Origin of the sequence: Amycolatopsis acidiphila (genome assembly GCF_021391495.1) — a bacterium.
In the GTDB taxonomy this organism is placed as follows: domain Bacteria; phylum Actinomycetota; class Actinomycetes; order Mycobacteriales; family Pseudonocardiaceae; genus Amycolatopsis_E; species Amycolatopsis_E acidiphila.
The window spans coordinates 732733-788997 of the sequence record NZ_CP090063.1; the positions used below are offsets into that span (position 1 = coordinate 732733).

General features: G+C 70.6%; 54 protein-coding genes (2 of these 54 cut by a window edge). 35 read left to right on the forward strand and 19 right to left on the reverse strand.

Going from position 1 to position 56265, the window contains the following annotated elements:
• The 11 genes from LWP59_RS03620 to LWP59_RS03670 form a co-directional block, all read left to right on the forward strand.
• Window positions 1-787, forward strand: partial view of a hypothetical protein gene (locus LWP59_RS03620; RefSeq protein WP_144643833.1) — the end only. 971 nt of this gene lie to the left of the window's left edge; the window shows 787 of its 1758 coding nt (coding positions 972-1758); the start codon falls outside the window, past its left edge; the stop codon is at window positions 785-787.
• A 144-nt stretch (window positions 788-931) separates the two neighbouring features.
• Window positions 932-2101, forward strand: coding sequence for an ADP-forming succinate--CoA ligase subunit beta (gene sucC, locus LWP59_RS03625; RefSeq protein ID WP_233921971.1), 1170 nt, complete (start codon window positions 932-934; stop codon window positions 2099-2101).
• 4 nt (window positions 2102-2105) lie between these two features.
• Window positions 2106-2996 carry a succinate--CoA ligase subunit alpha gene (gene sucD / locus LWP59_RS03630; protein ID WP_233921972.1) on the forward strand — a complete coding sequence of 297 codons (891 nt, stop codon included), beginning with the start codon at window positions 2106-2108 and terminating at the stop codon, window positions 2994-2996.
• A gap of 221 nt (window positions 2997-3217) precedes the next feature.
• On the forward strand, window positions 3218-3934 hold the full coding sequence (locus LWP59_RS03635) for a DUF5336 domain-containing protein (RefSeq protein WP_144646147.1): 717 nt from the start codon (window positions 3218-3220) through the stop codon (window positions 3932-3934).
• Window positions 3935-4107: 173 nt separating this feature from the next.
• Window positions 4108-5520: a cell division protein PerM gene (locus LWP59_RS03640; RefSeq protein ID WP_186383654.1), complete on the forward strand. Its 1413-nt coding sequence runs from the start codon at window positions 4108-4110 to the stop codon at window positions 5518-5520.
• A gap of 51 nt (window positions 5521-5571) precedes the next feature.
• Window positions 5572-6189 (forward strand): phosphoribosylglycinamide formyltransferase, encoded by a 618-nt coding sequence (purN, locus tag LWP59_RS03645; RefSeq protein ID WP_144646149.1) that lies wholly within the window; start codon window positions 5572-5574, stop codon window positions 6187-6189.
• Window positions 6153-7739: a bifunctional phosphoribosylaminoimidazolecarboxamide formyltransferase/IMP cyclohydrolase gene (gene purH, locus LWP59_RS03650; protein ID WP_144646145.1), complete on the forward strand. Its 1587-nt coding sequence runs from the start codon at window positions 6153-6155 to the stop codon at window positions 7737-7739. Before purN ends, purH begins: the two co-directional genes overlap by 37 nt.
• A gap of 393 nt (window positions 7740-8132) precedes the next feature.
• Window positions 8133-8408, forward strand: coding sequence for a hypothetical protein (locus LWP59_RS03655; protein WP_144646143.1), 276 nt, complete (start codon window positions 8133-8135; stop codon window positions 8406-8408).
• Window positions 8409-8617: 209 nt separating this feature from the next.
• Complete coding sequence (locus LWP59_RS40870; RefSeq protein ID WP_373299974.1) at window positions 8618-9607, forward strand: hypothetical protein; 990 nt, start codon at window positions 8618-8620, stop codon at window positions 9605-9607.
• Complete coding sequence (locus tag LWP59_RS03665; protein ID WP_229858389.1) at window positions 9604-11172, forward strand: DNA polymerase Y family protein; 1569 nt, start codon at window positions 9604-9606, stop codon at window positions 11170-11172. The genes LWP59_RS40870 and LWP59_RS03665 overlap by 4 nt, the downstream gene beginning before the upstream one ends.
• Window positions 11173-11282: 110 nt before the next feature.
• Window positions 11283-14630 carry an error-prone DNA polymerase gene (locus LWP59_RS03670; protein WP_144645104.1) on the forward strand — a complete coding sequence of 1116 codons (3348 nt, stop codon included), beginning with the start codon at window positions 11283-11285 and terminating at the stop codon, window positions 14628-14630.
• Window positions 14631-14634: 4 nt separating this feature from the next.
• On the opposite strand, the gene LWP59_RS03675 is transcribed toward LWP59_RS03670, so the two are convergent.
• Entirely contained in the window at window positions 14635-15318 is a 684-nt protein-coding gene (locus LWP59_RS03675; protein WP_229858391.1) for a methyltransferase, read from the reverse strand.
• A gap of 26 nt (window positions 15319-15344) precedes the next feature.
• Between LWP59_RS03675 and LWP59_RS03680 the strand changes: the two genes are divergently transcribed.
• Window positions 15345-15938, forward strand: coding sequence for a pentapeptide repeat-containing protein (locus LWP59_RS03680; protein ID WP_144645106.1), 594 nt, complete (start codon window positions 15345-15347; stop codon window positions 15936-15938).
• Between the two features lie 51 nt (window positions 15939-15989).
• Here LWP59_RS03680 and LWP59_RS03685 read toward each other — a convergent pair whose 3' ends face one another.
• A complete protein-coding gene (locus LWP59_RS03685; RefSeq protein WP_144645108.1) occupies window positions 15990-18323 on the reverse strand; it encodes a TNT domain-containing protein in 2334 nt (777 codons plus the stop codon).
• Between the two features lie 138 nt (window positions 18324-18461).
• On the opposite strand from LWP59_RS03685, the gene LWP59_RS03690 reads away from it, so the two are divergent.
• The gene (locus LWP59_RS03690; RefSeq protein ID WP_144645110.1) at window positions 18462-19319 is read left to right on the forward strand and encodes a bifunctional methylenetetrahydrofolate dehydrogenase/methenyltetrahydrofolate cyclohydrolase; all 858 of its coding nucleotides are present in this window, start codon (window positions 18462-18464) and stop codon (window positions 19317-19319) included.
• Window positions 19300-19599, forward strand: a complete 300-nt coding sequence (locus tag LWP59_RS03695; protein WP_144645112.1) for a DUF3017 domain-containing protein — start codon at window positions 19300-19302, stop codon at window positions 19597-19599. Before LWP59_RS03690 ends, LWP59_RS03695 begins: the two co-directional genes overlap by 20 nt.
• A gap of 1 nt (window position 19600) precedes the next feature.
• Here the strand turns inward: LWP59_RS03695 and LWP59_RS03700 are convergent, their stop codons facing one another.
• The 4 genes from LWP59_RS03700 to LWP59_RS03715 form a co-directional block, all read right to left on the reverse strand.
• Window positions 19601-20764 (reverse strand): MFS transporter, encoded by a 1164-nt coding sequence (locus LWP59_RS03700; RefSeq protein WP_144645114.1) that lies wholly within the window; start codon window positions 20762-20764, stop codon window positions 19601-19603.
• 220 nt (window positions 20765-20984) lie between these two features.
• Window positions 20985-21173: a DUF1918 domain-containing protein gene (locus LWP59_RS03705; protein ID WP_144645116.1), complete on the reverse strand. Its 189-nt coding sequence runs from the start codon at window positions 21171-21173 to the stop codon at window positions 20985-20987.
• 124 nt (window positions 21174-21297) lie between these two features.
• Window positions 21298-21873, reverse strand: coding sequence for an HhH-GPD-type base excision DNA repair protein (locus tag LWP59_RS03710; RefSeq protein WP_144645118.1), 576 nt, complete (start codon window positions 21871-21873; stop codon window positions 21298-21300).
• Window positions 21874-21963: 90 nt separating this feature from the next.
• On the reverse strand, window positions 21964-22824 hold the full coding sequence (locus tag LWP59_RS03715) for a TIGR03560 family F420-dependent LLM class oxidoreductase (protein ID WP_308431786.1): 861 nt from the start codon (window positions 22822-22824) through the stop codon (window positions 21964-21966).
• A 183-nt stretch (window positions 22825-23007) separates the two neighbouring features.
• Here LWP59_RS03715 and LWP59_RS03720 point away from each other — a divergent pair, with 183 nt between their 5' ends.
• Both LWP59_RS03720 and LWP59_RS03725 read left to right on the forward strand, forming a co-directional pair.
• Window positions 23008-24231 carry an NADP-dependent isocitrate dehydrogenase gene (locus LWP59_RS03720; protein WP_144645120.1) on the forward strand — a complete coding sequence of 408 codons (1224 nt, stop codon included), beginning with the start codon at window positions 23008-23010 and terminating at the stop codon, window positions 24229-24231.
• 273 nt (window positions 24232-24504) lie between these two features.
• Entirely contained in the window at window positions 24505-24825 is a 321-nt protein-coding gene (locus LWP59_RS03725) for an SH3 domain-containing protein (protein ID WP_144645122.1), read from the forward strand.
• On the opposite strand, the gene LWP59_RS03730 is transcribed toward LWP59_RS03725, so the two are convergent.
• The gene (locus LWP59_RS03730; RefSeq protein ID WP_144645124.1) at window positions 24822-25538 is read right to left on the reverse strand and encodes an MBL fold metallo-hydrolase; all 717 of its coding nucleotides are present in this window, start codon (window positions 25536-25538) and stop codon (window positions 24822-24824) included. The two genes, LWP59_RS03725 and LWP59_RS03730, sit on opposite strands and share 4 nt — an antisense overlap.
• Before the next feature lie 42 nt (window positions 25539-25580).
• On the opposite strand from LWP59_RS03730, the gene LWP59_RS03735 reads away from it, so the two are divergent.
• Complete coding sequence (locus tag LWP59_RS03735; RefSeq protein ID WP_144645138.1) at window positions 25581-26399, forward strand: exodeoxyribonuclease III; 819 nt, start codon at window positions 25581-25583, stop codon at window positions 26397-26399.
• Between the two features lie 13 nt (window positions 26400-26412).
• On the opposite strand, the gene LWP59_RS03740 is transcribed toward LWP59_RS03735, so the two are convergent.
• The 3 genes from LWP59_RS03740 to LWP59_RS03750 are packed head-to-tail and all read right to left on the reverse strand — an operon-like array spanning window position 26413 to window position 28161.
• Window positions 26413-26880, reverse strand: coding sequence for an NUDIX domain-containing protein (locus tag LWP59_RS03740; RefSeq protein ID WP_144645126.1), 468 nt, complete (start codon window positions 26878-26880; stop codon window positions 26413-26415).
• Entirely contained in the window at window positions 26877-27569 is a 693-nt protein-coding gene (locus LWP59_RS03745; protein WP_144645128.1) for an SRPBCC family protein, read from the reverse strand. Before LWP59_RS03745 ends, LWP59_RS03740 begins: the two co-directional genes overlap by 4 nt.
• Window position 27570: 1 nt before the next feature.
• Complete coding sequence (locus LWP59_RS03750; protein WP_144645130.1) at window positions 27571-28161, reverse strand: ArsR/SmtB family transcription factor; 591 nt, start codon at window positions 28159-28161, stop codon at window positions 27571-27573.
• A gap of 806 nt (window positions 28162-28967) precedes the next feature.
• On the opposite strand from LWP59_RS03750, the gene LWP59_RS03755 reads away from it, so the two are divergent.
• Window positions 28968-29261: a hypothetical protein gene (locus tag LWP59_RS03755; protein ID WP_229858392.1), complete on the forward strand. Its 294-nt coding sequence runs from the start codon at window positions 28968-28970 to the stop codon at window positions 29259-29261.
• Here LWP59_RS03755 and LWP59_RS03760 read toward each other — a convergent pair.
• Window positions 29233-30276, reverse strand: coding sequence for a TDT family transporter (locus tag LWP59_RS03760; protein ID WP_144644024.1), 1044 nt, complete (start codon window positions 30274-30276; stop codon window positions 29233-29235). The two genes, LWP59_RS03755 and LWP59_RS03760, sit on opposite strands and share 29 nt — an antisense overlap.
• A gap of 70 nt (window positions 30277-30346) precedes the next feature.
• Here LWP59_RS03760 and LWP59_RS03765 point away from each other — a divergent pair, with 70 nt between their 5' ends.
• From LWP59_RS03765 to LWP59_RS03795, 7 genes are all read left to right on the forward strand, one after another.
• Window positions 30347-31249, forward strand: coding sequence for a LysR family transcriptional regulator (locus LWP59_RS03765; RefSeq protein ID WP_186383547.1), 903 nt, complete (start codon window positions 30347-30349; stop codon window positions 31247-31249).
• A gap of 13 nt (window positions 31250-31262) precedes the next feature.
• On the forward strand, window positions 31263-32303 hold the full coding sequence (trpS, locus tag LWP59_RS03770; RefSeq protein WP_373299980.1) for a tryptophan--tRNA ligase: 1041 nt from the start codon (window positions 31263-31265) through the stop codon (window positions 32301-32303).
• Window positions 32304-32434: 131 nt separating this feature from the next.
• Window positions 32435-33694, forward strand: a complete 1260-nt coding sequence (locus tag LWP59_RS03775; RefSeq protein ID WP_144644026.1) for an efflux RND transporter periplasmic adaptor subunit — start codon at window positions 32435-32437, stop codon at window positions 33692-33694.
• Window positions 33691-34398 (forward strand): ABC transporter ATP-binding protein, encoded by a 708-nt coding sequence (locus LWP59_RS03780; RefSeq protein ID WP_144644028.1) that lies wholly within the window; start codon window positions 33691-33693, stop codon window positions 34396-34398. Before LWP59_RS03775 ends, LWP59_RS03780 begins: the two co-directional genes overlap by 4 nt.
• Entirely contained in the window at window positions 34395-35630 is a 1236-nt protein-coding gene (locus LWP59_RS03785) for an ABC transporter permease (RefSeq protein WP_144644030.1), read from the forward strand. Before LWP59_RS03780 ends, LWP59_RS03785 begins: the two co-directional genes overlap by 4 nt.
• A gap of 16 nt (window positions 35631-35646) precedes the next feature.
• Complete coding sequence (locus LWP59_RS03790; protein WP_144644032.1) at window positions 35647-36417, forward strand: DUF5666 domain-containing protein; 771 nt, start codon at window positions 35647-35649, stop codon at window positions 36415-36417.
• On the forward strand, window positions 36410-38002 hold the full coding sequence (locus LWP59_RS03795) for an efflux RND transporter periplasmic adaptor subunit (RefSeq protein WP_144644034.1): 1593 nt from the start codon (window positions 36410-36412) through the stop codon (window positions 38000-38002). The genes LWP59_RS03790 and LWP59_RS03795 overlap by 8 nt, the downstream gene beginning before the upstream one ends.
• A gap of 3 nt (window positions 38003-38005) precedes the next feature.
• Here the strand turns inward: LWP59_RS03795 and LWP59_RS03800 are convergent, their stop codons facing one another.
• A complete protein-coding gene (locus LWP59_RS03800) occupies window positions 38006-38545 on the reverse strand; it encodes a DUF4865 family protein (RefSeq protein ID WP_222425717.1) in 540 nt (179 codons plus the stop codon).
• Window positions 38546-38649: 104 nt separating this feature from the next.
• Here LWP59_RS03800 and yhjD point away from each other — a divergent pair, with 104 nt between their 5' ends.
• Window positions 38650-39654 carry an inner membrane protein YhjD gene (gene yhjD / locus LWP59_RS03805; protein ID WP_144644038.1) on the forward strand — a complete coding sequence of 335 codons (1005 nt, stop codon included), beginning with the start codon at window positions 38650-38652 and terminating at the stop codon, window positions 39652-39654.
• Window positions 39655-40007: 353 nt separating this feature from the next.
• Here yhjD and LWP59_RS03810 read toward each other — a convergent pair whose 3' ends face one another.
• Window positions 40008-41171, reverse strand: coding sequence for a D-alanyl-D-alanine carboxypeptidase family protein (locus LWP59_RS03810; protein ID WP_229858404.1), 1164 nt, complete (start codon window positions 41169-41171; stop codon window positions 40008-40010).
• Between the two features lie 108 nt (window positions 41172-41279).
• On the opposite strand from LWP59_RS03810, the gene LWP59_RS03815 reads away from it, so the two are divergent.
• The gene (locus LWP59_RS03815; RefSeq protein WP_144644042.1) at window positions 41280-41513 is read left to right on the forward strand and encodes an SCO4848 family membrane protein; all 234 of its coding nucleotides are present in this window, start codon (window positions 41280-41282) and stop codon (window positions 41511-41513) included.
• Here the strand turns inward: LWP59_RS03815 and LWP59_RS03820 are convergent.
• Window positions 41510-42106, reverse strand: a complete 597-nt coding sequence (locus LWP59_RS03820; RefSeq protein ID WP_144644044.1) for a TetR/AcrR family transcriptional regulator — start codon at window positions 42104-42106, stop codon at window positions 41510-41512. The genes LWP59_RS03815 and LWP59_RS03820 overlap by 4 nt on opposite strands.
• A gap of 75 nt (window positions 42107-42181) precedes the next feature.
• Between LWP59_RS03820 and LWP59_RS03825 the strand changes: the two genes are divergently transcribed.
• A complete protein-coding gene (locus LWP59_RS03825; protein ID WP_229858394.1) occupies window positions 42182-43327 on the forward strand; it encodes an FAD-dependent monooxygenase in 1146 nt (381 codons plus the stop codon).
• A gap of 5 nt (window positions 43328-43332) precedes the next feature.
• Here LWP59_RS03825 and LWP59_RS03830 read toward each other — a convergent pair whose 3' ends face one another.
• Genes LWP59_RS03830 through sdhC form a run of 4 tightly spaced genes read right to left on the reverse strand, consistent with a single transcriptional unit; the run spans window position 43333 to window position 46820 of the window.
• Window positions 43333-44133, reverse strand: coding sequence for a succinate dehydrogenase iron-sulfur subunit (locus tag LWP59_RS03830; protein ID WP_144644046.1), 801 nt, complete (start codon window positions 44131-44133; stop codon window positions 43333-43335).
• Window positions 44133-45920, reverse strand: coding sequence for a succinate dehydrogenase flavoprotein subunit (gene sdhA, locus LWP59_RS03835; RefSeq protein ID WP_144644048.1), 1788 nt, complete (start codon window positions 45918-45920; stop codon window positions 44133-44135). The genes LWP59_RS03830 and sdhA overlap by 1 nt, the downstream gene beginning before the upstream one ends.
• Window positions 45921-45945: 25 nt before the next feature.
• The gene (locus tag LWP59_RS03840; protein WP_144644050.1) at window positions 45946-46365 is read right to left on the reverse strand and encodes a succinate dehydrogenase hydrophobic membrane anchor subunit; all 420 of its coding nucleotides are present in this window, start codon (window positions 46363-46365) and stop codon (window positions 45946-45948) included.
• Window positions 46362-46820 carry a succinate dehydrogenase, cytochrome b556 subunit gene (sdhC, locus tag LWP59_RS03845; RefSeq protein WP_144644052.1) on the reverse strand — a complete coding sequence of 153 codons (459 nt, stop codon included), beginning with the start codon at window positions 46818-46820 and terminating at the stop codon, window positions 46362-46364. Before sdhC ends, LWP59_RS03840 begins: the two co-directional genes overlap by 4 nt.
• A gap of 386 nt (window positions 46821-47206) precedes the next feature.
• Here sdhC and LWP59_RS03850 point away from each other — a divergent pair, with 386 nt between their 5' ends.
• From LWP59_RS03850 to LWP59_RS03875, 6 genes are all read left to right on the forward strand, one after another.
• Window positions 47207-48313 (forward strand): BMP family lipoprotein, encoded by a 1107-nt coding sequence (locus LWP59_RS03850; protein ID WP_186383552.1) that lies wholly within the window; start codon window positions 47207-47209, stop codon window positions 48311-48313.
• 75 nt (window positions 48314-48388) lie between these two features.
• Window positions 48389-49921 carry an ABC transporter ATP-binding protein gene (locus LWP59_RS03855; RefSeq protein ID WP_144644054.1) on the forward strand — a complete coding sequence of 511 codons (1533 nt, stop codon included), beginning with the start codon at window positions 48389-48391 and terminating at the stop codon, window positions 49919-49921.
• On the forward strand, window positions 49918-51009 hold the full coding sequence (locus LWP59_RS03860) for an ABC transporter permease (protein ID WP_144644056.1): 1092 nt from the start codon (window positions 49918-49920) through the stop codon (window positions 51007-51009). Before LWP59_RS03855 ends, LWP59_RS03860 begins: the two co-directional genes overlap by 4 nt.
• A gap of 35 nt (window positions 51010-51044) precedes the next feature.
• The gene (locus tag LWP59_RS03865; protein WP_144644068.1) at window positions 51045-52283 is read left to right on the forward strand and encodes an ABC transporter permease; all 1239 of its coding nucleotides are present in this window, start codon (window positions 51045-51047) and stop codon (window positions 52281-52283) included.
• Window positions 52280-52684 carry a cytidine deaminase gene (locus LWP59_RS03870; RefSeq protein WP_373299993.1) on the forward strand — a complete coding sequence of 135 codons (405 nt, stop codon included), beginning with the start codon at window positions 52280-52282 and terminating at the stop codon, window positions 52682-52684. Before LWP59_RS03865 ends, LWP59_RS03870 begins: the two co-directional genes overlap by 4 nt.
• Window positions 52681-53952 carry a thymidine phosphorylase gene (locus tag LWP59_RS03875; RefSeq protein ID WP_144644058.1) on the forward strand — a complete coding sequence of 424 codons (1272 nt, stop codon included), beginning with the start codon at window positions 52681-52683 and terminating at the stop codon, window positions 53950-53952. Before LWP59_RS03870 ends, LWP59_RS03875 begins: the two co-directional genes overlap by 4 nt.
• 38 nt (window positions 53953-53990) lie before the next feature.
• Here the strand turns inward: LWP59_RS03875 and LWP59_RS03880 are convergent, their stop codons facing one another.
• A complete protein-coding gene (locus tag LWP59_RS03880) occupies window positions 53991-55109 on the reverse strand; it encodes a coiled-coil domain-containing protein (protein ID WP_186383549.1) in 1119 nt (372 codons plus the stop codon).
• 210 nt (window positions 55110-55319) lie between these two features.
• Here LWP59_RS03880 and LWP59_RS03885 point away from each other — a divergent pair, with 210 nt between their 5' ends.
• Window positions 55320-56265, forward strand: the 5' portion of a protein-coding gene (locus tag LWP59_RS03885) for an adenosine deaminase (RefSeq protein WP_144644060.1). It continues 149 nt past the right edge of the window; only the first 946 of its 1095 coding nucleotides appear in the window; it begins with the start codon at window positions 55320-55322; the stop codon falls past the right edge of the window.

Genomic DNA, 56265 nt, shown 5'->3' on the forward strand with positions numbered 1-56265 from the left:
GATGCTCGCCGCGATCGCGGGCACGTTCACCGAGCAGGTGGTCGTCCCCGGGGACCTGCCGGGGCCGGAAAGCCCGTCGCGCTGGCTGCTGCTGGTCGCCGGGCTGCTCGTCGGACTGCTGGGCGCGGCGATGTTCGTGCCCGGGCTCGCCCCGACGGTGCGTCCAGTGCTGTCGGTCGCCTGGGCGGGCGTGCCGCTCGCCGCGACGGCCGTGCTGACCATCGCGATCACGGCGACGGAGCTCGATGCCGGGCTGTCACCCGGGCAGGGCGTGCTGTGGACGTCCGTGGCGGTTGCCGCGGCGGTCGCGACGGCCTGTTTCTCGGTTGTCGCGGGCATGGTCGAACGCGATGACAGCGAAGAAATATCCGACGTGGCACCGGGGCCGAACATGATCACGCCCCTCGTCGCAGGCGGCATCCTCGCCATCGGCGGGTTCGGCACGCCGTCGATCGTGGCGCCGGACTACGTCGAGCCCGCGCTGTGGTCGAACTTCGGCACGCCCTCGTGGGGGCTGCTGCTCGCCCTGCTGACCGTCCTCGGCGCTTGTTTCCTCGCGCCGCGGAGCCGGCCCGCACGAGCGACCGCGCTCCTCGCCGGCGCAACGTGTCTCGCGGCGCTGCGGCTGCTCGAGCTGCCGCTGACCGGGAACCAGATCCCCGGGGCCCACGCCGGCGTCGGCTGGTGGCTCGCGCTCGGCTGTGTCGTGGCTCTCGCGATCGCGACGGTCCTGGCCCCGCGTGGGACGATTCACACCCCCAAAACACGCTCTGGATCCATACGGTGACAGAGTTCACCGGATGTGGCGCCCCGCGCTTCTTCCCAGGTCGCTAGGGTCGTCTCGTCCGGCAGCATGGTTTGCAACAACACGCATCTGGGCTCACCCCGCCCGGGTCAACACAGTGGCGTGTGTCGTCAGGAGACTGGAGTAGTGGACCTCTACGAGTACCAGGCGAAGGATCTCTTCGCCGCCCATGGTGTGCCGGTTTTGCCCGGTGCCGTTGCGAGTACCCCGGAAGAAGCGCAGGCTGCTGCCGAGAGGATCGGTGGTCAGGTTGTGGTGAAGGCTCAGGTGAAGACTGGGGGTCGGGGTAAGGCTGGTGGTGTGAAGCTGGCCAAGGATCCGGTCGAGGCGAGGGAGAAGGCGGATGCCATCCTCGGGTTGGACATCAAGGGCCATATCACGCGCCGTGTGTTGGTGACCGAGGCGTCCGATATTGCGGAGGAGTATTACTTTTCCTTCCTGCTGGACCGCACGAACCGCACCTTCCTGGCGATGGCCTCGGCCGAGGGGGGTATGGAGATCGAGCAGTTGGCTGTGGAGCGGCCGGACGCGCTCGCGAAGGTCCCGGTCGACCCGATCGCGGGGGTGGATAAGGCGAAGGCGTTGGAGATCCTGACCGAGGGCCGCTTCCCTGAGGTGATCAAGGAGCGGGCCGCGGACGCGGTGGTGAAGCTGTGGGAGACCTTCGTCGCCGAGGACGCCACTCTGGTGGAGGTCAACCCGCTGGTCCGCGATCCGCAGGACAGGATCGTCGCCCTGGATGGCAAGGTCACCCTGGATGAGAACGCTTCCTTCCGCCACCCGGGGCACGAGGAGTTGGTGGACAAGCAGGCCGAGGACCCGTTGGAGGCCAAGGCCAAGGCGAAGGACCTCAACTATGTCAAGCTCGACGGTGAGGTCGGCATCATCGGTAACGGTGCCGGGCTGGTGATGTCCACTCTGGATGTGGTCGCCTACGCCGGGGAGCGCCATGGTGGGGTGAAGCCGGCGAACTTCCTCGACATCGGTGGCGGTGCGTCGGCGGAGGTGATGGCCGCGGGGCTGGACGTCATCCTCAACGACCCGGCCGTGAAGAGCGTGTTCGTGAACGTGTTCGGCGGTATCACCGCTTGTGACGCGGTCGCGACCGGCATTGTGGAGGCGTTGAAGATCCTGGGTGACGAGGCCACCAAACCGTTGGTCGTCCGGCTCGATGGCAACAACGTCGACGAAGGCCGCCGGATCCTCAACGACGCCAACCACCCGCTGGTCACCCAGGTGGACACCATGGACAACGCGGCGGACAAGGCTGCCGAGCTCGCGGCGGCAGGAGCGTAAGACAATGTCGATTTTCCTTGACTCCCACAGCAAGATCATCGTGCAGGGCATCACCGGGTCCGAGGGCACCAAACACGCGACCAAGATGCTGCAGGCCGGGGCGAACATCGTCGGCGGGGTGAACGCCCGCAAGGCCGGGCAGACCGTCACCATCGCCGGTAAGGACCTCACCGTGTTCGGCACGGTCGAGGAAGCCATCAAGGAGACCGGCGCCGACGTGTCGGTCATTTTCGTGCCGCCGAAGTTCGCCAAGGACGCCGTGATCGAGGCCATCGACGCCGAGATCCCGCTGGCCGTGGTGATCACCGAGGGCATCCCGGTGCACGACTCCGCCTACTTCTGGGCGCACGCCGTGGCGAAGGGCAACACCACCCGCATCATCGGCCCGAACTGCCCCGGCGTCATCTCCCCCGGCAAGTCCAACGCCGGCATCATCCCAGCCGACATCACCGGCCCCGGCAAGATCGGCCTGGTGTCCAAGTCCGGCACCCTGACCTACCAGATGATGTACGAACTACGTGACATCGGGTTCTCCACCGCGGTCGGGATCGGCGGGGACCCGGTCATCGGCACCACCCACATCGACGCCCTCGAAGCCTTCCAGAACGACCCCGACACCGAGGTCATCGTCATGATCGGCGAGATCGGCGGCGACGCCGAAGAACGCGCCGCCACCTACATCAACCAGAACGTGACCAAACCCGTCGTCGGATACGTCGCGGGCTTCACCGCCCCCGAAGGCAAAACCATGGGCCACGCCGGCGCCATCGTCTCCGGCTCCGCCGGCACCGCCCAAGCCAAAAAAGAAGCCCTCGAAGCCGCAGGCGTCAAAGTCGGCAAAACACCCTCCGAAACCGCCGACCTCGCCCGAGAGCTGTACAACAACCTGCACTGATCTGCGGTTGATGTGAAACGGCCGGGCGCCCGCACAAGGGCGCCCGGCCGTTTCACTGTTCGAAGCAGCACTGGCCTGCGGTTCACAGCCAACTCGACGCAACCGTTTGCCACTGCCGCACGTCGGATAGCCGAGGGGTGGCCAGGACGTTCCGGTGCGCTAGCGTTTTCCGGACATATCGGTCACCTACCTTTTCGGGCAACACGACAGGAGAGCACGGCATGACCTTCCCCAGTGGTGGGCCGGGTTACCCCCAGCAGGGTGGCGGCGCACAACCCAATCCCCAGGCCCCCGGCCCCGGTGGCTTCCCGCAGCAGCAGGGAGCGCCCAGCCTGTCGTCGATCAACCTGCCCATGGTGCTCACCCTGGTCGTGGCGGTGCTCGGCATCGTCAACTACTTCATCGGCTTCTCCGAGGAAGCCTCCGGCTCCGACCAGGCGCTGCTGTTCCTGCTGGTCGGCGGCCTGCTCGCAGGCCTTTCGATGCTCCCGCGCGGGCCGAAGGCGCTCCCGTTCGCGGTGCTGTTCAGCGTGCTCGGCGGGCTCTACGCGATCCTGTCGGTCGTCCGCGTGCCCTCCGGCGCCGACACGCCCGGCATCATGACCGTCATCCTGATCCTGGGCATCCTGCAGCTGCTGGTCGCGGTGGCCGCGCTGCTGTTCGAGTACAACGTGCTCAAGCTGCCTGCCACCGGTCAGCGCCCCGCCTACCCGCCCTACGGCCAGCCCGGCCCGTACGGTCAGCCGCAACAGGGCCCGGAGCAGCAGGGCGGCCCGCAGGGCACGCAGTTCGTCCCGCCGGTGGCGCCGCAGTCGACGGTCTACGCCCCGCAGCACGGCCAGTTCTACCAGCCGCAGCAGCCGGAGTCCGGGCCCCAGCAGCAACAGCAGCAGCCGGGCACCGGTACCCCGCCCGGTGGGTTCGGTCAGCAGAGCTGACGCCGGCCGGTTACCCGAAGAAGCAGGCCGAAGGGCACCACCACGACAGTGGCGGTGCCCTTCACGGCATCCTGAACGGGAATAACTCCTCCGGGTGACGTGTGCGGGGGCCCACGTGACGCGGGCGGCGTGCCTCACCCGGACGGCGCAGTGCAAATGCGAAGGTGCGAAGCATGCAGTTGCTCACCCCGCCTTCCCCTGCCGAGGAAGAGGTGAACGACCTGCGCGACACGGGTGAGCTGAGCGGCGCGGCACGCGCGAAGGTCGTCATCGCGGCCGCGTTCGGGCCGCTGATCGCCGGCTATGCCCTCGTCGTCGCGCTGTTCGCGCTGGTCACGGCGCTCGCGTCGATCGCGCGCTTCTCCGTCCTCGGCGTCCTGCGCGCCGCGGCCCCCGGACTGCTCGCGGCCTATCAGGTGCCGGTCACGATCGCGGGCAGCAACCTGGGAGTGCTGCCGCTGCTCGCCACCGTCGGCGTCGGTGCGCTGGTCGCCGGTTCGGCCGCGCACGCCGCCGGCCGTCTCCGTTATCGCGAGCCGGGGCAGGCGGTGAACGTGGTGGCGCCCATCGCCGCGACGCACGCACTGGCCGGGATCACGGTCGCGCTCACCGTCGACACCGTGCGGGTCAGCATCGAACCCCTCACCGCGTTCCTGGTGCCCGGGTTCGTCGCCGCCGTGGCCGCGACGGCGGGTGTCGCGAGGCGTTGTGGCATCGCGGCGGCCGCACGTGACTACCTGGACCCGGTCGCACTGCGCGGGCTGCGGGCGGGAGCGCTCGGGATGGTGGGCCTGTTCGCGGTCGGGGCGCTGGTGTTCACGGTCGGTCTCGGTGCCTCCGTGCACACGGCCGCGACCCTGTTCTCGAGCAACTCTCCCGGGTTCGGCAGTGGCGTCGGCATGCTGCTGCTGTCCGTTGGCTACCTGCCCAACGCCATCGTGGCCACGCTCTCGTTCGTCGCGGGGCCGGGGTTCTCCCTGGGTTCGGTCTCGCTGACCCCGTTCGCCTACCAGGGCGGGAACGTGCCCGGGCTGCCCTTGCTCGCGGGGATGCCCGAGCACGCCGCGCGGTGGTGGCCGGTGTTGATGCTGCTGCCCGCAGCGGTCGGGGTGTTCGTCGGCTGGTCGCTGCGGCACAGCGACGAGGACCCGCGGGCCCGGCTGCGCACGGTCGGCATCGCCGGTGCGCTGATCGGGTTCGGCTGCGTCCTGCTCGGCATGCTCGCGGGCGGCAGGCTCGGTGCCGGCAGCTTCAACCCGGTCTCGGTGCCGGTCGGGCTCCTGTCGGTGGCCGCGTTCGGCTGGATCGTCGTGCCCGGAGGGCTGGTGGCCTGGCTCGCCGGCCCGCATCGTGTCCCCGCGCCGGTCGTCGTAGAGGAACCCGAACCCGAGGACTTCGACGACTCCGAGGAGCTTGAGGAGCCGGCGGAACTCGAGGACGTCGACGAGGCCGAGGAGCCTGAAGAAGCCGACGAGAGCGACGAAGCCGACGAGCCGGAAGAGGCCGAAGAGCCCGAAGAAGACGAAGGCGACGACGCCGCCGAGGAGTCCCCGCCCACCTCCGAGGAGCCCGAACAGCCCAGCTAGGCTGGGGTGGACGTACCCGCGGGTGAAGGAGAGGCGTTGGAGTCCAATCGGTTGGACCTGCCCACGCCGGTGAAGGTGGTCGTGCTCGCGTCCGGTTCGGGCACGCTCATGCAGGCACTCATCGAAGCCACCCGTCGGCCGGGATATCCGGCCGACGTGGTCGCCGTCGGCACCGATCGCGCCGGTGCCGAAGCGCTGACCAAGGCCGAACGCGCGGACGTGCCCCATTTCAGCGTGCGGCTGAGCGACCATCCCGACCGCGCCGCCTGGGACAAGGCGCTCGCCGAGGCGGTCGGCGCCTACGAGCCCGATCTCGTGGTGTCCGCGGGCTTCATGAAGCTGCTGGGCAACGACTTCCTCGCTCGTTTCGCCAACCGGGTGATCAACACGCATCCCGCGCTGCTGCCGTCGTTCCCCGGCATGCACGCGGTGGCCGACGCACTGGCCATGGGGGTCAAGGTGAGCGGGTCCACGGTGCACTTCGTGGACGCGGGAATGGACACCGGCCCGATCATCGCGCAGGAGGCCGTCGTGGTCGAGACCGACGACGACGAGGCCCGGCTGCACGAACGGATCAAGGTGGTCGAGCGGCGACTGCTCGTCGAAGTGGTGGAGCGGCTGGGCCGGGGAGGATGCACTGTGGACGGACGAAAGGTGATTTTCCGGTGACTGGACGGCGGGCGGTCAAGCGGGCCCTGATCGGTGTTTCGGACAAGGCGGGCCTGCTGGAGCTCGGCACCGGCCTGCACGCCGCGGGGGTGGAGATCGTGTCCACCGGCGGCACGGCCAGGACGCTGGCCGACGCCGGGGTGCCGGTCACCCCGGTCGAGCAGGTCACCGGGTTCCCGGAGTCCTTCGACGGCCGGGTGAAGACGCTGCACCCGCGCGTGCACGCCGGCCTGCTGGCAGACCGGGACCGGCCCGAGCACGTCGAGCAGCTGCGCGAGCTGGACATCGCGCCGTTCGACCTGCTGGTGGTGAACCTCTACCCGTTCCGGGAGACGGTCGCGTCCGGTGCGAGCCCGGAGGACTGCGTCGAGAACATCGACATCGGCGGCCCGGCGATGGTTCGCGCGGCGGCGAAGAACCACGGCAGCGTCGCTGTCGTCGTCGACCCGAAGCGTTACGACTGGGTGCTGGAGCGCGTGCGCGACGGCGGGTTCGACTTCGAGGACCGCAAGCGGCTCGCGGCGCAGGCCTACGCGCACACGGCCGCCTATGACATGGCCGTGTCCGCCTGGTTCGCCAACGTCTACGCGCCCGCGGACGACTCCGGGTTCCCGGACGTCACCGGTGCGACCTGGGAGCGCGGGGAGATCCTGCGCTACGGGGAGAACCCGCACCAGAAGGCCGCGGTGTACACGCACTGGCGGGACGGGCTGGCGCACGCCGAGCAGCTGCACGGCAAGGCCATGTCCTACAACAACTACGTCGACACCGATGCCGCGCGCCGGGCCGCCGCGGACTTCGCCGAGCCCGCGGTCGCGATCATCAAGCACGCCAACCCGTGCGGTATCGCGGTCGGCGCCGATGTCGCGGAGGCGCACCGGAAGGCGCACGCGTGCGACCCGGTGTCCGCGTACGGCGGGGTGATCGCCAGCAACCGGCCGGTCACCCTGGCGGCGGCCGAGCAGATCGCCGAGGTGTTCACCGAGGTGGTGCTCGCCCCGTCCTTCGACGAAGACGCGCTGGAAGTGTTGCAGCGCAAGAAGAACATCCGTCTGCTGCGGCTGCCGGAACTGCGCAACCCGGACCCGGTCGAGTTCCGGCCGATCTCCGGCGGCATGCTCGTGCAGACCGTCGACCGGATCGACGCCCCCGGTGACGACCCGGCGAACTGGACGCTGGCCACCGGCGAGGCGGCGGACGAGGAGACGCTCGCCGACCTGGAGTTCGCCTGGCGGGCGCTGCGCGCGGTGAAGTCGAACGCGATCCTGCTCGCCAACGGCCGCGCGACGGTCGGGGTCGGCATGGGGCAGGTCAACCGGGTCGACTCGTCGCGGCTGGCGGTGCAGCGGGCCGGTGAGCGGGCCAAGGGCTCGGTCGGGGCCTCGGATGCCTACTTCCCGTTCCCGGACGGGCTCGAGGTGCTGCTCGAGGCCGGGGTGCGGGCGGTCGTGCAGCCGGGCGGGTCGATCCGCGACCCGGAGGTCATCGCCGCTGCCGAGGAGGCCGGCGTGACCCTGTACCTGACTGGTACCCGCCACTTCACGCACTGAGTTTTTCCCTGGCGCCGCGCGGGTTTTCCGCGCGGCGCCGTCGTGTCTCCGCTTCGGCTTGACAGTGGGCTGAGGGCGTTGCAGACTGAGTGAGTCGAACTGGTGTTCGACTCACCGCCTTCCCCGCGGTGACCATTTCCCACCCTTGCGCGGCCTGCCCGCGACGGGTCGGGAGGCGTCCTCGTGGGGAGGTGGAGTGCGTGTCGGTCGCGAAGCTGGCGGCTTTGCCCGGGGTACGCAGAGCGAGCGAGTTGGCCGGGCGCACGCCCAGAAGCCGGGACGCTTCGGGTTCCCTCGGTGCCGGGCTGTTGGATGGGGATCCGGCGGTTGCGGTTGATCGTGTGGCGCCAGGCGGGGGCTCGGGGGCTGGTTTGCCGGATGGGGATCCGGTAGTTGCGGCTGGAAACGGGTTTGCGGCGCCGGGCGGGGGCCTGGCGGCTGGTCTGCCGGATGGTGTGGCGCCGTCGATCGGGGGCGGTGTTGCCGAGCGCGTGGCGCCGGGCGGAGGCCTGGCGGTTGCGGGCGGTGCTCTGTTGCCGGATGGGGATCCGGCGGTTGCGGCTGATCGTGTGGCGCCGGGCGGCGGCCTGGCGGCTGCGAGCGGCGCTGGGCTGCCGAGGGGTTCGCGGGCCGTTGCTGAGGATGCTGTCCACCCGGGCGGGGACCTGACGGCGTTTTCCTCGGCTCGGGTGAGTGGTGCGGCTCCGGCGTCGGGATCGAGCGGTTCCGTGGTGCGCACCGGCCTCCCGGAACATGCAGCGGCTTCGGGGATCGGCCTGGTCACCGAACGAGCAGGTTCGTCGATCTCGGCTTTTTCCGGGGCCTCACGGCGATCCGGTGGTCGGTCGGGAGCGGTCACCGCCGTTGAACTGGCGGCCTTGCCGGGTGTCAGCACGGCCAGCGGGGTGGCCGTCGCCCGGGCGAGGGCGCAGGTGACGGGGCGGGTGCTCCCCGTCCGGCGGGAACTGCGGGACCTGTTGCCCGAAGGCGGCCTTCGCCGTGGCAGCACGGTCGCGGTGCGCGGCTCGACCTCACTGCTGCTCGCGTTGCTGGCCGAGGCCACCGCGACGGGGTCTTGGGCGGCCGCGGTGGGGATGCCGGACCTCGGCCTGGTGGCAGCGGGAGAGCTCGGGGTCGAGGTCGGTCGGCTGGCGCTGGTGCCACGGCCCGGGGTGGAGCTCGCCTCGGTGACCGCAGCGCTGCTCGACGGCATGGACCTCGTCGCGGTCGTCCCGGGCGGCACGGCTTCCTCGGTGGCGCGGCGGCTTTCGGCGCGGGCGCGACACCGGGGGGCCGTGCTGTTGTCGCTGGGACCGTGGCCGGGCGCGGACCTGGAGCTCGGCTACGAGACCGGGGAGTGGACGGGCCTCGCCTCGGGGGCGGGGCATCTGCGGGCCAGGCAGGCTGACATCCGCGTCGCCGGCCGGGGCTCCGCGGCACGCCCGCGCTACGCCGAACTGATGCTGCCGGGGCCGGCGGAAGCGACCGACCACCGCGCCCCGGCTCCCCGCTTCGCCTGGATGATCGAGCCGGCCTCGGTGCAGGAGCCCGCCTCGGCTGCCGGGGCCGGCGGGATGGGCGAGGCCGCCGTGGCTGCCGGGCCCGGCTGGGCGGAGGCTGCCTCTGGTCGTGGGGCTGCCTCGGGGTGGGAAGTCCGTGCGGCTTCCCACCCCGCCGAGCTGCCCACGGCCGAAGCCGCGTGGCCGGAAGGCGCCATCCCCACCGCGCGAGACGGCTGGGACGCCACCGAAGCCCGGTGCGGCGATGGCTGGGACCCCGCACCCCGCCCCGCCTGGGACTCCGCCACCGCCGCACCCCACCCCGCCTGGGAAAACGACGGCCTCTGGGCCGAGGAGGGGGTGGGATGAACCTCCCCGTGCGCATGCTCGTCGTGTGGTGTCCGGACTGGCCGGCGGTCGCCGCGGGGCTTGCCGCCGCCGTACCGGCGCACCTGCCCGCCGCGGTGTTCTCCGCCAACCGCGTCGTCGCCTGCTCCGCCCCCGCGCGCGCCGCCGGGGTCCGGCGTGGCATGCGGCGCCGCGACGCGCAGTCCCGCTGTCCCGAACTCACGGTCTTCGCCACGGACGAGGGGCGGGACGCGCGGCTGTTCGAGCCCGTCGCGGCCGCCGTGGAGGAGCTCGCCGTCGGCGTCGAGGTGGTGCGGCCGGGCCTGCTGGCCGTACCGGTCGACGGGGCGGCCGGCTACTTCGGCGGCGAGCAGGCCCTCGCCGAACTACTCATGGACCAGGTGTCCGGCCGCGCGGGTGTCGAGTGCCAGATCGGCGTCGCCGACGGGCTGTTCGGCGCCACGCTCGCCGCGCACCGCTCGGCCATCGTCGACCGGGGATCCACAAAGGACTTCCTCGCCCCGCTGGGCATCACCGAGCTCGACCAGCCGGAGTCCGACCGCGCCGAGCTCGTGGACCTGTTGCGCCGCCTGGGTTTGCGCACCCTCGGCGCGTTCGCTGCGCTCACCGAGCGGGACGTGGTCTCCCGCTTCGGCAATCCCGGCCTGCTCGCACACCGCCTCGCGGGCGGCCTGTCCGAACGCCCGCCGCACCGCCGCCGCCCGCCGCCGGAACTGTCCGTCCCCAAGGAGTTCGACCCCCCGCTGGACCGGGTGGACGCCGCCGCGTTCATGGCCAGGACCCTCGCCGAGCGGTTCCACGCCGGGCTCGCCGCACACGGCCTTGCCTGCACCCGCCTCGGCATCTACGCCACCACCGAAAACGGCGAGGAGCTGAGCCGGGTGTGGCGCTGCGCGGAACCGCTGACCCCGCAAGGCATCGCCGACCGGGTCCGCTGGCAGTTCGAAGGCTGGCTGCGCGCCGACGTCCGCGACCGGCCCACCGCCGGGGTCGCCAGGCTGCGGCTCGAACCGGAGGAGACCGTCGAGGGCAATTCCCTGCAGCTCGGTCTCTGGCGCGGCGGCGCACACGGCATGTCCGACGAGCAGGACGAGCGGGCGGGCCGGGCGCTCGTCCGCGTACAGGGCTTGCTGGGCCCGGAAAGCGTGTTCACCGCCGTGCTCGACGGCGGCCGCGGCCCCGCCGAACGGGTCCGGCTGGTGCCGTGGGGCGACCAGCGAGAGGCGACGAGCCCGCCGGAGACGGCGTGGCCGGGCCGGTTGCCGCAACCGTCCCCGGCGACGGTGTTCGCCGAGCCGGTGCCGGCGCGGGTGAAGGACGCGGCAGGCGAAGAGGTCTCGCTCACCCGCCGCCGCGAGCTCACCGCCCCGCCGTCCGTGGTCGCACTGCCCGGCACCAAGCCGCGGCAGGTCCTGGACTGGGCCGGCCCGTGGGTGGTCGAGCCCCGCTGGGGCGGCACCGGCAGTCAGGTCCGGATCCAGGTGCTGCTGGCCGGCGAGCCGGCACTGGCCGTGTTGCTCACCAGAACCGACGAGAAATGGACCGTCGAAGGGATGTACGACTGATGGAAGACGAGTTTCTCCGCGACATCCGGCTGTGGCTGCTGCGCGTGGACCAGGCGCTGGAGCCCGTGGAACCGGAGATCCCGCTGCCCCGGCTCCCGCTGGACTGACCCGTGGGCTGGAACAACCCCGCCGTCCCGTGGCGGCAGCTGGAACGGACGCTCAGCGGCGATCCGGCGCCCGTCGACGGCGGCGACAGCCCGGCGTGGAGCCGGAAGCGGGAGGGCTACCTGCGGCCGACGGACTTCCCGGCCCTGCGCGCGAACGACCTGTCCGGCGGCCGTGAGCGCGTGTCGTACGCCGAGCTGCACTGCCACTCCAACTTCAGTTTCCTCGACGGCGCCAGCGATCCCGAGGAGCTCGTGGAGGAGGCGGCGCGGCTGGAGCTGGACGCGATCGCGCTCACCGACCACGACGGCATGTACGGCGTGGTGCGGTTCGCCGACGCGGCACGGGAGCTCGGCGTCAAGACGGTGTTCGGCACCGAGCTGAGCTTCGGCCTTTCCGGGCCGCAGAACGGGGTCGCCGATCCGGAGGGCGAGCATCTGCTGCTGCTCGCCAAGCGGGAAGACGGGTACGCCGCGCTGTGCCGGGCGATCACCGCGGGCCAGTTGCACGGGCACGACGTGGAGCTGCCCAAGGCGCAGCGGGCGGAGAAGGGCCGTCCGGTGTACGACCTGGCGGCCGTGGCCGCGGAGGTGCGCGAGCAGGTCGTGGTGCTCACCGGCTGCCGCAAGGGCTCGGTGCGCCGGGCGTTGCTGCGGGAGGGGCCGGCCGGGGCGGCCAGGGAGATCCGGCGGCTGATGGAGCTGTTCGGGCCCGAGCAGGTGTTCGTCGAGCTGCTGGACCACGGTCATCCCGAGGACAGCACGCACAACGACGTCCTGGCCGCGCTCGCCGAAAGCCTGGGGGTGCTGACGGTCGCCACCAACGCCGTGCATTACGCGACCCCCGACCGCAGCAGGCTCGCCGGGGCGATGGCGGCGATCCGCGCGCGGCGCGGGCTCGACGAGATGGAGGGCTGGCTGCCCGCCGCCGGGATGGCGTTCCTGCACTCGGGCGAGGAGATGGCGCAGCGGTTCGCGCGTTACCCGGGTGCCGTGCAGCGCGCGGCGGTGCTGGGCCTGGAATGCGCCTTCGACCTGAAGCTGATGGCGCCGGACCTGCCGCCGTTCGACATCCCCGAGGGGCACACCGAGGCGACCTTCCTGCGCGAGGAGGTGTACGCGGGGGCGCGCAAGGAGTACGGCACACGGGAGGAGCGCCCGGACGCGTACGCGCAGATCGAGCACGAGCTGGAGATCATCGAGAAGCTGAACTTCCCCGGCTACTTCCTCATCGTCTGGGACATCGCGAAGTTCTGCCGCGAGAACGGGATCCTCTGCCAGGGCCGGGGATCCGCGGCGAACTCCGCGGTCTGCTACGCGCTGGGCATCACCAAGGTCGACTCGGTGAAGTGGAACCTGCTGTTCGAACGGTTCCTCGCGCCGGACCGCGACGGCTACCCCGACATCGACCTGGACATCGAGTCCGACCGCCGCGAGGAGGCCATCCAGTACGTCTACGCCAAACACGGGCGCCTGCGCGCGGCCCAGGTGGCGAACGTGATCACCTACCGTGCGAAGTCCGCGGTGCGCGACGCCGCCCGCGCGCTGGGTCACTCGCCGGGCCAGCAGGACGCGTGGAGCAAGCAGATCGACCGCTGGGGGCCGCTGCGAATCACCAAGGACGACCACGACCACGACATCCCGGTGCCGGTGCTGGAACTGGCGGGCGCGCTGGAGGACTTCCCGCGGCACCTCGGCATCCACTCCGGCGGCATGGTGATCTGCGACCGGCCGGTGAGCGAGGTGTGCCCGATCGAATGGGCGCGCATGGAGAACCGCAGCGTGCTGCAGTGGGAGAAGGACGACTGCGCGTCCGCGGGCCTGGTCAAGTTCGACCTGCTCGGCCTCGGCATGCTCTCCGCGCTGCGCTACATGCTCGAAATGGTGGCCGAGCACAAGGGCGTCGAAATAGATCTGGGCAAGCTGGACCTGGACGACCGGAACATCTACGAAATGCTGCAGCGGGCCGACGCGATCGGCGTTTTCCAGGTGGAGAGCCGGGCGCAGATGGCGACGTTGCCCAGGCTCAAACCCGAGGAGTTCTACGACCTCGCGATCGAGGTCGCGCTGATCCGGCCCGGTCCGATCCAGGGCGGTTCGGTGCATCCCTACATCCGCCGCAAGAACGAGGTGGAGAAATGGGACTTCGACCATCCGCTGCTGAAGAACGCGCTCGGCAAGACCTACGGGGTGCCGCTGTTCCAGGAGCAGATGATGCAGATCGCGCTGGACGTCGCCGATTTCACCGCCGCCGAGGCCGACGAGCTCCGGCACGCGATGGGCTCCAAGAGGTCCACGAAGAAAATGGAACGGCTGCGCCGCCGCTTTTACGACGGGGCCGCGAAGAAAGGCATCGGGGAGGAGCTCGCCGGGCGCATCTTCCAGAAGATGAAGGCGTTCTCGAACTTCGGTTTCCCGGAAAGCCACGCGCTGAGCTTCGCCTATCTCGTCTTCGCCAGCGCCCATTTCAAGTACTACCACCCGGACGCGTTCTGCGCGGGACTGCTGCGCGCGCAGCCGATGGGGTTCTATTCGCCGCAGTCGCTCGTCGCCGACGCGCGGCGGCACGGGGTCACCGTGCGCGGCCCGGACGTCAACGCCAGCCTGCCGTACGCCACCCTCGAACCCGACGGGGCGGGGAAGCACGCGGTGCGCGTGGGGCTCGCGACGGTGCGGCTGATCGGCCAGACGCTCGCCGAAAACCTTGTCGCGGAACGGGAAAGCGGCGGCCCGTTCCGCGACATGGCCGATGTGGCGCGGCGGGTGCGGCTGACCAGGCCGCAGGTCGAGGCGCTGGCCACCGCGGGCGCCTTCGGCTGTTTCCCGGAGGTCGCCGGCGACCGGCGGCGAGCGCTGTGGGCGGCCGGCGCCGTCGCCGAGGAACGGCCGGAGAAGCTGCCGGGCAGCGTCGTCGGCACCAGCGCCCCCACCCTGCCCGGGATGGACGAGATCGACCTCGCGGTCGCCGACGTCTGGGCCACCGGCATGTCCCCGGACAGCTTCCCCACGCAGTTCATCCGCGACCGGCTCGACGCGCTCGGCGTGGTCCCGGCGGCGAAGCTCGCCGACGTGGAGAACGGCAAGCGGGTGCTCATCGGCGGCGCGGTCACCCACCGGCAGCGGCCGGCGACCGCGGGCGGCATCACGTTCCTCAACATCGAGGACGAGACGGGCATGGTGAACGTCATCTGCACCGCCGGGCTGTGGGGCCGCTACCACCGGATCGCCCGCGGCAGCTCGGCGATGCTGATCCGCGGGGTCGTGGAGCGGGCCGAGGGGGTGGTGAGCATCCTCGCCGACCGGTTGCAGAACCTGCCGATGCGGATCCCGTCGAAGTCGCGGGACTTCCGGTGAGCCCTCAGGACATCCGGAACGTGAAGTACTCGACGCGCCAGCCGTCCCTGGTCAGCTCCTGCCGGCCGAGGACCTCGCTGGTGAACCCGGCTTCGGCCGCCAGCCGCTTCAGGAACGGCAGGTCACCGCTGGTGCCGAAGAAGACCAGCAGCCGGCCGCGCGGGGTGAGGTGCGCGCGGGCGTCGCGGAAGAAGGCCTTCATCGCCCGGTAGTCCTCGTCGGTGATCGCGGCCTCGAACAGGTCGCGCGGGGCGAACCAGCGGAACGGCGGGTCGAACACGATGAGGTCGAACCGGCCCTTGACCGCGCTGAAGACGTCGCTGTGCAGCACGGTGACGCGGTCGCCGACCCCGTTGCGCTCGGCGTTGTCCCGGGCCGCCGCCAGCGCGTGCGGGTTGATGTCGACGGCGAGCACGTCCCGTGACCTCGAGGCCGCGAGGATCGCGTTGACGCCGCTGCCGGTGCCCATGTCGAGCACCCGGTCGTCCTCGCGGACCTCCTCGAGCACCGCCTCGCCGAGCAGCGCCGAGGTGCCGGAGATCGGCATGACCTGTGGCGGCACCACGAGCGTGTGCCCGAGGTAGGAGAAGGTCCGCGGGCTTTCGTCGCGGCTGCCCCGGTCGGCCTCCTCGTGCCAGCGGTGGATGCGGTCGACGTCCTCGGGGGACAGCATCGGCTCGTGGGCCATGCGAGCCATTGTGGCAGTCTCGCCCCATGGACGACGCCGAAATCGGGGAGGACTACCAGGACGCGGTGCTGCCGGGCGCGCGCTGGGAGAAGCGGCGGTTCGTCCGGTGCGACTTCACCGAGGCGGACCTGCGGGGCCTGGTCACCCAGGGCTGCACCTTCGACGAGTGCGACTTCACCCGCACCGACCTCGGGGAGTCCAGGCACGAGTCGTCCGCGTTCCGCTCGTGCACCTTCGACCGCACCGTGCTCGCGCAGGTGTCCTGGCGCGGCTGCTCACTGCTGGGTTCGTCCTTTGTGGACTGCCGAATGCGCTCGGTCACCGCGCGGGACACCGACTTCACGCTGGTCGGCCTCGGCCGGACGGACCTGCGCAAGCTCGACCTGTCCGGCCTGCGCTTCCGCGAGGCGAACCTCGTCGAAGCGAACCTGACGGACGCGAGCCTGCGGGACGCGGACCTGCGCGGCGCCCGGCTGCTCGGCGCGAACCTGTCCGGGGCCGATCTGCGGGGCGCGAAGCTCGACGCCAACGGCTTGGTCCAGGCGAAGCTCACGGGCGCCCAGGTCGATCTCGACACCGCCATCGCCTTCGCCGCCGCTCACGGCCTCGTCGTGTCCTGAACGCGAACGCAGCCGGCCTCCCCGCGGGGAAGCCGGCTGCGTTCGGATGGCTCACTCGATGGGCGGTTCGCCCGGGTCGAGCTCGATCAGGTCGCCCTCGGCCACCAGCTCCTCGATCGAGGCGGGCAGCAGGTACGCGGCGCCGCCGCCGGGCTGGTTGAACCACGGGATCGCCACCCCGGCCAGCGCCTCGATCGGCCGCTGGACGCGGTAGACGTGGTACGGCCTGCTGACCCACTCCGGCACCAGCGACCGCTCCTCGAACGGCGTGCCCGCCGCGTAGGTCAGGTTGCCGTTCGGGCCGCCGAACCGGTCGAGCTCGCTGCCCGCGGGCAGCTCCCGCATCTCCTTGCCGCGGAACAGGGTCAGCGGCGGCTCCCCGGGCATCGGCTGGATCCGCCACTGCTGGTTCCCGCCACCGTTGCCGCTCTGCTGGGCGGCAGGCCGGGCCGGTTCGCGGCGCTGAGGCGGCTGCTGTGGCTGCGGCGAGGGTGGGGGTGGCGTGGGCTCCCGGCGTGCCGCGGGCGGCGCCACAGGCGCAGCCAGCATGGTCGGCGGCGCGTCGACCATGGTCTCCTCCAGCCGCGGCTCGCCCGCGGGCGGTGACGGCGGCTCCGTGCGGGCCGGCGCCTCCGGCCGGGACGGCATCTCCCCGCGCGCAGGCAGGTCCGGCCGTGCCGGCGACTCGCCGCGCGAGGGCAGGTCCGGCCGCCCTTCGCCGCGCCCGGGCAGGTCGGGCCGCCCTTCCCCACGCGACGGCAGGTCCTGACGCGCCGAGCGCTCCGGGGCGCCCTGCTCCTCGGCCAGGTTTTCCCAGGCTCCGCCCTCGCGGTGCTCACCGCGGCCCTCGCGCGCCTCCGCGGCGAGGCTCTCGCGATGCCGGTCGGCGCTCGGGCCGCCGTTGACGGGCACGGTGTCGTCCAGCTGGTTCGGCGGCGGCGCCGGGGACAGCGTCGGTGCCGAGGGCGCCTCCTGGCCGCGCGGGGCGAGCAGCAGCTTGCCGAGCATGAACGCCGCCGCGTCCTGGGCGTCGCCGAACACCGCGGGGTTGGCCAGCTCCTCGTCGTACCAGCCGACCCGCCAGCCGGACTCGACCTGCTCCATGCTCCAGCCGTGCTCGACCGGCTCGCCGATGCCGTACACCGAGTCGGGCACGCCCAGGTCCTTCAGCCTGCTGCGCAGCGCGTCCAGCGCCGGTTCGGGCTGGGCCTGCGGCTGCGGTTCCGGCTGTGGCGGTGCCGCGGGCGAGACGATCCGGGTGGCCGACGGGCCGTTGTCCGGCTGCGGTTCCGGCGTCCGCTCCGGCTCGGGCTCGGGCTCCTGGCGCACCGCCACGGGAGCCTGGATCATCGTCGGCGGGCCGTCGTCGAGGTCGGGCATCGGGGTGAACGTCGTGGGCGCGTCGGCCCGCGGCGGCTCCTGGGGCTCCTCGGCCTGCGCGTGCTCCGCCTGCTCCTCGAAGGCGGGTTCGGGCTCCGGCTCCGGCGGCGCGGGCGGCTGCTGCGGCGGGGCGACCTGCTCCGGCATCGGCCGCTGCGGTCGCGGCGGCGGGGGCGGCGGCTGGTTCCCGCGCGTCAGCTGCGCGTTGGCGGCCTGCAGCGTCTGCTCGGGCACCTCCGGCTGCCGGTACCCGGTCTGCTGGATGTGCGCGACCAGCTCGCCCTCGGGGGCGATGCCGTACTCCTGCAGGTAGTAGTTCACGGCGGCGGGCCAGATCCAGGTCCCGTCGGTGTGGAACGCGACGGGCACCTTCGGCGTCGGCGGCGCGGCCAGCCGGTCGAGGTCCAGACCGCGCTCGGACAGCACCACGGGCGCGCCGTTGAGGTACTCGTACAGCCGGTCCAGCTCGTCGGGGTCCAGCTCGGGCCGGTTGAGCACCGGGCGGCCGTCGGGGCCCTGCCCGTCGAAGATCCGGGCGAGCCGGAAGCGCGGGCCGGGCTGCTCGGGGCCGAGGCCGGACATCCGGCGCATCAGCCACTCCGGCACGTTCTCCTCCGACCGCGGGAACATGCGCAGCTCGTCGGCGTAGGCCTGCGGCGGTGGCTGCAGGTCCCAGCGCGGCTCCTCCCGGTCGTACTCCAGGTTGTAACTCGATGGGTGGTCCAGCTGGTACCGGGCGTTGAACCAGGTGCCCCGGCCCTCGCGGTACATGCCCGCCCGCAGCCGGCCGAAGAGCGTCGCGATGTCGTGGGTGGCCATCCACTCGCCGACACTGCCGTCCTCGGTGAGGACCTCCCCGGTCAGCTCGTGGTATCTGCCCACGGCCCGGTACTGCGCGCTTACGCGGCGCCAGTCTCGTGGAGCGGCCCGGAGCAGGGCCAGTCCGATCTGCTTGACCAGAGTGTCCTGCTCGGTCGCGTTCAGCTGCGTCGTCGGTTGAGCCACCAACTCATTTTGACGGGTGGGCTCGGCGATTGCACACCACCCGCACCTTTACCTCCATTGACCTGTACATATACCTCGGATGCGGTACAGAGCGTCGAAGCCGCACTACGCAAAGTGGTCTCTGTCAGAATGGGTGGCGTGACGGCGAAGGTTCTCGACGGCAAAGCGACCAAGGACGCCATCTACGCGGAGCTCGGACCCCGGGTGGCCGCACTCGCGGAACAGGGGGTCGTGCCCGGGCTCGGCACGGTGCTCGTCGGCGACGACCCCGGCTCGCACTCGTACGTGCGGATGAAGCACGCCGACAGCGCCAAGGTGGGTGTCAACTCGATCCGCCGCGACCTGCCTGCCGACATCAGCCAGGAGAAGCTCGAGTCGGTCATCGACGAGCTCAACGCCGACCCCGCGTGCCACGGCTACATCGTGCAGCTGCCGCTGCCCAGGCACCTGGACACCGGCCGCATCCTGGAGCGCATCCACCCGGCCAAGGACGCCGACGGGCTGGCCCCGGTCAGCCTCGGGCGGCTCGTGCTCAACCAGCCGGGCCCGCTGCCGTGCACGCCCTACGGCATCGTCCAGCTGCTGCGCCGCTACGAGGTGCCGATCGCCGGGGCCAACGTGACCGTGGTCGGCCGTGGCATCACCGTCGGCAGGGCGCTCGGGCTGCTGCTCACCCGCCGCAGCGAGAACGCCACCGTGACGCTGTGCCACACCGGCACCCGCGACCTGGCCGCCGAGGTGCGCCGCGCGGACATCGTGGTCTCCGCGGCCGGGGTGCCCGGCATCATCACGCCCGAGATGGTCAAGCCCGGCGCGGCCGTGCTGGACGTGGGCGTCTCCCACGTCGACGGCAAGCTGACCGGGGACGTCGCGCCCGGGGTCGAGGAGGTCGCGGGCTGGCTCTCGCCGAACCCCGGCGGCGTCGGCCCGATGACCAGGGCGATGCTCGTCACCAACGTGGTGGAGGCGGCCGAACGTGTCGTTGCCTCGCGGTAGCCGCCGTCCGGCGGTCTTGGAGCAGGTGCCGTTCGCGCTGGTGCTCGCGCTGGTGGCGGTCGCCGCGGTGCGCATCCTGCAGTACCACTGGCGGCAGGGCGCCGTCATCATCGGCGGCGCCCTGCTCGTCGCGGCGGTGTTCCGGGCGGTGCTGCCCGGTGTCCGGGCGGGCCTGCTGGCGATCCGCGGCCGCCCGGTCGACGTGCTGACCTACTCCGGCCTCGGCGTCCTCGTGCTGTTCCTGGCGTTCACCATCACCGACGGGCCGTTCGGCACCTGACTCAGGCCGTCGCGAGGGTGGTCTGGCGACGGTCGAGCGCGCCCGAGACGGCGGCGATGGACAGGCCGAGCACCGACAGGATCGCGCCGACCATGTTGGGCGCGACCAGGCCGAGCCCGCCCGCGATGACCAGGCCGCCGAGGTAGGCGCCGATCGAGTTGGCGATGTTGAACGCCGACTGGACCGCGGCCGAGACCAGCGACGGGGTGCCGCCGGCCTTCTGCATGATCCGCGTCTGCATCATCGGGCCGATCATGAACCCGGCGATGCCGACCGCGAAGATCGTGATCGCCGCGCCGATCTTGCTGTGCGCGGTGAGCGTGAAGACCGCGAGCACCGCGGCCAGCGCGAACAGCGCGACGTACAGGCTCGGCATCAGCGCCTTGTCGGCCAGCCGCCCGCCCAGCAGGTTGCCGATCGTCATGCCGACGCCGGCGAGCGCGAGCAGCAGCGTCACGTTGTGCGGCGAGTAGCCGGCGACGTCGGTGAGCATCGGCGTCACGTAGGACAGCGATGCGAACACCCCGCCCATGCCGACGGTGACGATGGCGAGCGCGAACCACACCTGCGGGCGCCGGAAGGCACCCAGTTCGCCGCGGAGCGAGGCCTCGGCCGGACGGCCCTGGTGCGGGACGAGCTTGGCGATCGCGGCGAGCGCGAGCACGCCGATCAGCGCGACGACGCCGAAGGTCGCGCGCCAGCCGACCTGCTGGCCCAGCAGCGTGCCGAGCGGCACGCCGACGACGTTGGCCAGGGTCAGCCCGAGGAACATCATCGACACGGCCTTGGCCCGGTTGCCGGGCTCGACCAGGCTGGACGCGACCACGGCCCCGGCGCCGAAGAACGCGCCGTGCGGCAGGCCGGCGACGAAGCGGAAGAACACGCCGAACTCCTGGTTCGGCGAGAGCGAGAAGAGCAGGTTGCCGAGCGTGAACAACGCCATCATCGCCAGCAACATGGTCTTGCGCGGCAGCCGGACGGCGACCGCGGTGAGCAGGGGCGCGCCGACGACGACGCCGAGCGCGTAGCCCGTGATCAGGTAGCCCGCCGAGGGGATCGAGACTCCGAAGTCGGCGGCCGCCTGCGGGAGCACCCCCATCATGACGAACTCGGTGGTGCCGATTCCGAAGGCACCGATGGCCAGCGCGAGAAGCGCGATGGGCACGGTTCTCCTTTCCGGGACGAGAACTGCATCGATACAGACCGGGAGCATGAAAGAAGGACAGCCAACGCGCGTCGCGGCGCTTCGGGCTGTCCCGCATCAAGTGTGAACGGCGGAGGGCGCGGTTGTCATCCCGCCGGGCGGGTGACGATCGTTACGTAACGCCGCTGGTCAGCTGGCTGTCGGCGGCGCGTGCAATCCGCGCCGCGCCCTCTGCCCGCCGTCAGTCCTCCGCGATGCCGACCTCGCAGTCGGAGCCCGGGAAGACCAGGCCTTCATGGCCGTCCTCGAAGCGCACGAGGTAGGGCGGCCTGCCGTCCTCACCCCGCACCTCGACGATCTCCCCGTGTTGTTCGCCGGCGCCCACCGTCCGGCCGTGCACGAGTATCCGGTCTCCCACGGTTGCGTGCATCGTTGACACCTCCGCACCGACCAGGGTAGTTCCGCCCGCGCGCCTCGTCGAGACCTCGTGGATTGGTGAAACCGCAACGAAAATACGATCATGGACCGACGGGCGTGGTCCACAGAGGACGCGGTTACGGTGCCTTGGCCGCCGCCTTCGCGGCCTTCTTGAACGCGCGGACCTCGGCGAGGGTTTCCGAGCTGGTGACATCGGCGATGGAGCGCCGGGAACCTTCCTCGCCGTACGCTCCCGCGGCTTCGCGCCAACCGTCCGGGGTCACGCCCAGCTGCTTGCCGAGAAGCGCCACGAAGATCCGTGCCTTCTGGTCGCCGTAGCCGGGCAGGGCCTTCACCCGCCGGAGTACTTCCTTGCCGTCCGGCTTGCCGGACTTCCAGATCTTGTCCGTCTTACCGTCGTAGTGCTCCAGGATGTGGTGCGCCAAGGCGTGCACCCGCCGCGCCATCGAGCCGCCGTAGCGGTGGATGGCGGGCGGCTGCACGCACAGCTCCACGAACTCCTCGAGCGGGGCGTCGGCGATCTTGGTGATGCTGAAGCCGTCCATCCGGTCCGCGATCTTCCGCGGCCCCATGAAGGCATGTTCCATCGGGAACTGCTGATCGAGGAGAAGCCCGGTGAGCAGCGCGAACGGATCGTTGCTGAGCAGCTTGTCGGCCTCGGCGTCGCCGGTCAGGCGCAACTTCTTGGGCATGGCGATCATCTTCCTGCGTCAGGGATGTCAGGAGCATCTCACGCCCGGGGGAGGCGTGCGGGTCTCCGGCCGGCACGATCCGGCGAGGCATCACGCGAGCGGGGCGAGCGCCTCGGCCAACGGCTCGAGGATGCCGGGCTTCGCGCGGTGCGGCAGGTTCAGCACGATCAGGTCCACGCCCGCTTCCTTGTACTCGGCGACCTTCTCGGCCGCGGGCCCGATGCCGGTCTCGGGGTCGACGACGACGTTGACCGAGCACACGATCTCCGCCGGGTTGCGGCCCACCTCGTCGCAGCGCACGAGCAGCGTCTGCTTGAGCGCCTTCCAGTCTGCCGGGCTCTGCACGATCGCGTTCCACTGCTGCGCCCACAACGCGACCGCCCGCAACGTCCGCCGGGGACCGCGGCCGCCGATGACGATCGGCGGGTGCGGGCGCTGCACGCCTTTGGGCTCGCAGCGGGCGTCGGTGAGCTTGAAGTACTTGCCGTCGAAGTCCGTGGTCTCCTGCGACAGCAGCCCGACGATCACCTGCACGCCCTCGTCGAACAGGTCGAACCGCTCCCGCAACGGAGGCAGCTCGATGCCGTAGGCGTCGCACTCCTGCTGGTTCCAGCCCGCGCCGATACCGACGTCCAGGCGCCCCTCGGCGATGACGTCGATCGTCGCGGCCATGTTCGCCAGCACCGCGGGGTGCCGGTAGATCATGCCGCTGACCTGGCAGCCGAGCCGGATCCGGCGGGTCGCCTGTGCCAGCGCGGCGAGCATCGACCAGCCCTCGTAGTTCGGCCCGGCCAGGTCGCCCGAGAGCGGGTAGAAGTGGTCCCAGTTCCACGCCGACTCGAACAGCTCGATGTCGTCCGCGGCGACCCAGACGTCCCGCATCTCCGGCCAGGTCGTGTGCTCCGGCCTGGTCTTGATCCCGAACCGCATCGCGCCGTCTCCCGTTCGCATGGGGTGCCCGTCGAGGGGAAACCTACGCCGAACCCGGTGACCAGGGCCACGGCCGGAAACTGCGAGACTGGGCGTTCGTCACCACTTGGGGCGCCGCCGTCTTTATAGCAGTACGCTTGTACCGCATACCACGGCGCTGAGAAAACTGAACCGCGAGGATCCGCGAGAGGAGCACCGCTGCTCATGGCCAAAATCAAGGTCGAGGGCACCGTCGTCGAGCTCGACGGCGATGAGATGACCCGCATCATCTGGCAGTTCATCAAGGACAAGCTCATCCATCCGTATCTGGATGTCAACCTGGCCTACTACGACCTGGGCATCGAGGAGCGGGACCGCACCGACGACCAGATCACCATCGACGCGGCGAACGCCATCAAGGAGCACGGCGTCGGGGTCAAGTGCGCCACGATCACGCCCGACGAGGCGCGCGTCGAGGAGTTCGGCCTCAAGAAGATGTGGCGGAGCCCCAACGGCACCATCCGGAACATCCTCGGCGGCGTGGTCTTCCGCGAGCCGATCATCATCTCCAACATCCCGCGGCTGGTACCCGGCTGGACGAAGCCGATCATCATCGGCCGGCACGCGCACGGCGACCAGTACAAGGCCACCGACTTCAAGGTCCCCGGCCCCGGCACGCTGACGATCACCTACACGCCGGACGACGAGTCCGAGCCGATGGAGTTCGAGGTCGCCAGGTACCCGGAGGGCGGCGGCGTCGCGATCGGTATGTACAACTTCCGGAAGTCGATCGAGGACTTCGCCCGCGCCTCGCTGCGCTACGGCCTCGACCGCGGCTACCCGGTGTACCTCTCCACCAAGAACACGATCCTCAAGGCCTACGACGGCATGTTCAAGGACGTGTTCCAGGAGATCTTCGACAACGAGTTCAAGGCGGACTTCGACGCCAAGGGCCTGACCTACGAGCACCGGCTGATCGACGACATGGTCGCCGCGTCGCTGAAGTGGGAGGGCGGCTACGTCTGGGCCACCAAGAACTACGACGGTGACGTCCAGTCCGACACCGTCGCGCAGGGCTTCGGCTCGCTCGGCCTGATGACCTCGGTGCTGCGCACGCCGGACGGCAGGACCGTCGAGGCCGAGGCCGCGCACGGCACCGTGACCCGGCACTACCGCCAGCACCAGCAGGGCAAGCCGACCTCCACCAACCCGATCGCGTCGATCTTCGCGTGGACCCGGGGCCTGGAGCACCGCGGCAAGCTGGACGGCAACTCGGAGCTGATCGGCTTCGCGAACAAGCTGGAGCAGGTCGTCATCGAGACCGTCGAGAGCGGCAAGATGACCAAGGACCTCGCGCTGCTGGTCGGCAAGGAGCAGCCGTTCCAGACCACCGAGGAGTTCCTCGGGACGCTGGACGAGAACCTGGCCAGGAAGATCAACCAGGGCTGACCTTCGCAGGGAAAAGGGCGCGTACCGGTTCGCCGGGCGCGCCCTTTCTCGTAGGTTCACCGGTCGGCCCGGTTCCGGGTCGCGGCGGGGGAGCGATGCTCGCCGTGCCGCTGTGGCCGGCGCGCCGAGTCCCGGCCCATTCGTCACTAAACGTAATGGCCTGATCACCCTCGTTGCGGCCTACGGGTGGTTTCGCCCTCTTGACCTGTCGGCGGTCAACTTTGTGTGGGTACCCTTACCTCGCACGTTTCACACAGTGGCGAGGAGAGCCCCGTGATCCTGGGAATTCCGAAACGGGTCCTGATCATCGTCGCCGTCCTGGTCGGCATCGGGATCATCTACGTGATGGGCGTGGACAAGCGTTCGTCCGAGGGCGCGACCGGCGGCCCGGGCGGCTGCAAGGTCACCGTCACCGCCGACGTGCTCAACGTGCGGGCCGCGCCCGACCCGAACGCGCAGATCGTGGGCAAGTTCAACCAGAACGCGCAGACCGGCGCCGAACCTGTGGTGCAGAACGGGTTCCGCAAGCTCACCGACAGCAAGTGGGCCAAGACGGACTTCCTCGCGCCGGTCGCCGGCACCGCCTGCGGCTAGAAAGCGACCTCGAGCCCTTCGGACGCGGCGAGCAGCTCACCGTTGAAGGCGGCCCGCGCCTCGGCGATGGAGACCGCGCGGTCACTGCCTGGCCAGAAGTGGGTGAGCAGCACGCGTTTCGCGTTCGCGCGCGCGGCCCAGGCCCCGGCTTCCCCCGCGGTCAGGAGATAGCGCGGCCCGGTCGACGGCGGCGTGCCCTGCAGGGTCGCGTCCGCGATGAACAGGTCGGCGTCCCGGGCCAGTTCGGCCAGTTCCGGGGTGGGACCGGTGTCGCCGGTGTAGGCCACTGTCACGCCGGGCGCGCTCAGCCGGACCCCGAAGCTCGGCACGTGGTGCGGCAACGGCCGGGCCTGGAGGCGGAACGGGCCGACGGTCGTGGCCTCGGCGAGGTCGTGCACGTCGAACACGGTCGTCGGATGTGGACGGGGTTCGAGCGCTTCGAGCACCCGCAGCACGCCCGGCGGGCAGTACAGCGGCAACAGGCCCTCGCCGGTGTGGTGGTGGCGCCGGCCGAGGGCGCTGACGTCCACGCAGTGGTCGGGGTGCGCGTGCGTGACGAGCACGGCGTCGACCGCGGGTTCGAGCCGTGCGGCGGTGCCGTACCCGAGGTCCAGCACGAGGCGGAAGCCGTCGTGCTCCAGCAGGAAGCCGCTGCAGGCGCGGCCGTGTTCGGGCCACGCGCCACAGCTGCCCAGGACTGTGAGGCGGGTCATCGGGACAGTGTGGCAGGGATTCTGTCGGTGGTCGCCGGTAACGTGCGCTGCGTGCTGACCATCTCCACCGTGAACGTCAACGGCATGCGTGCCGCCGCCAAGAAGGGCTTCGTCGACTGGCTCGCCGCGAGCGGGTCCGACGTGATCGCCTGTCAGGAGGTCCGGGCCGAGTCGAGCCAGCTGCCCGAGAGCGTCGTCGCCCCGCTGGGCTGGCACGCGCAGCACGCCGCGTGTTCGGTCAAGGGCCGCAACGGGGTGTCGGTGTACACCAGGGCCGAGCCGCAGGAGGTGCGCGTCGGCTTCGGTGAGCCGGAGTTCGAGGACAGCGGCCGGTATCTGGAGGTGCACCTGCCCGGGCTGGTCGTGGCGAGCCTGTACCTGCCCAGCGGTGACGTGGGAACCGTGCGGCAGGAGGAGAAGGAGCGCTTCATGGCCGCGTTCCTGCCCTACCTGGTCGAGCTGCGGGCGAAGGCCGGGGCCGCGGGGTCGGAGGTCGTCGTGCTGGGCGACTGGAACATCGCGCACCGCGAGGTGGACCTGAAGAACTGGAAGACGAACCGGAAGAACTCCGGCTTCCTGCCCGAGGAGCGAGCGTGGCTGGGCCGCGTGTACGACGAGGCCGGGTACGTGGACGTGCAGCGCGAGCTCGACCCGGAGGGTCCGGGCCCGTACACGTGGTGGTCCTACCGCGGCAAGGCGTTCGACAACGACGCCGGGTGGCGGATCGACCTCCAGGTCGCGACCCCGGGCCTGGCGCGGCGCGCGATCTCCGCCCGGGTGGAACGCGCCGCGACGTACGCCGAACGCTGGTCGGACCACGCGCCGCTCACCGTCACCTACGACTGGGAGTCGCCGGGCTAGCCGGGCGGCCGCGCTACGAGCCCGCCAGTGCCACGAGCCGGTCCAGGAAGGGCTGCTGGCCTTTCAGCAGCTTCGCCCTGGCCTCGGTCAGCGGGAACCACGCGAAGCGGTCCATCTCCGGGAACTCCTGCATGCGGCCGGACCCCTTCGGCCACTCCATCTCGAACGTGCCGGGCACGACCTGCGCCGGATCGAGGTCGCCTTCCAGCGCCCACCCCGTCACGACCTTGCCGCCCGACTGCCGCACCGCGCCCAGCTCGGCGAGGTTCCCCTGCGGGACGGGCAGACCGAGCTCCTCGGCGAACTCGCGGCGGGCGGCCGCTTCCGGCTCCTCGTCCGGCTCGTGCTCGCCCTTCGGCAGCGACCACCCGCCCGCGTCCTTGCGTGCCCAGAACGGGCCGCCCATGTGTCCCAGCAGGACTTCCAGCTCGCCGTTCGCCTTGCGATACAACAGGATTCCCGCGCTTCGCCGAGCAGTCACGCAGCGAACACCCCGTTCAGGAAAGTGCGCCACGCCTGTTCCGTCTGCTCCTTGTCCGCGTCCTCGCCGAACAGGTGCGCCGTCGCGTCGACGGTGCCGCCGAAGTTGTTCCGGCCGAAGACCCGGTGCAGCGCGTCCGGCGTGCGCAGGCCGATGAAGTACGGGTTCAGATAGTCCACCACCGCGTCGACGGGCGCCAGCCCGGGCAGTTCGAGCCGTACGGTCTCGTCGATGGCCGACACCCCCAGCGACTTCTTCAGCGACTCCAGGGCGGTCGGTAACGCCGAGGCCGCCGGCCCCGCGACCTCGGCGTAGGTGGCCGAGCGGCCGCCGAAGTAGCGCAGGTACTGGCCGAGCGTGTGGTGGTAGAAGTCGGTGTGCTTGCTCGCGCCGTCGTACTGGTTGTCCCAGTCGTCGGTGAAGATTCCACTGTGGACATACCGCAGCGCGGCCGTGCCACCGTCGCGGGCCTCGATGATGAAGTCCAGCGCGTTGAACCAGCCGTCCGGGCCGTCCTGTCTGATGGTGACCCTGTCCGGCGGCTCCCAGTTCTTGACGAGCGGGCTGCCTGGTTCGGGTGCGGGCGTCGGGAACATCCAGTTCGCGGTGCCGGTGGTGACGGCGGCGAAGACCTCCTCCGGCGTGGCCGGCAGCACGACTTCCCGCTCGATCGCGAATTCCTTGCCCATGTCACTTCTCCTTGTTCTTGAGGCTGGGATGCAGGGCGACGACGAGACGGTGCTTGCGCCCGCCGGGCGCCTGCTCATCGTGGTACTTCCCGACGAGGTTCTTCACGCGTTCGCCGAGTTCCTCGGCGAACGCGGCCCGGTCCGCCGCCGTGGCGAACCGGACTTCGGCGTCGATGGCGTAGGTCGCCAGCCGCTGCCGGGCCGCGGTGGCGCCGGCGATGAGCTCGCCGAGCTCCCGCACGAGGCGGGCGGCCAGCGCGAGCAGCCACCGGGCCGACAGCTGGTCCGGCGCGCGGTCGGGGTTCGGCGCGACGTCGGCGAGCGCGGTCGGGGAGATGACGTACGAGGCCGCGGTGGCCTGCATGACCCGCTCGGTGACGTTGCCCTTCTTGCGTTCTTCGACCAGCTCGATCAGCCCGTGCCGTTCGAGCGCCCGCAGGTGGTAGTTGACCTTCTGCCGGGCGAGGCCGACCTGCGCGGCGAGCGTGGTGGCCGAGCCGGGTTCGGCGAGGGCGGCCAGCAGCTTCGCGCGGACCGGATCGAGCGAGACCTCGGCCGCGGCCGGGTCTTCGATCACTGCGACTTCGAGCATGGAAGAACTCTCGCACCGACAAATAAGTTTGTCAAGACAGCGTTTGTGTTCGGTGCTGGCGTGCCGGAGGCGGTGGTGCGGAGGTCGGGTGGTGGCGGGGCGAGCGCGTGGACGCGGGGCGCAGGGCGGCACGAGGGCAGTCGGACGGCGCGGTGATCCGCGGGTGGGCGTGGTCCCTGTGGGGCGCGCGGAGATGCGCGGGTGGGCGGCGGCCTCTCGCGGGGTGCGGCAGCGCGGCGATCCGTGGCGGGCCGAGACCGCGCCTCCCCATGGACGACGGGCGGCCCCGGCGCGCGTCGGCTGGCCCCGACAGCGGGCCGACCCCCGACCCTCGCACGACCCCGAGCTGCGCACGACGGCCCGACCCGCGCACGACCCCGAGCTGCGCACGACGGTCCGAGCCGCGCACGACCCCGAGCCGCGCACGACGGTCCGAGCCGCGCACGACCCCGAGCTGCGCACGACGGTCCGAGCCGCGCACGACCCCGAGCCGCGCACGACGGTCCGAGCCGCGGTCGACCCCCGAGTCGGCCCGGACGGCCCGAGCCGCGGTCGGCCCCGCCCACGACCCCGATCCCCGCCACGCACCCCCCGACACCCCCGAGCGCGTCGTCCCTGGTCATCCACGCCGCCGGGCTCCTTCACCGGACCCCGTGTCGCGGGCACTCGGATGGGCGCTAGTGTCTGCCCCCGAGTTGATCGAAAACGATCGGGCTTGACACGCTCGGTAGTTTTCATGAGGCAATACCCGCCCATTAGGGTGACAGCGGTTTCCAGAACGGCATCTCGTCGCGGGAGGTACCCCGGTGCGTAACCGAAGTACTCGAGCCATCGGCGCGGTCCTGCTGGCCTTCCTGGCCACCGGCACCGGCGTCGCCAACGCGGCCGAAGCACAGATCGCCCCCACGACGGACGCATCGTCGTTCGGGCTGCTGGGACCCGTCGGCCTGGCGGCCGTCGTCCTCGGCATCGTCGGCATGGCGCTCGGCGTCGTCCGGCAGCGCCGCAAGGCCGCGCAGGCCCCGGCCGAGCCCGCAGCCCAGGTCTCCGAGGACGCCACCCGCCCGACCCTCACCCCCTCCCGTCGTCCGACCGTCTGAACTCCTTCCGCCGAGTCGCGGCGACCGTCCGGACCGCGACCGTCAGCCACAGCACCGCGAGCAGCACGTAGAGCACGACGGCGGCGACACTGAACAAGTCCGCGTGCGTGACCGCCGCGAGTGCGCTGGTGCCGGTGACGCACGTGCCCAGCGGGAACGTGAAGCTCCACCACGTCAGCGAGAACGCCTCCCCAGCTCGCAGCACCACGGCCGCCGCGAGCACGAGCCACAGCATCGCGAACCCCCACGTCGGCAGGCTGTAGACCAGCCCGGCGATCCGCCCGGTGGCGCCCTCGTCGGCGCCCAGCAGGTTCGCCGCGGTGATCGACTGGCCGAGCGGGCCGAGCACGATCCACATCGTCGGCGCCAGGTCCGGGCCGCCGCGCACCAGCCGGTGCCAGATCAGCGGCAGCAACGCCAGCGTCGCGAACAGGCTGATGCCGAACAGTGCGTAGCAGCCGAACAGCATGGTCAGCCGCGGCTGCCCCGCCGGCAGGTACGGGAGCAGCGCGGCGCCCGTGGCCGCCGAGACCATCGGCGGCACGACGGGCATGAGCCAACCGCCGAACGGCTCGCAGTCCTTCACCTTCCCCGTGATCATCAGGTACGGCAGGCCGACCGTCGTCAGCAGGCCGAGTGCGGTGCCGAGCGCCCACAGCGTCCACGCCACCGCGAGCGCCGCGTCCAGGCCGATCCAGTCGCGGCCCAGCGCGAGGGTCCCGGCCCCGACCGTCAGCAAGGCCATCGGTGGCGCACCCCAGAAATGCGAGAGCACGGGGTCGCGCAGGTGGGCCAGCTGACCGGGCGTGTCGCGCCACCAGTCCCGGCACATGGCCAGGCACAACACCATCAGCCACACCGCTGCGCCCGCCCAGATGACCGTCGCGGCGTTGCGTGACCCAGGGGGATGCACGGGCAGCAAAGGCACAGCATTGGCCACGATGCCGGTGCCCATCACCGAAGCGAACCAGTTGGGGGTGGTGCCCGCGCGGGGCAGCGAGCCGGTGGCGTACATGCTTACACGTTCGGGCTATATCTCGGAAAAGAGTAGACACCGAATGCCGATCAGCTCATAACCTGGCCTTATGCCCTTGCCGTCGCGTGTCACCGAGCTGGCCGGGTTCGACCTGTTGCTTTCGGTGGCGAGACTGGGCGGGATCGGGGCGGCGGCCCGGGCGCACGGCATCTCCCAGCCCGCGGCCAGCGCCCGGATCCAGCAGCTGGAGGCCCGGATCGGCGTCGCGCTGGTCGAGCGCTCGCCGCGCGGATCACGGCTGAGCAAGGCGGGCGGGCTGGTCGCCGACTGGGCGCGGCCGGTGGTCGAAGCCGCCGCGGACCTGGAGGCGGGCATCGCGGCGCTGCGCGTCGAGCGGGACGGCCAGCTGCGCGTCGCGGCCAGTCTCACCGTGGCCGAGTACCTGCTGCCGAAATGGCTCGCCGCCATGCACACCCTCGCTCCCGGGACCGTCGTCGCGCTGACCTCCGGCAACTCCGCCGAGGTCGCCCAGCGGGTGCTGACCGGTGACGCGGACCTCGGGTTCATCGAGGGGCCGGAGCTGCCGAGCGGCCTGCGAGCCGAGACGGTGGCGACGGACGAGCTCAGACTGGTCGTCGCACCGGGGCATCCGTGGGCGCAGCGCCGCCGCCGCACCCGGCCCGAGGAGCTGGCGGCCACCCCGCTGATCGCCCGCGAGCAGGGCTCGGGCACCCGCCGGGCGCTCGAGCTGGCGCTCTCGCCGCACCAGCTCGCCGAACCGCTGCTCGAACTGTCCTCCACGACCGCGATCAAGGCCGCCGTCATGGAGGGCATCGCGCCTGCGGTGCTGGGCGCGCACACCGTCGCGACCGAGCTGGCAGCGGGCACGCTCGTTGGGCTGGAGATCTCCGGCACCGACCTGCGCCGCGTGCTGCGCGTGGTCTGGCCCGTCGGCCAGTCGCTGCGCGGGCCCGCGGCGGACCTCGCCGCCATCGCCGCTCGCGGGGCCTGAAACAATCGAGGGCGTGTCCAGCGCTGAAGAAACCGCTCAGGAAACCCCAGCCCGGCTGCGCGTGCTGTCCGGCATCCAGCCGACCGCGGACTCGTTCCACCTCGGCAACTACCTCGGCGCACTGCGCCAGTGGGTGTTGCTGCAGGACACGCACGAGACCTACTACATGGTGGTCGACCTGCACGCCATCACGGTCGAGCAGGACCCGAAGGTGCTGCGCCGGCGCACGCGCGTCTCGGCGGCCCAGCTGCTCGCGCTCGGCGTCGATCCCGACCGCAGCGCGCTGTTCGTGCAGAGCCACGTGCCCGAGCACGCCCAGCTGTCCTGGGTGCTGGAGTGCCAGACCGGGTTCGGCGAAGCCGGCCGGATGACCCAGTTCAAGGACAAGGCCGCGAAGCAGGGCACCGACCACGCGAGCGTCGGCCTGTTCACCTACCCGATCCTGCAGGCCGCGGACATCCTGATCTACCAGGCGAACGCGGTGCCGGTAGGGGAGGACCAGCGCCAGCACCTGGAGCTCTCGCGCAACCTCGCGCAGCGGTTCAACCGGCGCTACGGCAAGACGTTCACCGTGCCGGAGCCGTACATCGTCAAGGACACGGCGAAGATCTACGACCTGCAGGAACCGACGGCGAAGATGAGCAAGTCGGCCTCTTCGCCCAACGGCCTGATCGAGCTGCTCGACGACCCGAAGCGCTCGGCGAAGAAGATCCGCTCCGCCGTCACCGACACCGGCCGCGAGGTCGTCTTCGACCCGGAGCAGAAGGCGGGGGTGTCGAACCTGCTGACGATCCACTCGGCGTTGTCCGGCCGGAGTATTTCGGAACTGGAGAACGCCTACGAGGGCAAGGGCTACGGCGACCTGAAGAAAGATGTCGCCGAAGTACTCGTCGAGTTCGTCACTCCTTTCCAGGAGCGGGTGAAGTCGTATCTGGACGATATCGCCGAGTTGGACAAGGTGCTGGCGCGCGGGGCGGAGCGGGCCAGGGTCGCCGCGGCGGAGACGCTTTCTGTCGTATATGACCGGATCGGTTTCCTGCCGCCGGCCCGGTAAAGCCGTTCTTTACCGTTTTTCGCTGAACACATACCTGATTCACAGCTAAAAAACGCTTTTTCTCAGATGCTTTTCAGAATCACCGGCGAAGCTTTCGCCGCTGGTTCTCGTGGCACAGAGAGAAGGTCGTCGTGCTGTCCAGGCTCCGCAGGAAAAGACGGTGGGTCTACGCGACCGTCGCCGTAGTCGTCTTGGTGGCGGCGGGGGTCACGGTCTGGGGTGTCACCCGGCCCGCGACCGCCCCCTCGTACCGGCTTGTCGCCGCGAGCACCACCACCCTCAAACAGACGGTGTCCTCGTCGGGCACCATCGAGCCGGCGCAGCAGAGCGATCTCGACTTCGGTGTCTCCGGTCAGGTGACCGCGGTGAACGTGGCGGTCGGCCAGCAGGTCACCGCGGGACAGGCGCTCGCCACCGTCCAGTCGGCGTCGTTGTCCGCCGGCGTCGCTCAGGCGCAGTCAGCACTGGCTTCGGACCAGTCGAAGCTGTCCTCGGATGAGTCGAACGGCGCGTCGTCGGCGCAGGTTTCGGCGGACGAGGCCGCCATCACCGCGGCGCAGAACCAGCTGTCCAACGCGCAGACCGCGTTGTCGGAAGCGACGCTGACCTCGCCCACCGCGGGCACCGTCGCGGCGGTGAACCTGACTGTGGGACAACAGGTTTCGGCCGGCGGATCGGGCAGCGCCAGCTCCTCGTCCTCCTCCGGCAGCGGGTCCGGCGGGCAGTCGGGCGGCCAGAACAACAGCGGCTCGTCCTCATCTTCGACGGCCTCGTCATCGTCGTCGTCCAGCTCCGGGACCGCGCAGATCGTGGTCATCTCCACCGGTTCCTACGTCGTGAACGCGAGCGTGGACGACACCGAGATCGGCCAGCTCAAGACCGGCGAGCAGGCCGTCATCACCCCCGACGGCTCGACGACGCCGGTGTACGGCACGGTCACCTCGGTCGCGGTGATGGCCACCGGCTCGTCCTCGGTGCCCAGCTACCCGGTCACGATCGGCGTGACCGGCAGCCCCACCGGGTTGTTCGCCGGCGCGAGCGCGAGCGTGTCGATCGTGGTGAAGCAGCTGACCGACGTGCTCACGATCCCCGCCACCGCCGTGCACTACAACGGCGGGCAGGCGACGGTCGACCAGATGGTCGGCGGCAAGCAGACCAGCAGGCCCGTGCAGCTCGGTCAGTCCTCGAACGGCGTGATCCAGGTCCTCAGTGGACTGTCCGAAGGGGACGAGGTGATGGTCGCGACGCCCGCGGGCACGGGTGGTGCCGGCGGCACCGGCCGGACCGGCGGCGGGACGCGCACCGGCGGGACGGGCGGGTTCGGTGGCGGCGGCTTCGGCGGCGGCAACCGGGCCGGTGGTCTCGGTGGCAGGGGCGGGTTCGGCGGATGAGCGCCCCCGTCATCGACGTCACGGACGTGCGCAAGGTCTACTCGACCGGCGTGGTGGAAGTCGAGGCGCTGCGCGGGGTTTCGCTGCGCGTCGAGGAAGGCGAGTACGTCGCCATCATGGGCCCGTCGGGGTCCGGGAAGTCCACGCTGATGCACATCCTGGGCTGCCTCGACCTGCTCAGCACCGGACGGTACGTGCTGGCGGGGGAGGACGTGAGCGGGATGTCCGAGCTGGAGCTGGCGACGATCCGCAACCGCCGCATCGGTTTCGTGTTCCAGCAGTTCAACCTGCTGGCGGGGCTGACGGCGTGGCGCAACGTCGAACTTCCGTTGTGCTACGCGGGAGTCAAGCGCGCCGAGCGCAAGGCGAGGGCGCTCGAGCTGCTGGCGCGGGTCGGCCTGGCCGAGCGGACCGAGCATCGGCCGAACGAGCTGTCCGGCGGTCAGCAGTCGCGGGTGGCGCTGGCCCGCGCCCTGGTGAACCGGCCGTCGATGGTGCTGGCCGACGAGCCGACCGGAGCGCTGGACTCGACCGCCACCGCGGAGGTGCTGTCGGTGTTCCGCGAGCTCAACGAGGCCGGCCACACCATCGTGCTGATCACGCACGAGGAGGATGTCGCCGCGCACGCCAACCGCGTGGTGCGGCTGCGCGACGGGCTGATCGAGTCGGACACCGCGCTCGCCGGCACCGGGGTGATCGCATGAGTTGGCTGGAAACCTTGCGCACGAGCCTGGAGGCGATCCGCTCCCACCGGCTGCGCTCCGGACTGACGATGCTGGGCATCCTGATCGGCATCGCGGCGGTGATCCTCACCGTCGGGCTCGGTGAGGGCGCGCAGGCCCAGGTCGCCTCGGCGATCAACTCCCTCGGCACGAACCTGCTCGTCGTCTCGCCGGGCAGCAGCACGAGCACCACGACGGGCGTGCGCGGCGGAAGCGGTTCGGCCACGACGCTGACCGTGCAGGACGCGAACGCGCTCAGCGCGCCGGGCGTGGCCCCGGACGTCGCCGCCGTCGCTGCGACCACCAGCAAGAGCTCGTCGCTCGCGGCCGGCTCGACGACGTGGACCACCTCGGTCGTCGGCACGACCCCGGCGTGGTTGAGCGTGCGGGCGCGCACGTTGGCGGAAGGGCGTTTCCTCACCGACGCGGACGAGACGGGCGAAGCGGCCGTGACCGTCCTCGGCGCCAGTACCGCCGAAGAACTGTTCGGCACCACCAACGCGGTGGGCCGGACGGTCACGATCGGCACCACCCCGTTCTCCGTCGTCGGGGTTCTCGCCTCCGCGGGCGCGTCGTCCACCCAGAACCAGGACGACCAGGCGGTCGTGCCGATCAGCACCGCGGCGGACCGGCTCATCGGCGGCAGCACCCGTACCTCGGTGCAGTCGATCTACCTGGAGGCCACGACCTCGGGCACGCTGTCCGCGGCCTACCAGGAGGCGAACCAGGAACTGCTGGCGATGCACCACATCACGAACCCGGCCGCGGCGGACTTCACCATCGCCAGCCAGGAGTCGCTGCTGAGCACGGCGAGTTCGGTGAGCCAGACACTGACGCTCCTGCTCGGCGGGGTCGCCGCGATTTCCTTGCTGGTGGGCGGAATCGGGGTCATGAACATCATGCTCGTCTCGGTCACCGAGCGGATCCGCGAGATCGGGCTGCGCAAGGCGGTCGGGGCGAGCCCGGTGGTGATCCGCCGCCAGTTCATGGTCGAGGCGTCCGTGCTGGGGCTCGCGGGCGGCCTGCTCGGGGCGTTGCTGGGCATCGTCGGCGCGCTCCTGCTGCCCCACCTCGTGGCGATCCAGATCGCCGTCTCCCCGTCGGCCACGGTGGTCGCGATCCTCACCGCGATCGCGATCGGCCTCGTCTTCGGCGTCTACCCGGCGAGCCGCGCCGCCCGGCTCGCTCCCATCGACGCCCTGCGCAGCGAATGAACCCGGAGGAACAACCATGATCCGACGTACCCTGCTCGCCGTCGCGGGTGGCGCGCTCGCGCTGACGCTGGCCGCCTGTGGCTCGTCCGGCGGCGGCACGGCCGCCACGCCTGCCGCCCAGGCCCCCGCGTCCGGTGCCAACAACGCCGCCCGTGGGCCCGCGGCCTCCGGCACGATAGCCGCGGTGGCCGCGTCCAGCATCGAGGTGCAGAACCCGAGCAGCGGCCAGGTCACCGTGAACTTCTCCAGCAGCACGACGTTCACCAACCGGGTTTCCGCGGCGCTTTCCGACGTCACCGTCGGCTCCTGCGTGGCGGTCACCGGCACGGGTACCCCGGTCGCCGCGAAGACTGTGGAGATCAGTGCCACCGACAGCGGCACCTGCGCCGCGGGAGGCGCGGGGATGCGGCCGCAGAACGGCACCGGCAGCAGCAGGCCGTCGCGGCCCTCGGGTGCCGCCCGGCCGTCGGGCGCGAACGGCCAGGGCCGCGGCACGTTCGGCAAGGTGACCGCGGTCAGCGGCAGCGGGTTCACCGTCGAACAGGACAACCGGCAGACGGGCGCGACCACGAGCGTGCAGGTGAGCGTGGACGCGACCACGACCTACACGAAGTCCGGGTCCGCGAACTCCAGCGCGCTCAAGGTGGGCGAGTGCGCGACCGCGACCGGGCAGGCGGACGACACCGGTGCGGTGACGGCGAAGACCATCTCCCTGAGCCAGGCCGGGCCGAACGGCTGCCAGACCTTCGGTGGCGGCCGGCAGCGCAACGGGGGCGGGAATGGCTGAGCGAACCAGACGGATCGTCACGGTCGCCGGTGTGGTCGTGGTGGTCGCCGCCGGCGCGGTGATCTGGGCGACGTCGGCTTCGTCGTCGCCGGGCTACCGCACGGCTGTCGCCGGTCCGGCGTCCGTCACCGCGACGCTGGACACGACGGGCACCATCGAACCGGTCACCAGCGCGACGCTCGGGTTCCCGGCCAGCGGCCAGGTGGCGTCGCTGCCGGTGGCGGTCGGGCAGCAGGTGACCGCTGGCCAGACGCTCGCGCAGCTGGACACCACGTCGCTGGCGAGCCAGGTCGCGTCCGCACAGTCCACTTTGGCCACGGCACAGGCGAAGCTGGCCGCGGACCAGGCCGGTCAGACGACGAGCGCGTCGGCCGGCCGCGTGACGCCGGCGCTGTACCTGACGGCTTCGTCGGCGCCGTCGGATCTCAAGTCCCAGCAGGATGCGGTGACTTCCGCGCAGCACCAGGTGGATCTGGACCTGACCGCGGCCGCGGCGGCGGTGGCCGCGCAGCAGAAGGCGTGCGAGACGATCGTCGACCCGGACGCGAAGCACCAGGCGCAGAGCCAGGACGACGTCGACGCGTGCACGACGGCGATCCAGGAGGCGCAGGACGCCCAGCACACCACGGGCGCCGACGAGCAGAAGCTGGCCGACGCGGAGAGCGCGTTGTCGGCGACGCTCGCCAAGGACGCGTCGACGCAGAGCACCGAACCGCCGGCCCCGCCTTCGGGCGAGAATCCGTCGGGCGAGAGTTCCTCCGGCAAGAGTTCGTCGGGTGAGAGTTCGTCCGGCAAGACGTCCTCGGGCAAGAGTCTTCCGAGCAAGAGTTCTTCGGGTGAGAGTTCCTCGGGCAAGAGTCTTGCGGGCGGTGGAAAGGCGAGCGCGCCCGCGTCGGCCGAGCAACTGGCGGCGGACCAGGCATCGATCGACGCGGCGGACGCGCAGGTGGCCGTCGCCCAGCAGAACCTGGCCGCCGCGACCCTGGTCAGCCCGATCGCCGGTACCGTCGGCGAGATCGGCTTCACGCAGGGGCAGCCGGCGTCCAGTCAGCAGCACATCGTGGTGTTCGGACCCGGCGCGAACCAGGTGACCACCGCCGTCAGCGACCTCCAAGCCGGGCGGATCAGGCCGGGTCAGCAGGCCACGGTGACGCCTGACGGCAGCGGCAAGCCGATCACCGGGCAGGTCACGTCCATCGGGCTGCTCGCCAGCACGACGTCGTCCGGTTCGCCCAGCTATCCGGTGACCATCTCGCTGCCCTCGGGTGGCGAGTTGTTCCCGGGCGCGACCGCGTCGGTCTCGATCATCACCAGCACCGCGAACGCGGCGGTGACGGTACCGACCTCAGCCGTGCACCTCATCGGCGGAAACGCTTCCGTGACAACGCTTTCCGGCGGTCAGACGCAGACGAAGCGGGTCACCGTCGGGGTCGTCGGCGCGTCCGTCACCGAGATCAAGTCCGGGCTCAGCGCGGGGGACCAGGTCGTGCTCGCCGACCTGAGCCAGCCCCTGCCGACCGGCAACACGACCGGCGCGCGCGGTCTCGTCGGCGGTGCCGGCGGTGGCGGGCAGCGGCGGGGCTGAACATCACCAGTGCCGTCCCTGCGGAATCTCCCGCAGGGACGGCGCGGACACGTGCAGCACCTGGTACCGGCCGGGCGCCTCGTCGGTCCACAGCACGAACCGGACGAGCTGCCAGCCCGTCGGGTCGAAGGCGAGGGCGGCGGTGTGCACCCGTTCGTCCCGCGCCAGTTCGTGGAGCGCCTCGACGGCGGCGTCGACGTCCTCGAGCAATGCCGTGGTCTCGCGCGTCGCCGACCGCGGGACTTCGCCGCGGCCGCGTTCGATGGCGATGCCGGTCCAGTGCCACACGGGTGGCCGTCCGAAGTCGTCGACGATGCCCTGGAAACCCCCGCCGCCGACGAGGAACCGGCTCATGCCGCCCACGTCGTGCCACAGGTAGAACGGCGCGTACTGGTTGACCGGCGAGCCTTCGCCGCGCTCGCGGATCAGGTAGGCCTTGAGACCGAGGCCGGGGAAGTCGTCGGTGCGATGGCCGCGCGTCTCGACCCGGCGTCGGATGATCCCCATGTCGTGGTCGGCCGGCAGTGTGAGGTGGTACTGCATCGCGTACACGACACGACTGTACATACCAGTAGGTACAAACAGCAAGAGTCTACTGTGGACGGGTTCGGAGTGCGAGCGGAGCTGGGGCTGGTTAGTGTCTGTCCGTGGCGGATGAGAAGGAAAAGCTGATTCCGAGGCTGCGCCGGAAGTATGCGTGGCTCGATCACGTGTTCCGGGCCAACGAAGCGTTCGGCGAGCGCTACGGCAACCACTACGCCGCCGCGATCACGTACTTCAGCGTGCTGTCGCTGTTCCCGTTGCTGATGGTCGGGTTCTCGGTCGCCGGGTTCGTGCTGGCGGGGAACCAGACCGCGATCAACGAGCTGCGCACCGGGATCCTGTCCTCGGCGCCGCAGGGCCTCGGCAGCCTGTTCACGACGCTCGTCGACTCGGCGCTCGCGGCGCGGGGCGGTACCGGGATCCTCGGTCTGCTGCTGGCGCTGTACTCGGGGATCGGCTGGATGACCAACCTACGGGACGCCCTGACCGCGCAGTGGGGACAGGAGAAGAAGAACCTGCCACTGGTCTCCACCACGCTCAAGGACCTCGCGTCGCTGGTGGGGCTCGGGCTGGCGCTGGTGGTGTCGTTCGGGCTCACCGCCGTCGGCGGCGGGATCGGGAAGTGGCTGCTGCGGCTGGTCGGCCTGGACGACCAGGGGTGGGCGCTGTTCCTGCTCAAGGTGGCGACGGTGGTGTTGTCGCTGCTGGCGAACATGCTCGTGTTCCTGTGGGTGCTCTCGCGGCTGCCGCGGGAGAAGGTCGGCGTGCGCAGTGCCCTGAAGGGCGCCGCCATCGCCGCGGTCGGGTTCGAGATCCTGAAGCAGGTCGCGACGGTGTACCTGTCGAGCGTCACCAGCTCGCCCAGTGGCGCGATCTTCGGGCCGATCATCGGTCTGCTCGTGTTCGCGAACCTGGTGTCGCGGTTCCTGCTGTTCGTGACCGCCTGGACGGCGACGGCCAGGGAGAACATGGTCACGGTGGTCGACCCCCCGCCGCCGGCGGTGATCCGCCCGGCGGTGACGGTCCGCCGCGGTCCGGGCGCGGGTTCGGTGGTGGGCGCCTTCGGCGCGGGCGCGGTGCTGGCCTGGCTGGGGAAGCGCCGCCGGTGACCGCGCCGCGGAGCGGTGAGGTGCGGAGCCGGAGCGGCGTGGTGCCGGGCGGGTGCGCGGAGGGGCAGCGGCACCACCCGCATCGGCGGGAAGCATCGTGGCGGCTACGGGAGGCCGTGGCCCACCCGCATCGGCGGCGGAGCGTCGTGGTGGCCGCCGAGCGGCACTGGGCCCCCACATCGCCGGTGGTCCACCCGCATCGCCCGTGAAGCGATGGTCCCGACCATGCCGCCGGACACCATGCCCCCGGACACCACGCCCCCGGACACCACGCCCCGCCGCTGGCGGGGTGCGGGAGCGCGGCGCTCACACCACCCACCCCAAAGCCAAGCCGCGCCTGTAAGCGCTTCCCCTTACCGCATCCGGCGGCGGTAGCGGCCCAGGACGAAGCCCGCCACGATGAGCAGCGCCACGACGAGCGTCACCACCCAGCCGGTCGTGCCGAAGGCGTCCCGCTGCCGCCCCTCCGTGCTGGCCGTCGCCTTGCTCGGGGTCGCCTCGGTGGCCTCCGTCGGCCCCGCGTTCGGCGCTGCGGCCGGCTGCACCAGCTGACCCACCGAACCCACGCCCGCCTTCGTCAGCCGGAAGCCGTAGTCGAGCAGTTGCGCCGCCTGTTGCACGACCAGCGTCGGCCGTTGTTCGGCGCGCATCATGACCACCGCGAGCCGCCGGCCGTCTTGGGCCGCGCCGCCGACGTAGGTGTGCCGGGCGTCGTCCGTGAAGCCTGTCTTGCCGCCCAGGAACCCGGGGTACGAGCCGAGCAGCTTGTTGTCGTTGACGATTCCGAACGCGGGCTTCCCCGGCTGCGCCGGAATCTGGTACCCCTTCGTCGCGACCGCCGTCGAGAACTCGGGCTGCTGCATGGCCGCGTGGAAGATCAGGCTCAGGTCGTACGCCGACGTCGACATCCCGGGACCGTCGAGCCCCGACGGCGTCGCCGCGCGGGTGTCCTTCGCGCCGAGCGACGCGGCCATCGCGTTCATCTTCCCCACGGTGGCCGGGACGCCGCCGAGCGCGGTCGCGAACGCGTGCGCCACGTCGTTGCCCGAGTGCATCAGCAACCCGTGCAACAGCTCGTCCACCGTGTACGAGCCGCCGGCGACGAGGCCGACGCAGGTGCACTCCTGGCTCGCGTCCTCGGCCGTCGGCCGGATCACGTCGGTCGGCTTGAACTCGTTGATCACCACCAGTGCCAGCAACGTCTTGATCAGCGACGCGGGCCGCTCCCGCGCGTGCGGGTCCTTCGCGGCCAGCACGGCGCCGGTGTCGAGGTCCTGCAGCACCCACGACGTCGCGGTCGTTTCCGGCGGGGTGGATGCGCCCACCGGGTACACCAGCCCGCACTCGCCCATCCGCGCGCCGCCGACGGGCTCCGCCGGCACCGGGAGCGGGGCGGGGGAGAGCTGGCCGGGCGGCGCCTGTTCGGAGGTGTCCACCGGCGGCGGCGGGGCCTGCCGGTCCGGGCAGGACGGGGCCGCCGACACAGATCCGGCACCGAACACGAGACCGGACAACAGGATCAACACGACACCCAGAAACCCACCGCTACGCACTGAAAAAGACTAGTTCACACCGTGTGGGGACTCCGGTGAAAACGGGGCATTCGATCGGGGGATACTCGGCTCATGTCTCGACGTGTGGCGCTGTTCCTGCTGGCCTTCGGCGTGTGGTCCTGGATCATCTGGATCACCTTCGTGAAGAACCTGTGGGCCAGCGACCAGTCCTGGACCCCGGACGGCTCGGCGACCGCGTTCTTCGTGGTGCACCTGATCCTGGCCATCGTGTCGTTCGTGCTGGGCACGATCATCGGCGTCATCGGCTGGCGTGGCCTGCGCGCGAAGCAGAAGACGAACGCCTAACGCCCCCGCCACGGGGTGAGTGCGACCTCGGTGGCGGTTTTGACGGCGGTCTTCAGCGCGGCGGGGTCGGCCCTGTCGGCGCCGTCGAGCAGGGCCTGGAGCGCTCCGCTGACCGCGCCGATGAAAGCGCCGGTCAGCGCTGCCGCGCGCACGGCATCCAGTTGGTCGGGGAACGCCTCGGTCAGGTGCTCCGCGATCTGCCGCTGGGCATCGAGCTGGACCTGCAGCGCGCGTCCGCGTACGGCGGGCACGGTCTGGATCAGCCGGAGCCGCAGCTCCGCCAGCGGGCTGATTATTTCGTCGCTGGCTTCGGCGGTGTCGCTCAGCGCCCGCAGCAACACCTCGGCCGGGCCCTCGCCGGGGGAGCGGGTGGCGATGGCGTCGAGGGTCGCGCGCACGCGGGTGTCGGATTCCGGGAACAGCAGTTCTTCCTTGCTGGCGAAGTAGCTGAAGAACGTGCGGGCGCCGATCTCGGCCGCCGCGGCGATGTCGGCGACCGTGGTCTCGTCATAACCCTTGCGCGCGAAAAGATCCGTCGCCGCGTCGATCAGTGCCTGGCGGGTGCGAGCTCGCTTGCGGTCACGAAGGGACATGACCACAGCATACGGCACTCGCTGCAAATCAGCAGTCATTGCAAAATTGCAGTCACTGCGATAATGTCGAAAAGCATGAAGAACGTGTTGGTCTCCGGTGCCGGCGTGGCGGGCTCGACCCTCGCCTACTGGCTGGCCCGCCACGGCTTCCGGCCCACCGTCGTGGAGCGGTCCCAGGGCCTGCGCTCCAGCGGAAACCCTGTCGACGTGCGAGGTCCGGCCCTGCCGGTGGCCGAGGCGATGGGCGTCGTACCCGGCTTGCGGGCGGCCGCCACCCGGACGACCAGGATGCGGTTGCTGGGCGCCGACGGCCGTCAGGTGGCCACGGTGGGCATGCCCGCGGCACGCGGCAACGAGATCGAGGTGCCGCGTGCCGACCTCGCCGGGGTGCTGTACGAGGCGGCTCGCGACGACGCCGAGTTCCTCTTCGATGACACGATCACCGCACTGGAGCAGGACGAACATGGCGTCGAGGTCACGTTCGACCGCGCCGTGCCCCGCCGCTTCGACCTGGTGATCGGCGCGGACGGGCTGCACTCGGCGGTCCGGCGGCTCGCCTTCGGTCCCGAGCGCGAATTCGTGCGCCCCGCCGGCATCTACGTCGCCACCATGCCGCTCGGTGAGCCCGTCGACCACCCGCAGGACGTGCTCATCCACAACACCCCGGGCCGCCTGGTCTCCATCCACCCCGCCCGCGACAAGGCCCTGGTGGCGTTCATCTTCCGCGACGAAACCCGCACCGGCATCGACCACGGCGACACCGACCAGCACAAGCGGATCGTCACCGAGGCGTACACCGGCGCCGGCTGGCGCGTCCCGCAACTGCTCGAACGGCTCCAGGCCACCGACGACCTCTACTTCGACGCGGTCAGCGTGGTCGACCTTTCGACGTGGTCACAGGGCCGCGTCGCGCTGGCCGGCGACGCCGCATCCTGCGTATCCCTGCTCGGCGACGGCTCCAGCCTCGCGATCGCGGGCGCGCACCCTTGCCACGGCACTCGCCGGACACCCGGCCGACCACGCCGCCGCCTTCGCCCGGTACGAGACCGTCCACCGCGCCCGCGTCGTGCCGAAACAGCGTGCCGTCAAACGATCGGCGGCGTTGCTCGTGCCCAGGACGAGGCTCGGCCTGGCGACCCGGAACCTCACCGCGCGCCTGTTGCCCGGCGGGCAGGAAAAAGGGCCCGGCCGAAACAAAAAGCCGGGCCCCTTCTCGACTGAGCAGGTCAGACGCGCTTGAACAGTAGCGCGCGCTTGACCTCCTGGATCGCCTTCGTCACCTGGATGCCACGCGGGCACGCGTCGGTGCAGTTGAAGGTCGTGCGGCAGCGCCACACACCCTCGGCGTCGTTGAGGATGTCCAGCCGCTCCTCCGAACCCTCGTCCCGGGAGTCGAAGATGAACCGGTGCGCGTTGACGATCGCGGCCGGGCCGAAGTACGACCCGTCGTTCCAGTACACCGGGCAGGAGGACGTGCAGGCGGCGCACAGGATGCACTTCGTCGTGTCGTCGAAGCGCTCCCGGTCGGCCTGCGACTGGATCCGCTCGCGCGTCGGCTCGTTGCCGTACGCGATCAGGTACGGCTTCACGGCGCGGTAGGCCTCGAAGAAGGGCTCCATGTCGACATAGAGGTCCTTCATCGTGGGCAGGCCCTTGATCGGCGCGATCGTGATCACCGTGGGCTTGCTGCCGGGGTTCTTGCCCGCCAGCAGGTCCTTGACCAGGACCTTGCAGGCGAGCCGGTTGATCCCGTTGATCTGCATGGCGTCCGAGCCGCAGATGCCGTGCGCGCAGGAACGCCGGAACGTCAGCGTGCCGTCCACGTAGTTCTTGATGCTCATCAGCACGTTGAGCACGCGGTCGGTCGGCAGCGCCGGGACGTCGTAGGACTCCCAGTGCGCCTCGGTGTCGACCTCCGGGTTGAACCGGAGGATCTTCATCGTGATCGTGACCGAGCCCTCGGGCGCGGGAACTTGGGAGGTGTCGTGGACGGCACCTTGTTCCCGGGTTTCTGCTACCGCTGTCATCAGTACTTCCGCTCCATCGGCTCGTACCGGGTGAAGACCACCGGCTTGTAGTCCAGCCGGATGTCGGCGAGGAACCCGGTCAGGCCCAGCGGCGCGTCGGGATCGGCCTTCTCCGGCAGCATCTTGTACGACATCGAGTGCCGCATGAAGTTGACGTCGTCGCGGTTCGGGTAGTCCTCGCGGGCGTGCCCGCCACGGGACTCCTTGCGCGCGAGCGCCGCGTTGACCAGCGCCTCGGCCAGGTCGAGCAGGAAGCCCAGCTCGATCGCCTCGAGCAGGTCGGTGTTGTACCGCTTGCCCTTGTCCTGCACCGCGATCCGGCCGTACCGCTCCTTGAGCCGCTGCACGTCGGTCAGCGCCGTCTTCAGTGTGTCCTCGGTGCGGTACACCGCCGCGTTGGTGTCCATGGTCTGCTGCAGCTCGGTGCGGATGTCGGCCACCCGCTCGCCACCGTGCGCCGTGCGCAGGTGTTCGACCATGCCCTCGACCAGGGTCGCCGGGTTCTCCGGCAGGTCCACGTGCTCGTGGCCCCGGGCGTAGTCGGCGGCGGCGATGCCCGCGCGCCGGCCGAACACGTTGATGTCCAGCAGCGAGTTGGTGCCCAGCCGGTTCGCGCCGTGCACCGACACGCAGGCGACCTCACCGGCCGCGTACAGGCCCGGGATGACCTTGTCGTTGTCCTGCAGGGCTTCGCCGTGCACGTTCGTCGGGATGCCACCCATCGCGTAGTGCGCGGTCGGGTACACCGGCACCGGCTCCTTCACCGGGTCCACGCCGAGGTAGGTGCGGGCGAACTCGGTGATGTCCGGCAGCTTGCTCTCCAGCACCTCGGCACCGAGGTGGGTGCAGTCGAGGTACACGTAGTCCTTGTGCGGGCCCGCGCCGCGGCCCTCCAGCACCTCCAGCACCATCGACCGGGCGACGATGTCGCGCGGCGCGAGGTCCTTGATGGTGGGGGCGTAGCGCTCCATGAACCGCTCGCCGTCGGCGTTGCGCAGGATCGCGCCCTCGCCACGGGCGCCCTCGGTTAGCAGGATGCCCAGGCCCGCGAGGCCGGTCGGGTGGAACTGGTAGAACTCGATGTCCTCCAGCGGCAGCCCCTTGCGGTAGTAGATGCCCATGCCGTCGCCGGTCAGCGTGTGCGCGTTCGACGTGGTCTTGAAGACCTTGCCGAAGCCGCCGGTGGCGAACACGATCGACTTCGCCTGGAAGACATGGATTTCACCGGTTGCGAGCTCGTACGCGATCGCGCCGGAGGCAACCGGGCCGTCCTCGGTCTCGGTGAGTGCGATGTCGAGGACGTAGAACTCGTTGAAGAACTCGATCCCGTGCTTGACGCAGTTCTGGTACAGCGTCTGCAGGATCATGTGCCCGGTGCGGTCCGCGGCGTAGCAGGCCCGGCGCACCGCGGCCTTGCCGTGGTCGCGGGTGTGCCCGCCGAAGCGCCGCTGGTCGATCTTGCCCTCGGGCGTCCGGTTGAACGGCAGGCCCATCTTCTCCAGGTCGAGCACCGCGTCGATGGCTTCCTTCGCCATGATCTCGGCCGCGTCCTGGTCGGTCAGGTAGTCACCGCCCTTGACGGTGTCGAAGGTGTGCCACTCCCAGTTGTCCTCTTCGACGTTGGCGAGCGCGGCACACATGCCGCCCTGTGCGGCACCGGTGTGCGAACGCGTCGGGTAGAGCTTCGTGAGCACCGCCGTGCGGGCCCGCTGCCCCGACTCGATGGCGGCGCGCATACCCGCGCCGCCCGCGCCGACGATCACCACGTCGTACTTGTGGAACTGCATATCCGCTTCCTTGGTGGTGGTGGAGTCAGCTGTTGATGTTGGGGTCGAACGTGAAGATGACCAGGGTGCCGACGAACAGGACGATCACCATCGCCACGTAGAGCACCATCTTCAGCCAGAACCGGGTGACGTCCTTGCGGGCGTAGTCGTCGATGATCGTGCGCAGCCCGTTGCCGCCGTGGATCTCGGCCAGCCACAGCATCAGCAGGTCCCAGGCCTGCCAGAACGGCGAGGCCCACCGGCCGGCGACGAACCCGAAGTTGATCCGGTGCACACCGCCGTCGAGGATGTTCATGATCAGCAGGTGGCCGAGCACCAGGAAGATCAGCAGGATGCCGGAGATCCGCATGAACACCCAGCTGTAGAGCTCGAAGTTGCTCCGCCGGGCGGCGGGGCGGCGCGGCGAGCGCGGCTTGTCGAGCGTCAGGGATTCGGAGCTGGTCACGACGCGTCTCCTCCGAACATGATCGACGCGGTGCGCCAGAGCATGGCGACCGCCCCGGGCACCATCACGACCACCCAGATCACCACGATCGTCCACAGCATCGGCTTCTGGTACTTCGTGCCCTTCGACCAGAAGTCGAGGAGCATGACCCGGATGCCGTTGAGCGCGTGGTAGAGCACCGCGCCGACGAGCCCGACCTCCATCAGGTTCACGATCGGGGTCTTGTAGGTCTCGATCACCGAGTCGTAGGTCTCGGGCGAGACCCGGACCAGCGCGGTGTCGAGCACGTGGACGAACAGGAAGAAGAAGGTGAGTACCCCGGTGATCCGATGCAGGACCCAGGACCACATGCCGGGGTCGCCCCGGTAGAAGGTCCCCTTCCGGCGTGAGGCACCCGCCCGATCGCTCGCCTGCGCCGCGGTGCTGCCGGCGGCGGGCGTAGCCGTGGTGGACATCGGTGAACGGCCTCCAACGTCGTGGTTGGACTGTGCCCGTGGCATGCAAACGTCAACGAGCTTGGATAAACGGATGCTAAACCCGCACGGCGGGACGCACTCACCCTCGGGTTGTTCTGTGTGATCGACCAGACACCGAGCGCGTGGTGGCCGTCACTCGTCCAGGTGGTGCTCACGGCGGGTAGCAGGACGATCGCGATGCCGGGGCGCAAGCAAACATTTAGGTTACGGGCTGTGGCTTCCGTATGGCGTTTCGTTCACAGGCCGGTACGGTTCGCCAGTCGAGCCCGGCGCTGCGCCGGGCCGTTCTCGGGACCGTCGTACCACGGCGGGGAGGGAGAGGGAGCGTGCGTAGAACGCGTGCCGCCATGCTGACCGCTACCGCGATGGTCGGTGTGCTCGCGCTGGCCGGATGTGCGAAGGACTCCGGCGGCAGCGGCAACAGCAACAACAACGCGTCCGGGACCGCGGGGTCCTGCGTGACCGCACAGCCGCCGGCCGCACCGGCCGCCGCGACGTCCTCGAGCGCCGCCGGCGCCAAGGTGGACGCGAGCCGGCTGCGGATCGGTCTCGCCTACGACATCGGCGGTCGCGGTGACGCCTCGTTCAACGACGCGGCGGCCGCCGGCGTGGACAAGGCCAAGACCGACATGGGCGTGAAGGACGTGTCGGAGAGCACGGCGTCGCCCACCGAGGACGAGGCGGCCAAGGAGCAGCGGCTCACCCAGCTCGCGACCAACGGCTACAACCCGATCGTCGCGGTCGGCTTCGCCTACGCGGAGGCCGTCGGCGCGGTCGCGCCGAAGTTCCCGAACACCAAGATCGCGATCATCGACGACGACTCGGTCAAGGCGCCGAACGTCACCCCGCTGGTGTTCGCCGAGGAGCAGGGCTCGTTCCTGGCCGGCGTTGCCGCGGTCTACAAGAGCAAGAACTGCCACATCGGCTTCATCGGCGGCGTGAACACCCCGCTGATCCAGAAGTTCGAGGCGGGCTACCTCGCCGGTGCCAAGGCCGCGTCCAGCAAGGTCCAGATCGAGGACCAGTACCTGACCCCGGCCGGTGACAACACCGGGTTCCAGGACCCGACGAAGGGCAACGCGAAGGCCGGGGCGGAGATCGCCGCGGGCGCGGACGTCATCTACCACGCCGCCGGTGCCTCCGGTAAGGGCGTGTTCCAGGCCGCGAAGGCGGGCAACGCGCTGGCCATCGGCGTCGACTCCGACCAGTACAACCAGACGACGGTGGCCGAGTACAAGGACGTGATCATGACGTCCATGCTCAAGCGGGTCGACGTCGCGGTCTACGACTACATCCAGGCCGTGGCCCAGAACAACCTGTCGTCGCTGCCCCAGCGGTTCGACCTCAAGGTCGACGGCGTCGGCTACGCCACTTCCGGCGGCAAGGTCGACGACATCGTCCCGGTGCTGAACGGCTACAAGCAGGCGATCATCTCCGGTCAGATCACGGTGCCGACCACACCGGCGAAGTAAGAACCACTCCGCGTGCGGGGCTCGGGAGGGCGACCCTCTCCCGAGCCCCTCACGCCTTTCCGGGAGTCCTCCTCTATGACTGAGCCACAACCGGTGGTGGAGCTGCGGGGAATCACCAAGCGGTTTCCCGGCGTGGTCGCCAACTCCGACGTGAACCTGACGGTCCGCGCGGGCGAGGTGCACGCGGTCTGCGGCGAGAACGGCGCGGGCAAGTCCACCCTGATGAAGATCCTGTACGGGATGCAGCAGCCCGACGAGGGCACGATCTCGATCAACGGCGAACGGGTCCGCCTGCGCAACCCGCAGGACGCGATCGCCGCCGGTATCGGCATGGTGCACCAGCACTTCATGCTCGCCGACAACCTGACCGTCCGGGAGAACGTGCTGCTGGGCGCGGAGAACCTGCACGGCATCGGCCGCAAGGCCAGGGCCGCGATCGCCGAGCTGTCCGAGCGGACCGGGCTCAACGCCTCGCAGGACGCGCTGATGGAGAGCCTCGGCGTCGCCGACCGGCAGCGCGTGGAGATCATCAAGGTGCTCTACCGCGGCGCCAGGATCGTCATCCTGGACGAGCCGACCGCGGTGCTGGTGCCGCAGGAGGTCGACGCGCTGTTCGACACGGTGCGCTCGATGCAGCAGCAGGGCTTCACCTTCCTGTTCATCTCGCACAAGCTCGACGAGGTGCGTGCGATCGCCGACACGGTGACGGTCATCCGGCGCGGCACCACGGTCGGCACCGCGGACCCGAAGAAGGTCAGCTCGCGCGAGCTCGCCGAGATGATGGTCGGCTCCGAGCTGCCCAGCCCCGAGACCCGCGAGTCGACCGTGACCGCGCGGGACGTGCTGCGGGTGAGTGGCCTGCGGCTCGACGCCGGTGGCAGCGAGCGCGCGGTGCTCGACGACATCTCGTTCTCCCTGCGGGCGGGCGAGGTGCTCGGCATCGCGGGCGTCGAGGGCAACGGGCAGACCGAGCTGGTCGAGACGATCATCGGGATGCGCCGGGCGTCGGCGGGCCGGATCGAACTGGTCGACGCCGGGGGCAGGGCCCGCGACCTGACGAGGCTCGGCACGCTGGCGCGCCGCGAAGCCGGCATCGGCTACATCCCCGAGGACCGCACGCGTCACGGGCTGCTGCTCACCCAACCGTTGTGGGCCAACAGAATTCTCGGCCACCAGACCCGGCCGCCGGTCTCCAGGGGACAGTTGCTCGACATCTCCGGCGCCCGCCGGGACACCGAGCGCATCGTCAAGGACTACGACGTGCGCACGCCGGGCATCGAGGTTCCGGCCGCCGCGTTGTCCGGCGGCAACCAGCAGAAGCTGGTGGTGGGCCGGGAGCTGTCCGGCAACCCGGTGCTGCTGATCGCGTCCCACCCGACGCGCGGTGTGGACGTCGGCGCGCAAGCGCTGATCTGGGAACAGATCCGCGTCGCGCGGCACGACGGTCTCGCGGTGCTGCTGATCTCCGCGGATCTGGACGAGCTGATCGGCCTCTCGGACACCATCCGCGTGATGCTGCGCGGCCGCCTGGTGAGCGAAGCCGACCCCGCGACTGTGACGCCGCAGGAGCTGGGCAGCGCGATGACCGGGGCGGAGGCCGCAGCGTGACTTCCTGGCGTACCAGAATTCTCCCGCCGCTGCTGGCGATCGTCTTCTCGCTGCTCATCTGCTCGATCGCGTTGCTGATCTCCGGCTCGGACCCGCTGCAGGCGTACTGGACGATGCTGCGGCAGCTGGGCCAGGGCAGCACCGCGGTCGACACCGTGAACCTCGCGACCGTGTACTACCTCTCGGCGCTGGCGGTCGCGATCGGCTTCCAGATGAACCTGTTCAACATCGGGGTCGAGGGCCAGTACCGGTTCGCCGGTGTCTGGGCCGCGATCGTCGGCGGGGCGCTGCACCTGCCGCCCGTGCTGCACGCGCTGGTGATCATCGTCGTCGCGGTGCTCGCCGGCGTGGTCTACGCGGCGATCCCCGCGATCCTGAAGGTGACCCGGGGCGTCAGCGAGGTCATCTCGACGATCATGCTCAACTCGATCGTCGGCGGCATCGTGGCGTTCCTGATCAACCCCGACCAGTTCGGCGTGCTGACCGGCAACAACCTGCGCACGCAGATCATCGACCCGTCGGGCCGGATCCCGGGCATTCCGATCGGCGGCGCGAGCCTGTTCGGGTTCGTGATCATCGTCGCGGTCGTCGGTGCGGCCTACTGGTTCCTGCTCAACCGCACCCGGTTCGGCTTCGAGCTGCGGGCCAGCGGCGAGTCGACGACCGCGGCCGCCGCCGGTGGCGTCAACGCGAAGAAGATGACCCTGATCGCGATGCTGCTGTCCGGCGGGGTCGCGGGCATGGTCGCGCTGCCGGAGCTGCTCGGGCGCGACTTCGACTACGCGATCACCTCGACCCAGGGCTACGGCTTCACCGGCATCGCGGTCGCCCTGCTGGGCCGCAACCACCCCGGCGGCATCGCGCTGGGCGCGCTGCTGTGGGCGTTCCTGGACAAGTCCGCCGTCTCGCTGGAACAGGTGAACGTGCCGAAGGAGATCGCGACGATCATGCAGGGCGCGATCGTGCTGTCGGTCGTGGTGGCCTACCAGGTCGTGAAACGAGCCGACCTGGCCGCGGCGCAACGGCGCGTCGGGCGTGCGCTGTCGAACGGCAAACCGGCTTCGGTCGCGGAAGGCGGTGCGATCTGATGGCGCTCGGAACGGCCAGCCAGACCGGCGACGCGATGACGATGCCGACCCCGTCGTCGCGGCGGCGGCTGCCCGGCTGGGCGAAGGGCGTGCTGTGGGCCATCGGCGTGATCGCCGTGCTCTCCACCGCGTCCTACCTGACCGGCGTCAACACGTTGACCTCGACGAACACCGCGCAGACGGCCCTGCGGCTGGCGCTGCCGATCCTGCTGGCCGCGCTCGGCGGGCTGTGGTCGGAGCGCGCGGGCATCGTGAACATCGGCCTCGAGGGCATGATGATCCTCGGCACCTGGGGCGCCGCCTGGGGTGCCTACCACGGTGGGCCGTGGCTCGGCATCGTCGCGGCGATGGTGTTCGGTGCGCTCGGCGGGCTGCTGCACGCGATCGCGACGGTGACCTTCAACGTCAACCACATCGTCTCCGGGGTGGCGATCAACCTGCTGGGCCTCGGGGTGGCGAAGTACCTCGCGACCCTGATCTTCCAGCCCCTGTCGGGAAACCCGCGTCAGTCGCCGACGGTGCCGACGTTCGACACCTACTCGGCGACGTTCCTGTCCAACTGGCTCGGCGACCTGGAACGTCAGCAACGGGTGGGCATCTCGGACGCGGCGGGCCTGATCAACGGGCTCGTCACGGGCGTCTCGCCGCTGACGATCATCGCGATCCTGCTGGTGCCGGTGAGCTACCTGGTGCTGTGGCGGACGCGGTTCGGCCTGCGACTGCGCTCGTGCGGCGAGAACCCGGTCGCGGCGGAGTCCCTGGGCGTGAACGTCTACGCCTACAAGTACACGGGCGTGCTGCTCTCGGGCGCGCTGGCCGGTCTGGGCGGTGCCGCGCTGGTGCTGCTGCAGGGCGGCGGCGGTTACCTGGAGAACCAGACCAACGGCCGCGGCTACATCGGCCTCGCCGCGATGATCTTCGGCAACTGGCGCCCGGGCGGCCTGCTCGGCGGTGCCGCGCTGTTCGGCTACTCCGACGGCCTTCAGCTCGCCGGCGGTGGCAAGGCGGTGCTGGCGCTGCTGTACGGCGCGGTGCTGCTGCTCGGCGTCATCGTGGTGGTGCAGCTGTTCCGGCGGAAGTGGCTCGGTGCCGCGCTCGGCGTGGTCGCGGCGGGCGTCCTGTACTGGATCTACTGGGCGAACGACTCGCTGCCCGGCGACCTGATCCCGTACACGCCCCACGTGGTCACGCTGATCGTGCTCGCGGTGGCGTCGCAACGACTACGGATGCCCAAGGCGGACGGGGCACCTTATCGGCGGGGTGAAGGGGATTGAGCGGGCCCACTGTGTCCACTGTGGACTGGGACGCGTTGCGGGCGGAGGCGGTCCGGGTGGCCCAGAGCGCGTACGCCCCGTACTCGAAGCTCCTCGTCGGCGTCGCCGGCCTGACCGACGACGGCCGGATCGTGCAGGGCTGCAACGTGGAAAACGCCTCCTACGGGCTCGGCCTGTGTGCCGAGTGCACGATGGTGGGGCAGCTGCGGCTCTCCGGCGGCGGCCGCCTGGTGGCGGTCGCCTGCCGTTCCGGCGACGGTGACCTGCTGATGCCGTGCGGCCGCTGCCGCCAGCTGCTCTACGAGCACGGCGGGCCGGACTGCCTGGTCGACACCCCGTCCGGGATCGTGGCGATGTCCGCCGTGCTGCCCGACGCGTTCGGCCCGGACGACCTGCCGTGATCGCCGCGGTGGACGTCATCCGCGCGAAGCGGGACGGCGAGCGGCTCACCGACGAGCAGATCAACTGGGTGGTCGGCGCGTACACCCGGGGGACCGTGGCCGAGGAGCAGATGGCCGCGCTGGCCATGGCGATCTTCCTGCGCGGCATGGACGCGGGCGAGATCGCGACCTGGACCGGGGCGATGATCGACTCGGGTTCGCGGCTCTCCCTCGCGGTGGACCGGCCGACCGTGGACAAGCACTCGACGGGCGGTGTCGGCGACAAGATCACCCTGCCGCTGGCCCCGCTCGTCGCCGCGTGCGGAGCCGCCGTGCCGCAGCTGTCCGGGCGCGGCCTCGGGCACACCGGCGGCACGCTCGACAAGCTCGAGTCCATCCCCGGCTGGCGCGCGGCCCTGTCGACCGAGGAGATCACCCGTCAGCTCAACGAGGTCGGCGCCGTGGTGTGCGCGGCGACCGAAGGGCTCGCGCCCGCGGACCGGAAGCTCTACGCGCTGCGGGACGTCACGAGCACCGTCGAGTCGATCCCGCTCATCGCCAGCTCGATCATGAGCAAGAAGATCGCGGAGGGCTCGGCCGGGCTCGTGCTCGACGTCAAGACCGGCTCCGGCGCGTTCATGAAGACCCCCGAGCAGGCGCGCGAGCTGGCGCGGACGCTCGTCGACATCGGCGCCGCGCACGGTGTGGCGACCACGGCCCTGCTGACCGACATGAGCACGCCGCTCGGCCGTGCGGTGGGAAATGCCGTCGAGGTCGCCGAAGCCGTCGAGGTGTTGCGCGGCGGGGGACCGGAAGACGTCGTCGAGCTGACGATCGTGCTGGCCCGGGAGATGCTCGCGCTCGCCGGGCTGGCCGAGGTGGACCCGGCACGGGTGCTGGCGTCCGGCAAGGCGTACGAGACTTGGTGTCGCATGATCAGCGCCCAGGGCGGCGACCCCGAGGCGGCGTTGCCCAGGCCCGCGCACGTCCACGTGGTGGAAGCGCCGCGGGACGGCCTCCTGTCGCGGCTGGACGCTTATGCAGTCGGCGTCGCGGCGTGGCGGCTCGGCGCCGGCCGCGCGCGTCGCGAGGACGCCGTGCAGCACGCGGCGGGCATCCTGTTGCACGCGAAGCCGGGGGAGCAGGTGTCGGCGGGCCAGCCGTTGCTGGAGCTGCACACCGACACCCCGGGCGCGGTTGCGGGCGCGTTGGACGCCCTCGCCGACGCCGTGGAGGTCGGGGACCGCGCACCCACGCGGCCGCTGATCCTCGAGACCGTCCGGGCATGAAGAAGCCCCCTCACCTTCGCGGGCGAGGGGGCTTTGACTCAGTTCTCGCTGGGCTCGTCCGACTCGGGCTTGGGCTTGATCTCCGTGCCCTTGGGCGCCCGGCCGTTGCGCGCGCGGCGCGGCTGACGCGGGGCCGGCGGCGGCGGGGCGATCTGCGGGACGGCCGGGCCGCCACCGAGCATCAGCTCCGCGAAGGTCGCCATCGCCTCGTCCAGCTGGCCGCCGATGCGGCGCTCGGACTCCTCGTTGTGCTGGCGCACGAGGTTCGACACGTTGTCGGTGTCCGGACGGCTGGCCAGCGTGCCCTCGACGCGCGAGAAGCCGGTCTTGACCGAGCCGCCGAGGTCGCCGAACTGGGCGTTGACCCCGTCCTCGACCTTGTCGATGCGGCTGGCGAGGTCGTCGAGCCGGTTGGTGATGGTCTCCAGGCGGCCCGACACCCCGTCGAGGCGCTCCGAGGAGTCCACCATCTCGCCGGTCTCCTCGAGCGCGGTGCGCAGCGCCTGGCCGGTCGACTCGATGCGCTCGCGGGTGGCGTTGTCCAGGTTCTCGACGCGGGTGCGGAGGTCGGCGTCGCCGGACTCGATCCGCTCGCGGAGGTCGGCGGCACCGGTCTCGACGCGCTCGCGCAGCGTCGACTCGGCGCGCTCGATGCGCTCGGTGACCGGGCCGTGCACCGACTGGGGCAGCGAGTCGAGCTTCGCGTCCTGCTTGTCCAGGTGCCCACCCAGCTCGTCGATCCGGCGGTGGATGTTCTGGAGCTTGTCCTCGAGGCCGTCCATGCGCCCCGCGACGCCCTCGAACCGGGCCGCGACCCCGTCGAGCCTGCCGTCGAGCTGGGCGAAGGGCTTGGCCAGCTTGTCGACGATGCTCTCCACCGCGCGGGCCACGTCCGCGATCGCGTTGTCCTGCGCCTCGAGCTTGGACATGGCCTCGTCGAGCCGCTCGGCCAGCACGCTGACCTCGGTGCGGTCGGGCAGCTCGGACAGACGCTTGCGCACGGCACCGAGCGAGTCCACGGGCGCCAGCCGGGCGTAGATGTCGTCGAGCGCGTCGAAGATCTGTTGCTGCTCGCTCTCACGGACTTCGGCCGCACGCACCAGCATGTTGCGCATCCGGTCGAAGGACGGCGCTCCAATGTGATTGTCAGTGGTCACTATCGATGTCCTTCGTCGGCGGGGAAAGAAGGGACGTTGGGCCGAAGCTTAACCGTGAGAAAATTGCTGTGGGTATCGCCCCCGTAAAGGCCGCCGGAAGCCGGTCTACTCAGTTGGCCCATTCCCGGGCGTCGCGCGGGAGCTGAGGGTTAGGTCGAGGTGGAGAGTTGCGCGGCCATCGGGGTGAAACGGCCTCGGTACGGTGAGGGCATGTCTGCTGTCATCCCGCCGCTGACCTTGGACTCCATCCGGAGCGTGCCCAAGGTGTTACTCCATGATCACCTGGACGGTGGCCTGCGCCCGGAGACCGTGATCGAGCTCGCCGAGGCCGTCGGCTACGACGCACTGCCCAGCACCGACGTCGAAGAGCTGGGCCACTGGTTCCGGGACGCGGCCGACTCCGGCTCGCTGGAGTCCTACCTCGAGACCTTCGCGCACACCTGCGGCGTCATGCAGACCGAGGAAGCGCTGGTCAGGGTCGCCGCCGAGTGCGCGGAGGACCTGGCGGCCGACGGTGTGGTCTACGCCGAGGTGCGGTATGCGCCCGAGCTGTTCGCCGAGCGCGGGCTGTCCCTGGACGCCGTTGTGCAGGCAGTCCAGACAGGGTTTGCGGAGGGTGAGCGTCGAGCCGCTGATCAGGGGAAAAACATCCGAATGGGTACTCTTCTGTGTGCGATGCGTCAGCACGCTCGCGCGCAGGAGATCGCCGAGGTTGCGGTACGTTACCGCGACGCCGGAGTGGTCGGGTTCGACATCGCGGGACCCGAAGCCGGATTTCCGCCCACTCGTAATCTCGACGCATTCGAATATCTGCGGACCAATAATGCGCATTTCACCATTCATGCCGGTGAGGCGTTCGGACTCGCGTCCATTTGGGAAGCGATTCAGCATTGCGGCGCGGAACGACTCGGGCACGGCGTGCGCATCGTGGACGACCTGAAGTCCGCTCCGGACGGCTCGGTCGAGCTCGGCCGGCTGGCCGCGTACGTCCGCGACCGCCGGATCCCGCTGGAGATCTGCCCGTCCTCGAACGTGCAGACCGGCGCCGCCACGTCCATCGCCGACCACCCCATCGGGTTACTGACCCAGCTGCGCTTCCGGGTGACCGTCAACACGGACAACCGGCTGATGAGCGGCTGCACGGTGTCGAGTGAGT

What these genes read in the sequence shown, in the direction of transcription:
- purH (WP_144646145.1), top strand. Translation starts at nt 6,153, where the DNA reads ATGCACTGTGGACGGACGAAAGGTGATTTTCCGGTGACTGGACGGCGG.
- LWP59_RS03795 (WP_144644034.1), top strand. Translation starts at nt 36,410, where the DNA reads ATGGCTGAGCGAACCAGACGGATCGTCACGGTCGCCGGTGTGGTCGTG.
- LWP59_RS03765 (WP_186383547.1), top strand. Translation starts at nt 30,347, where the DNA reads ATGCCCTTGCCGTCGCGTGTCACCGAGCTGGCCGGGTTCGACCTGTTG.
- LWP59_RS03640 (WP_186383654.1), top strand. Translation starts at nt 4,108, where the DNA reads ATGCAGTTGCTCACCCCGCCTTCCCCTGCCGAGGAAGAGGTGAACGAC.
- LWP59_RS03665 (WP_229858389.1), top strand. Translation starts at nt 9,604, where the DNA reads ATGAACCTCCCCGTGCGCATGCTCGTCGTGTGGTGTCCGGACTGGCCG.
- LWP59_RS03635 (WP_144646147.1), top strand. Translation starts at nt 3,218, where the DNA reads ATGACCTTCCCCAGTGGTGGGCCGGGTTACCCCCAGCAGGGTGGCGGC.
- LWP59_RS03730 (WP_144645124.1), bottom strand. Translation starts at nt 25,538, where the DNA reads ATGACCCGCCTCACAGTCCTGGGCAGCTGTGGCGCGTGGCCCGAACAC.
- LWP59_RS03705 (WP_144645116.1), bottom strand. Translation starts at nt 21,173, where the DNA reads ATGCACGCAACCGTGGGAGACCGGATACTCGTGCACGGCCGGACGGTG.
- LWP59_RS03715 (WP_308431786.1), bottom strand. Translation starts at nt 22,824, where the DNA reads ATGCGAACGGGAGACGGCGCGATGCGGTTCGGGATCAAGACCAGGCCG.
- sdhA (WP_144644048.1), bottom strand. Translation starts at nt 45,920, where the DNA reads ATGCAGTTCCACAAGTACGACGTGGTGATCGTCGGCGCGGGCGGCGCG.
- LWP59_RS03825 (WP_229858394.1), top strand. Translation starts at nt 42,182, where the DNA reads ATGAAGAACGTGTTGGTCTCCGGTGCCGGCGTGGCGGGCTCGACCCTC.
- LWP59_RS03785 (WP_144644030.1), top strand. Translation starts at nt 34,395, where the DNA reads ATGAGTTGGCTGGAAACCTTGCGCACGAGCCTGGAGGCGATCCGCTCC.
- LWP59_RS03850 (WP_186383552.1), top strand. Translation starts at nt 47,207, where the DNA reads ATGGTCGGTGTGCTCGCGCTGGCCGGATGTGCGAAGGACTCCGGCGGC.
- LWP59_RS03790 (WP_144644032.1), top strand. Translation starts at nt 35,647, where the DNA reads ATGATCCGACGTACCCTGCTCGCCGTCGCGGGTGGCGCGCTCGCGCTG.
- sucD (WP_233921972.1), top strand. Translation starts at nt 2,106, where the DNA reads ATGTCGATTTTCCTTGACTCCCACAGCAAGATCATCGTGCAGGGCATC.
- LWP59_RS03855 (WP_144644054.1), top strand. Translation starts at nt 48,389, where the DNA reads ATGACTGAGCCACAACCGGTGGTGGAGCTGCGGGGAATCACCAAGCGG.
- LWP59_RS03830 (WP_144644046.1), bottom strand. Translation starts at nt 44,133, where the DNA reads ATGACAGCGGTAGCAGAAACCCGGGAACAAGGTGCCGTCCACGACACC.
- LWP59_RS03865 (WP_144644068.1), top strand. Translation starts at nt 51,045, where the DNA reads ATGACGATGCCGACCCCGTCGTCGCGGCGGCGGCTGCCCGGCTGGGCG.
- LWP59_RS03680 (WP_144645106.1), top strand. Translation starts at nt 15,345, where the DNA reads ATGGACGACGCCGAAATCGGGGAGGACTACCAGGACGCGGTGCTGCCG.
- LWP59_RS03800 (WP_222425717.1), bottom strand. Translation starts at nt 38,545, where the DNA reads ATGCAGTACCACCTCACACTGCCGGCCGACCACGACATGGGGATCATC.
- LWP59_RS03745 (WP_144645128.1), bottom strand. Translation starts at nt 27,569, where the DNA reads ATGGGCAAGGAATTCGCGATCGAGCGGGAAGTCGTGCTGCCGGCCACG.
- LWP59_RS03780 (WP_144644028.1), top strand. Translation starts at nt 33,691, where the DNA reads ATGAGCGCCCCCGTCATCGACGTCACGGACGTGCGCAAGGTCTACTCG.
- LWP59_RS03815 (WP_144644042.1), top strand. Translation starts at nt 41,280, where the DNA reads ATGTCTCGACGTGTGGCGCTGTTCCTGCTGGCCTTCGGCGTGTGGTCC.
- LWP59_RS03760 (WP_144644024.1), bottom strand. Translation starts at nt 30,276, where the DNA reads ATGTACGCCACCGGCTCGCTGCCCCGCGCGGGCACCACCCCCAACTGG.
- LWP59_RS03675 (WP_229858391.1), bottom strand. Translation starts at nt 15,318, where the DNA reads ATGGCCCACGAGCCGATGCTGTCCCCCGAGGACGTCGACCGCATCCAC.
- LWP59_RS03820 (WP_144644044.1), bottom strand. Translation starts at nt 42,106, where the DNA reads ATGTCCCTTCGTGACCGCAAGCGAGCTCGCACCCGCCAGGCACTGATC.
- sdhC (WP_144644052.1), bottom strand. Translation starts at nt 46,820, where the DNA reads ATGTCCACCACGGCTACGCCCGCCGCCGGCAGCACCGCGGCGCAGGCG.
- LWP59_RS03710 (WP_144645118.1), bottom strand. Translation starts at nt 21,873, where the DNA reads ATGCCCAAGAAGTTGCGCCTGACCGGCGACGCCGAGGCCGACAAGCTG.
- LWP59_RS03750 (WP_144645130.1), bottom strand. Translation starts at nt 28,161, where the DNA reads ATGCTCGAAGTCGCAGTGATCGAAGACCCGGCCGCGGCCGAGGTCTCG.
- LWP59_RS03720 (WP_144645120.1), top strand. Translation starts at nt 23,008, where the DNA reads ATGGCCAAAATCAAGGTCGAGGGCACCGTCGTCGAGCTCGACGGCGAT.